Source organism: Caballeronia sp. dw_19 (assembly GCF_018449515.1).
Taxonomy (GTDB): domain Bacteria; phylum Pseudomonadota; class Gammaproteobacteria; order Burkholderiales; family Burkholderiaceae; genus Caballeronia.
In genome coordinates this window covers 1-55,321 of the sequence record NZ_JAAVUQ010000029.1, presented here as the reverse complement: position 1 = coordinate 55,321, position 55,321 = coordinate 1, and the positions used below count along the sequence as shown (strand labels likewise).

General features: G+C 60.6%; 60 protein-coding genes, 1 tRNA gene and 1 riboswitch (1 of these 62 cut by a window edge). Of the genes, 17 read left to right on the top strand and 44 right to left on the bottom strand.

Annotated elements, in window-relative coordinates:
• Nucleotides 1-304, top strand: the end of a protein-coding gene (locus HB376_RS29570; protein WP_213767228.1) for an acyl-CoA dehydrogenase. Its footprint begins 887 nt before the window's first position; only the last 304 of its 1,191 coding nucleotides appear in the window; its start codon lies beyond the left edge, outside the window; its stop codon occupies nt 302-304.
• Between the two features lie 96 nt (nt 305-400).
• Here the strand turns inward: HB376_RS29570 and HB376_RS29565 are convergent, their stop codons facing one another.
• The gene (locus HB376_RS29565; protein WP_213767227.1) at nt 401-1,039 is read right to left on the bottom strand and encodes a peroxiredoxin; all 639 of its coding nucleotides are present in this window, start codon (nt 1,037-1,039) and stop codon (nt 401-403) included.
• 457 nt (nt 1,040-1,496) lie between these two features.
• Between HB376_RS29565 and HB376_RS29560 the strand changes: the two genes are divergently transcribed.
• The 3 genes from HB376_RS29560 to HB376_RS29550 all read left to right on the top strand — a co-directional run bounded on the left by HB376_RS29560 (nt 1,497) and on the right by HB376_RS29550 (nt 3,003).
• Nucleotides 1,497-1,799 (top strand): DUF883 family protein, encoded by a 303-nt coding sequence (locus tag HB376_RS29560; RefSeq protein WP_047845181.1) that lies wholly within the window; start codon nt 1,497-1,499, stop codon nt 1,797-1,799.
• Between the two features lie 232 nt (nt 1,800-2,031).
• Nucleotides 2,032-2,412: a phage holin family protein gene (locus HB376_RS29555; RefSeq protein ID WP_213767226.1), complete on the top strand. Its 381-nt coding sequence runs from the start codon at nt 2,032-2,034 to the stop codon at nt 2,410-2,412.
• Nucleotides 2,413-2,499: 87 nt separating this feature from the next.
• Complete coding sequence (locus HB376_RS29550) at nt 2,500-3,003, top strand: DUF3318 domain-containing protein (RefSeq protein ID WP_213767271.1); 504 nt, start codon at nt 2,500-2,502, stop codon at nt 3,001-3,003.
• Nucleotides 3,004-3,043: 40 nt separating this feature from the next.
• Here HB376_RS29550 and HB376_RS29545 read toward each other — a convergent pair whose 3' ends face one another.
• From HB376_RS29545 to glyA, 7 genes are all read right to left on the bottom strand, one after another.
• Nucleotides 3,044-3,472: a type IV pilin protein gene (locus HB376_RS29545; RefSeq protein ID WP_213767225.1), complete on the bottom strand. Its 429-nt coding sequence runs from the start codon at nt 3,470-3,472 to the stop codon at nt 3,044-3,046.
• Complete coding sequence (locus tag HB376_RS29540) at nt 3,469-4,008, bottom strand: hypothetical protein (RefSeq protein WP_213767224.1); 540 nt, start codon at nt 4,006-4,008, stop codon at nt 3,469-3,471. Before HB376_RS29540 ends, HB376_RS29545 begins: the two co-directional genes overlap by 4 nt.
• Nucleotides 4,005-4,814: a PilW family protein gene (locus tag HB376_RS29535; protein WP_213767223.1), complete on the bottom strand. Its 810-nt coding sequence runs from the start codon at nt 4,812-4,814 to the stop codon at nt 4,005-4,007. Before HB376_RS29535 ends, HB376_RS29540 begins: the two co-directional genes overlap by 4 nt.
• Nucleotides 4,811-5,215, bottom strand: coding sequence for a prepilin-type cleavage/methylation domain-containing protein (locus HB376_RS29530; protein ID WP_213767222.1), 405 nt, complete (start codon nt 5,213-5,215; stop codon nt 4,811-4,813). The genes HB376_RS29535 and HB376_RS29530 overlap by 4 nt, the downstream gene beginning before the upstream one ends.
• Nucleotides 5,212-5,757: a GspH/FimT family protein gene (locus tag HB376_RS29525; RefSeq protein WP_255631632.1), complete on the bottom strand. Its 546-nt coding sequence runs from the start codon at nt 5,755-5,757 to the stop codon at nt 5,212-5,214. Before HB376_RS29525 ends, HB376_RS29530 begins: the two co-directional genes overlap by 4 nt.
• Before the next feature lie 162 nt (nt 5,758-5,919).
• Nucleotides 5,920-6,402 carry a transcriptional regulator NrdR gene (gene nrdR / locus HB376_RS29520; protein WP_047845188.1) on the bottom strand — a complete coding sequence of 161 codons (483 nt, stop codon included), beginning with the start codon at nt 6,400-6,402 and terminating at the stop codon, nt 5,920-5,922.
• Between the two features lie 3 nt (nt 6,403-6,405).
• Complete coding sequence (gene glyA / locus HB376_RS29515; protein ID WP_213767220.1) at nt 6,406-7,653, bottom strand: serine hydroxymethyltransferase; 1,248 nt, start codon at nt 7,651-7,653, stop codon at nt 6,406-6,408.
• Nucleotides 7,654-7,814: 161 nt separating this feature from the next.
• Nucleotides 7,815-7,914: riboswitch (ZMP/ZTP riboswitch) on the bottom strand.
• Nucleotides 7,915-8,234: 320 nt separating this feature from the next.
• On the opposite strand from glyA, the gene ydfG reads away from it, so the two are divergent.
• The 9 genes from ydfG to HB376_RS29470 all read left to right on the top strand — a co-directional run bounded on the left by ydfG (nt 8,235) and on the right by HB376_RS29470 (nt 15,002).
• Nucleotides 8,235-8,981, top strand: a complete 747-nt coding sequence (gene ydfG / locus HB376_RS29510) for a bifunctional NADP-dependent 3-hydroxy acid dehydrogenase/3-hydroxypropionate dehydrogenase YdfG (protein WP_213767219.1) — start codon at nt 8,235-8,237, stop codon at nt 8,979-8,981.
• 110 nt (nt 8,982-9,091) lie between these two features.
• A complete protein-coding gene (gene ybgC, locus HB376_RS29505; protein ID WP_255631631.1) occupies nt 9,092-9,607 on the top strand; it encodes a tol-pal system-associated acyl-CoA thioesterase in 516 nt (171 codons plus the stop codon).
• 192 nt (nt 9,608-9,799) lie between these two features.
• Nucleotides 9,800-10,477 carry a protein TolQ gene (gene tolQ / locus HB376_RS29500; RefSeq protein WP_213767217.1) on the top strand — a complete coding sequence of 226 codons (678 nt, stop codon included), beginning with the start codon at nt 9,800-9,802 and terminating at the stop codon, nt 10,475-10,477.
• Between the two features lie 10 nt (nt 10,478-10,487).
• Nucleotides 10,488-10,934: a protein TolR gene (gene tolR / locus HB376_RS29495; protein WP_213767216.1), complete on the top strand. Its 447-nt coding sequence runs from the start codon at nt 10,488-10,490 to the stop codon at nt 10,932-10,934.
• The gene (tolA, locus tag HB376_RS29490; RefSeq protein ID WP_213767270.1) at nt 10,934-12,028 is read left to right on the top strand and encodes a cell envelope integrity protein TolA; all 1,095 of its coding nucleotides are present in this window, start codon (nt 10,934-10,936) and stop codon (nt 12,026-12,028) included. Before tolR ends, tolA begins: the two co-directional genes overlap by 1 nt.
• Before the next feature lie 116 nt (nt 12,029-12,144).
• On the top strand, nt 12,145-13,437 hold the full coding sequence (gene tolB / locus HB376_RS29485) for a Tol-Pal system beta propeller repeat protein TolB (RefSeq protein ID WP_158936052.1): 1,293 nt from the start codon (nt 12,145-12,147) through the stop codon (nt 13,435-13,437).
• A 44-nt stretch (nt 13,438-13,481) separates the two neighbouring features.
• Nucleotides 13,482-13,988, top strand: a complete 507-nt coding sequence (gene pal, locus HB376_RS29480; protein ID WP_031361343.1) for a peptidoglycan-associated lipoprotein Pal — start codon at nt 13,482-13,484, stop codon at nt 13,986-13,988.
• A 27-nt stretch (nt 13,989-14,015) separates the two neighbouring features.
• Nucleotides 14,016-14,765 carry a tol-pal system protein YbgF gene (gene ybgF / locus HB376_RS29475; protein ID WP_213767215.1) on the top strand — a complete coding sequence of 250 codons (750 nt, stop codon included), beginning with the start codon at nt 14,016-14,018 and terminating at the stop codon, nt 14,763-14,765.
• A 161-nt stretch (nt 14,766-14,926) separates the two neighbouring features.
• Nucleotides 14,927-15,002: transfer RNA gene (locus tag HB376_RS29470), tRNA-Lys, on the top strand.
• A 286-nt stretch (nt 15,003-15,288) separates the two neighbouring features.
• Here the strand turns inward: HB376_RS29470 and HB376_RS29465 are convergent.
• The 12 genes from HB376_RS29465 to HB376_RS29410 all read right to left on the bottom strand — a co-directional run bounded on the left by HB376_RS29465 (nt 15,289) and on the right by HB376_RS29410 (nt 27,492).
• Nucleotides 15,289-15,987, bottom strand: a complete 699-nt coding sequence (locus tag HB376_RS29465; RefSeq protein ID WP_213767214.1) for a nucleotidyl transferase AbiEii/AbiGii toxin family protein — start codon at nt 15,985-15,987, stop codon at nt 15,289-15,291.
• On the bottom strand, nt 15,984-16,463 hold the full coding sequence (locus tag HB376_RS29460) for a helix-turn-helix transcriptional regulator (protein ID WP_213767213.1): 480 nt from the start codon (nt 16,461-16,463) through the stop codon (nt 15,984-15,986). The genes HB376_RS29465 and HB376_RS29460 overlap by 4 nt, the downstream gene beginning before the upstream one ends.
• 133 nt (nt 16,464-16,596) lie before the next feature.
• Complete coding sequence (moeB, locus tag HB376_RS29455) at nt 16,597-17,724, bottom strand: molybdopterin-synthase adenylyltransferase MoeB (protein ID WP_213767212.1); 1,128 nt, start codon at nt 17,722-17,724, stop codon at nt 16,597-16,599.
• Nucleotides 17,725-17,752: 28 nt separating this feature from the next.
• A complete protein-coding gene (locus HB376_RS29450) occupies nt 17,753-18,979 on the bottom strand; it encodes an acyl-CoA reductase (protein WP_213767211.1) in 1,227 nt (408 codons plus the stop codon).
• Nucleotides 18,976-20,397, bottom strand: coding sequence for an AMP-binding protein (locus tag HB376_RS29445; protein ID WP_213767210.1), 1,422 nt, complete (start codon nt 20,395-20,397; stop codon nt 18,976-18,978). Before HB376_RS29445 ends, HB376_RS29450 begins: the two co-directional genes overlap by 4 nt.
• Nucleotides 20,394-21,149 carry an SDR family oxidoreductase gene (locus HB376_RS29440; protein ID WP_213767209.1) on the bottom strand — a complete coding sequence of 252 codons (756 nt, stop codon included), beginning with the start codon at nt 21,147-21,149 and terminating at the stop codon, nt 20,394-20,396. The genes HB376_RS29445 and HB376_RS29440 overlap by 4 nt, the downstream gene beginning before the upstream one ends.
• 24 nt (nt 21,150-21,173) lie before the next feature.
• Nucleotides 21,174-21,941: an enoyl-ACP reductase FabI gene (gene fabI, locus HB376_RS29435; protein WP_213767208.1), complete on the bottom strand. Its 768-nt coding sequence runs from the start codon at nt 21,939-21,941 to the stop codon at nt 21,174-21,176.
• The gene (locus HB376_RS29430) at nt 21,938-22,996 is read right to left on the bottom strand and encodes an acyl-protein synthetase (protein WP_213767207.1); all 1,059 of its coding nucleotides are present in this window, start codon (nt 22,994-22,996) and stop codon (nt 21,938-21,940) included. The genes fabI and HB376_RS29430 overlap by 4 nt, the downstream gene beginning before the upstream one ends.
• A 13-nt stretch (nt 22,997-23,009) precedes the next feature.
• A complete protein-coding gene (locus HB376_RS29425) occupies nt 23,010-23,249 on the bottom strand; it encodes an acyl carrier protein (RefSeq protein WP_213767206.1) in 240 nt (79 codons plus the stop codon).
• A gap of 41 nt (nt 23,250-23,290) precedes the next feature.
• Nucleotides 23,291-23,554 (bottom strand): MoaD/ThiS family protein, encoded by a 264-nt coding sequence (locus HB376_RS29420; RefSeq protein ID WP_213767205.1) that lies wholly within the window; start codon nt 23,552-23,554, stop codon nt 23,291-23,293.
• A gap of 25 nt (nt 23,555-23,579) precedes the next feature.
• Nucleotides 23,580-26,084, bottom strand: a complete 2,505-nt coding sequence (gene aceB / locus HB376_RS29415) for a malate synthase A (protein WP_213767204.1) — start codon at nt 26,082-26,084, stop codon at nt 23,580-23,582.
• A 262-nt stretch (nt 26,085-26,346) separates the two neighbouring features.
• Entirely contained in the window at nt 26,347-27,492 is a 1,146-nt protein-coding gene (locus tag HB376_RS29410) for a glycosyltransferase (RefSeq protein WP_213767203.1), read from the bottom strand.
• Nucleotides 27,493-27,714: 222 nt separating this feature from the next.
• Between HB376_RS29410 and HB376_RS29405 the strand changes: the two genes are divergently transcribed.
• Nucleotides 27,715-28,143 carry a DUF3293 domain-containing protein gene (locus tag HB376_RS29405; protein WP_213767202.1) on the top strand — a complete coding sequence of 143 codons (429 nt, stop codon included), beginning with the start codon at nt 27,715-27,717 and terminating at the stop codon, nt 28,141-28,143.
• A gap of 98 nt (nt 28,144-28,241) precedes the next feature.
• On the opposite strand, the gene HB376_RS29400 is transcribed toward HB376_RS29405, so the two are convergent.
• The 6 genes from HB376_RS29400 to HB376_RS29380 form a co-directional block, all read right to left on the bottom strand.
• Nucleotides 28,242-28,574, bottom strand: a complete 333-nt coding sequence (locus tag HB376_RS29400; RefSeq protein WP_213767201.1) for a DUF4148 domain-containing protein — start codon at nt 28,572-28,574, stop codon at nt 28,242-28,244.
• A 223-nt stretch (nt 28,575-28,797) separates the two neighbouring features.
• Nucleotides 28,798-29,118 carry a hypothetical protein gene (locus tag HB376_RS41285; protein ID WP_255631630.1) on the bottom strand — a complete coding sequence of 107 codons (321 nt, stop codon included), beginning with the start codon at nt 29,116-29,118 and terminating at the stop codon, nt 28,798-28,800.
• Nucleotides 29,119-29,236: 118 nt separating this feature from the next.
• Nucleotides 29,237-29,641: a hypothetical protein gene (locus HB376_RS41280; protein WP_255631629.1), complete on the bottom strand. Its 405-nt coding sequence runs from the start codon at nt 29,639-29,641 to the stop codon at nt 29,237-29,239.
• Nucleotides 29,642-29,680: 39 nt separating this feature from the next.
• Nucleotides 29,681-30,235 (bottom strand): outer membrane protein assembly factor BamE, encoded by a 555-nt coding sequence (bamE, locus tag HB376_RS29390; RefSeq protein WP_213767199.1) that lies wholly within the window; start codon nt 30,233-30,235, stop codon nt 29,681-29,683.
• A 43-nt stretch (nt 30,236-30,278) separates the two neighbouring features.
• On the bottom strand, nt 30,279-31,196 hold the full coding sequence (locus HB376_RS29385) for a peptidoglycan DD-metalloendopeptidase family protein (RefSeq protein ID WP_213767198.1): 918 nt from the start codon (nt 31,194-31,196) through the stop codon (nt 30,279-30,281).
• Between the two features lie 480 nt (nt 31,197-31,676).
• Entirely contained in the window at nt 31,677-32,336 is a 660-nt protein-coding gene (locus HB376_RS29380; protein WP_213767197.1) for a VTT domain-containing protein, read from the bottom strand.
• A gap of 278 nt (nt 32,337-32,614) precedes the next feature.
• On the opposite strand from HB376_RS29380, the gene mutL reads away from it, so the two are divergent.
• The 3 genes from mutL (at nt 32,615) to HB376_RS29365 (ending at nt 36,813) form a co-directional block, all read left to right on the top strand.
• Nucleotides 32,615-34,627 carry a DNA mismatch repair endonuclease MutL gene (gene mutL, locus HB376_RS29375; protein ID WP_213767196.1) on the top strand — a complete coding sequence of 671 codons (2,013 nt, stop codon included), beginning with the start codon at nt 32,615-32,617 and terminating at the stop codon, nt 34,625-34,627.
• Complete coding sequence (gene miaA / locus HB376_RS29370) at nt 34,624-35,562, top strand: tRNA (adenosine(37)-N6)-dimethylallyltransferase MiaA (RefSeq protein WP_213767195.1); 939 nt, start codon at nt 34,624-34,626, stop codon at nt 35,560-35,562. The genes mutL and miaA overlap by 4 nt, the downstream gene beginning before the upstream one ends.
• Before the next feature lie 729 nt (nt 35,563-36,291).
• Nucleotides 36,292-36,813: a hypothetical protein gene (locus HB376_RS29365; RefSeq protein ID WP_213767194.1), complete on the top strand. Its 522-nt coding sequence runs from the start codon at nt 36,292-36,294 to the stop codon at nt 36,811-36,813.
• A gap of 131 nt (nt 36,814-36,944) precedes the next feature.
• Here HB376_RS29365 and pyrF read toward each other — a convergent pair whose 3' ends face one another.
• The 18 genes from pyrF to mpl form a co-directional block, all read right to left on the bottom strand.
• Entirely contained in the window at nt 36,945-37,760 is an 816-nt protein-coding gene (pyrF, locus tag HB376_RS29360) for an orotidine-5'-phosphate decarboxylase (protein ID WP_213767193.1), read from the bottom strand.
• A 138-nt stretch (nt 37,761-37,898) separates the two neighbouring features.
• Nucleotides 37,899-39,008 carry an aldose 1-epimerase gene (locus HB376_RS29355; RefSeq protein WP_213767192.1) on the bottom strand — a complete coding sequence of 370 codons (1,110 nt, stop codon included), beginning with the start codon at nt 39,006-39,008 and terminating at the stop codon, nt 37,899-37,901.
• 170 nt (nt 39,009-39,178) lie between these two features.
• Complete coding sequence (locus tag HB376_RS29350; protein ID WP_213767191.1) at nt 39,179-40,057, bottom strand: SMP-30/gluconolactonase/LRE family protein; 879 nt, start codon at nt 40,055-40,057, stop codon at nt 39,179-39,181.
• Complete coding sequence (locus HB376_RS29345; RefSeq protein ID WP_213767190.1) at nt 40,054-40,845, bottom strand: SDR family oxidoreductase; 792 nt, start codon at nt 40,843-40,845, stop codon at nt 40,054-40,056. The genes HB376_RS29350 and HB376_RS29345 overlap by 4 nt, the downstream gene beginning before the upstream one ends.
• Nucleotides 40,846-40,876: 31 nt before the next feature.
• Nucleotides 40,877-41,869 (bottom strand): L-arabinose ABC transporter permease AraH, encoded by a 993-nt coding sequence (gene araH, locus HB376_RS29340; protein WP_213767189.1) that lies wholly within the window; start codon nt 41,867-41,869, stop codon nt 40,877-40,879.
• Nucleotides 41,870-41,896: 27 nt separating this feature from the next.
• Nucleotides 41,897-43,414 carry an L-arabinose ABC transporter ATP-binding protein AraG gene (gene araG, locus HB376_RS29335; RefSeq protein WP_213767188.1) on the bottom strand — a complete coding sequence of 506 codons (1,518 nt, stop codon included), beginning with the start codon at nt 43,412-43,414 and terminating at the stop codon, nt 41,897-41,899.
• A 91-nt stretch (nt 43,415-43,505) separates the two neighbouring features.
• Entirely contained in the window at nt 43,506-44,516 is a 1,011-nt protein-coding gene (locus HB376_RS29330) for an arabinose ABC transporter substrate-binding protein (RefSeq protein ID WP_213767187.1), read from the bottom strand.
• A 109-nt stretch (nt 44,517-44,625) separates the two neighbouring features.
• On the bottom strand, nt 44,626-45,396 hold the full coding sequence (locus HB376_RS29325) for an SDR family oxidoreductase (protein ID WP_213767186.1): 771 nt from the start codon (nt 45,394-45,396) through the stop codon (nt 44,626-44,628).
• Nucleotides 45,393-46,070: a 2-dehydro-3-deoxy-6-phosphogalactonate aldolase gene (locus HB376_RS29320; RefSeq protein ID WP_213767185.1), complete on the bottom strand. Its 678-nt coding sequence runs from the start codon at nt 46,068-46,070 to the stop codon at nt 45,393-45,395. Before HB376_RS29320 ends, HB376_RS29325 begins: the two co-directional genes overlap by 4 nt.
• Nucleotides 46,071-46,080: 10 nt before the next feature.
• Complete coding sequence (locus tag HB376_RS29315) at nt 46,081-47,109, bottom strand: 2-dehydro-3-deoxygalactonokinase (protein WP_213767184.1); 1,029 nt, start codon at nt 47,107-47,109, stop codon at nt 46,081-46,083.
• Nucleotides 47,106-48,278, bottom strand: coding sequence for an IclR family transcriptional regulator C-terminal domain-containing protein (locus HB376_RS29310; protein ID WP_213767183.1), 1,173 nt, complete (start codon nt 48,276-48,278; stop codon nt 47,106-47,108). Before HB376_RS29310 ends, HB376_RS29315 begins: the two co-directional genes overlap by 4 nt.
• Before the next feature lie 214 nt (nt 48,279-48,492).
• Nucleotides 48,493-48,909, bottom strand: a complete 417-nt coding sequence (locus HB376_RS29305) for a type II toxin-antitoxin system HicB family antitoxin (RefSeq protein WP_213767182.1) — start codon at nt 48,907-48,909, stop codon at nt 48,493-48,495.
• 48 nt (nt 48,910-48,957) lie between these two features.
• Nucleotides 48,958-49,137 carry a type II toxin-antitoxin system HicA family toxin gene (locus tag HB376_RS29300; protein WP_213767181.1) on the bottom strand — a complete coding sequence of 60 codons (180 nt, stop codon included), beginning with the start codon at nt 49,135-49,137 and terminating at the stop codon, nt 48,958-48,960.
• A 149-nt stretch (nt 49,138-49,286) separates the two neighbouring features.
• Nucleotides 49,287-50,009, bottom strand: coding sequence for a monofunctional biosynthetic peptidoglycan transglycosylase (gene mtgA, locus HB376_RS29295; RefSeq protein ID WP_213767180.1), 723 nt, complete (start codon nt 50,007-50,009; stop codon nt 49,287-49,289).
• A gap of 59 nt (nt 50,010-50,068) precedes the next feature.
• On the bottom strand, nt 50,069-50,929 hold the full coding sequence (gene aroE, locus HB376_RS29290) for a shikimate dehydrogenase (protein WP_213767179.1): 861 nt from the start codon (nt 50,927-50,929) through the stop codon (nt 50,069-50,071).
• Nucleotides 50,926-53,010, bottom strand: a complete 2,085-nt coding sequence (locus tag HB376_RS29285; protein WP_213767178.1) for an RNB domain-containing ribonuclease — start codon at nt 53,008-53,010, stop codon at nt 50,926-50,928. The genes aroE and HB376_RS29285 overlap by 4 nt, the downstream gene beginning before the upstream one ends.
• A gap of 98 nt (nt 53,011-53,108) precedes the next feature.
• Entirely contained in the window at nt 53,109-53,696 is a 588-nt protein-coding gene (locus HB376_RS29280; protein WP_213767177.1) for a YqiA/YcfP family alpha/beta fold hydrolase, read from the bottom strand.
• Nucleotides 53,693-55,093 carry a UDP-N-acetylmuramate:L-alanyl-gamma-D-glutamyl-meso-diaminopimelate ligase gene (gene mpl, locus HB376_RS29275; RefSeq protein ID WP_213767176.1) on the bottom strand — a complete coding sequence of 467 codons (1,401 nt, stop codon included), beginning with the start codon at nt 55,091-55,093 and terminating at the stop codon, nt 53,693-53,695. The genes HB376_RS29280 and mpl overlap by 4 nt, the downstream gene beginning before the upstream one ends.
• Nucleotides 55,094-55,321 lie beyond the last annotated feature (228 nt).

Below are 55,321 nucleotides of genomic sequence, written 5' to 3'. Positions count from 1 at the left end.
ACTCGCCGATATGCAGACGGAAATCACCCTCGGGCTGCAAGGCGTCCTGCGGCTGGGCCGCATGAAGGACGAAGGCACGGCGGCCGTTGAAATCACGTCGATCATGAAACGCAATTCGTGCGGCAAGGCGCTGGATATCGCGCGACTGGCGCGTGACATGCTCGGCGGCAACGGTATTTCAGACGAATTCGGCGTGGCGCGTCATTTGGTGAATCTGGAAGTGGTGAACACGTACGAAGGCACGCACGACATCCACGCGCTGATCCTCGGACGCGCCCAGACGGGGATTCAGGCGTTTTTCTGAGTCAGGTTCTTGCCTGGTTCTCCGGAAAACAAAAAGCCAACGTGTTTGATGCGTTGGCTTTTTGTTTTTTACTTCACCGGTGATTCCGGCAAGCGCTTACTTGTCCGGCTGAGGCGTCAGGCGCAGATACGGGCGCACAGCCTTATAGCCCTTCGGGAACTTGCGCTTGATCTCCTCCGGGTCTTGCAGCGACGGAACGATGATCACGTCGTCGCCCTGCTTCCAGTTACCTGGCGTTGCGACCGAATGGCTATCGGTCAGTTGCAGGGAATCGATCACGCGCAGGACTTCATCGAAGTTTCGACCCGTGCTCGCCGGGTACGTGATGGTCAGGCGAACCTTCTTCTTCGGATCGATGACAAAAAGCGAGCGCACCGTCAACGTGGCATTCGCGTTCGGATGAATCATGTCGTACAACTCGGACACCTTCCGGTCGCCGTCGGCCAGGATCGGAAAACCGACATTCGCCGCCTGCGTCTCGTTGATGTCCTTGATCCACTCCTTATGCGACTCCACGGTATCGACCGACAACGCAATGGCCTTCACATTGCGTTTCTCGAACTCGCCCGCCAGCTTCGCGGTCAGGCCGAGTTCAGTCGTGCAGACCGGCGTGAAATCCGCCGGATGTGAAAACAGCACGCCCCAGCTGTCGCCTAGCCATTCGTGAAACTTGATACGGCCAACGCTGGAATCCTGTTCGAAATCGGGTGCCGTGTCGCCTAGACGCAAGCTCATGATGTGTCTCCTCGAAGTGATGCACCGCGTGATTCGTCACACAGTGCAGGTCTGGTGCGGGTTGGTAGCAGCTACTGGGTCTTGTCCGGGTTTCAGCCCGGGCTCCGGTTCGACTTCGTCCGGCCCAATAAAAATTAAAGCATAAGGGACTCGGCCTGCACAACGAACGAACATTCCGTCACATCGTCATGCATTTTTGTAATTTTTCGGCCTTGGCTGGAAGTTTCGCAGGCTGAAGCGCCATCCGGTCGATGCACGATTGCGATTGTGCACCCTGTGCGTTGAATGGCCCGCCTTAACGCGCTGGCGCGATACCCTTTTCTGAGGGCCCCACGTGGCGAGCGTTGTGACAGCAGGAACAAAAACTGCAAGCGTTGATCTGGGGGCCGGATGGACGCCAATTAGCGACCGCTTCTTTGGTACGATTGGCGGTAGCCTCATCTGTGTGGAGCCATCAATGTCAGAAATCAATAAGGAGCGATTCATGTCGGATATCAAAACCGTTCTCGCAGACGCCGAAGACCTGTTGAAACAGGCCGCAAGCGCCACTGGCGAGCGTGCATCCGAGTTGCGCGAGACCGCTCTGACCCGCTTGAAGCAAGCGAAGGAGAAGGCTGCCGACGCACAAGTCGTGGTGATCGAAAAAGGCAAAAAAGCCGCTCGTGCAACCGACGACTTCGTTCACGAACGCCCGTGGGCATCAATCGGGATTGCTGCTGGTTTAGGCGTCGTCGTCGGTTTGTTGATCAATCGTCGCTAATCCTCACCCATCCCGGAGGCCGGGTTAGACCGTGGTCTTGCCGTAGTTTGTTATGCGGCTTGCCATTTGCTACGTATCCCGAGCTAACCTGGCCGGTGAAAACCGTGACCGCCTGGGACCGCCGGAGTTTTTCTGACCGGCGTCGTTCTGATTAATAGACCGGCCGGCGCGGCTCCGCGACCCGGCCGGACACCCTTCGCGCCAAAAATAACGCGCTCCTCGCGCTCAAGCCATGACGACAGAAAGGCAATCTCAGCACGATACGCAAGGGCCGTTGCGCCGTATTGTCAGTTCCGTGTTCGCCATTTTCGAAACGCGCCTGGAACTGATTGGCATCGAGTTCGCTGAGGAAAAGGAGCGGCTGATCGGCGTGCTCTTCCTCGGTCTTGCCGCCATGATGCTCACCATGATGGCGCTCATTACGCTCACGGTGCTGATCGCGATCGCGTTCTGGGATACTTACCGGTGGCAATCGCTCGCGGCAATCACGGTTGCGTATGCGCTGTTTGCGGTATTTTGCGCGGTTCGCGCGCGCGCCGGGCTGATCAATGCCCCTAACGTCTTCGACAGCACGCTCGCCGAGTTCAAGAAGGACCGGGACACGTTCAACTGATTCACGCCAGGGGCTCACCTCATGGCGACGCCCGGGCAGTACGACAAAACAGTATTCATCGACGACTTTCCAAGAGCCCGCCACGCCATGAGTCACTTCGACGACACCTTCAAAGCTCAGAAGCGAGCGACCGCGCACAAGCTGAGCACGCCCCACATGCGCGCGTTGCGCAAGGAATTGCTGATCGCGCGGGCGGACGTCGAGCGCATGGAACTCGCGCAGGCCAGCGCCGATCTGCGTTACAAGGTCTCGCATTTCAGCGTCCTTAGTTTGCTGATGCCGGGGCGCCGCAAGCGCGGCCGGGCGTCGGGTGGTAATGGGTTCATGAGCCGGCTTGGCGGGCTGACCGGCCTGTTCGGTGGCGGCGGTGGCCTGGGCCTGCTGCTCAAGCAATATCCCGTTGTGAGTTCTCTTGCTTCGCTGGTGCTCACGAAACCCGTACGCTCCCGCCTGATCGCGAGCGCGAAACCGATACTCAAGTGGGGTGGTCTGGGCTTGCTGGGTTGGGAGGCGTATAGGGTGTGGCAACAGATCAAGTCGAGTCCGGATGAACCGTTGACGCCCGACGTTGCCGTCGATCCGGACGCGTAAGCGGATAGTTCCTGGTGTTTGTTTCGTTCTTTCAATTCGCTCATTTTCCGCTCCAGCACGCCGCCACTTTGGGCGGCGTGAGTTTTTCCGCCGACCGATTTGACCTGACGCCCGTCGCGTCCAGCGAATAGATGCCGCACGCGTCGTCGGCGTCGACTGGCTGCGCTTCAATCGAATACCCGCCGTTCTGCTCCGACTCGCCGAGCATACGCAATACGTACACCGCCGTGCCCAACGCGGGCGCTTGATCGAAGCCAGGCGGCAGCTTGGCAGCCGCGTCATTGCTCGAAACCGTTCGTGCGCTCTCCACGTATTGAGCCGCGCGATAAAGCGCCGTCACCGCGTCCAGCCGATGCCCTCTTGCCACCTGTTCCCGATAAACCGGCATGGCGAATGTCGCGATGATCGCCGCCACGCCGAGCGTGATCATCAGTTCGAGCAGGGTGAAGCCCTTGTCTATCGTGGTCATGGCGAACCCTGTTGAAACGGCTTTGCGACAATGCGTCGCCAGTGCAGCACGACGCCGCTTTCACCCACCTCGATCTCCTGCTGTAACCACGACTCGTTGTCCGCCATCCGGCCGAAACCGCGTGCGGTGATCAAAACAGCGCCGGCTTGATCGTTAGCCCGCGCCGGCCACGTTTCGATCAGGCATTGGGGCGGTCGTATCGCGTATGGCCACGATGCAAACGGCATCACAGCACTCGCCGATGCACCTTCGAACGAAGCCTTCAGCCGCCATTTATTCGGTTCAGCGGCAAGCGGACCGGTAAGACTTTTCGGCTCGGACAGAGCGTCAAGCGCGATGCGGGTGCAGCGGATCAACGCGCTGTCGGCACTGTGAAACGCCTGCACGCGCTCACCCAGATTGGTTGTTGTTCGCGCGCTGACGAGCGCCGCCTCAAGCCATGCGGCGGCGGCGACCAGTAGCATCGATGACATCAGCAGGACGACCGGCAACGCAATACCCCGCGAGCGTCTACCTAAGCGGATACGTTTTTTCATGACGATGCCGCTCCTGGATTGTCCGATGTGTTTGTTACATTGCGCAGCGCGATGCGGCGCCGGAAAACTTGCCGGATTCGACCATCCGTGGACACGACCGAGGCACCATCACAATCGGCATAACGCGGGCGAGCCGTCGCGCTCGGACTGTCTCCTCGCACGAGCACACACAGGTCCACGGCGACGACCAGCGGCCAGCGGTCCCGCGAGATCGCCGCGGCGTCAACGGCGAACGATGCATCTTTCAGCCAATAGCCGAACTTGATCCGTTCAATCCCCTCGACCAGCGGCTGCCCGGTACCGGGCTTGCCGCTTCCTTCGCAATACAGCTCGGGCTCGACCGTGGACGAGCTCGCCTTCGCGTAATAGCGGTTGACGATCCATTCGCCCGCCGATATCTGCCCAAGGCAGTCTGTCGGCGAGCCGGACGACGACGGCCACGTCGAAATGGTATCGGCGGCGTAGCGGACAACTATGCCGTCGGAACGGCTCGCGAGTGTCTCGCATACGGGCGCAGCGTCGCTACCGGTCGGGCGGCCTGGAGAGCATCCGAACAGCGGCGGGCTCTTGTCTGCCTCGCCGGCGCCAGCCGGGACGAAACCCGCCATCTGCACTTGCTGGCCAATCAGGTCGAGGGCGGTGCTTGCTGCGTCGCGCAGGCGCGTTGTTTCCGTTGCATGGTCGTAGGCAAACCGCTGCCCCCGATACAGCGAAATAGTCGCGAGAACGATCAGCAAGCCGAGCGCCACCGAGATTGATAGTTCGAGCAGCGTATGGCCACACTGCACATGTCTGGAAGCGCTCATCGTGCGAAGGCCACGGTCACGCAGGCGAGCGCTGCGCCCACGCCCGGCTCCGCACACATCGCTTCGCCGCCATTCGATGCCTGCGCTCGCCATTTCACGACCGCGATGTGCAAGCCGTCGGCACGGTCCAGCACGTCGACATCGCCATCGGGCAAAAGCGCTGCGGCTCGCGTGCGCCATTGCGTCACGACCGGATCGCGATCGGAGTCACCGCGTATTCCCTCTGCAACAGAATCCGCAATCGATGTGGCCAGCTCGCGAGCCGTCAACGAACGTTCGTTGCGAGCCAGCCACATTTGCGCGCCGATAATCCCGAGGGCCGTAATAGCCGTCAGTGACATCGCGATCAGGACTTCGATCAGTGAATCGCCCCGGCCAAGCCTCTGCAATGAGCGTTTCATGTCGCCGCTCCGCACGCGCCTTGCGTCAACCGGGGCCGGCCGCCGGCCGCGAGCCGGATACAGCGGCGACCGCGCGCTCCAAGCGACACCAACGCGTTGTCGCGCGCACTGAAGTCGAAGCTGCGAAAGCCGCCGATCACCTGGCCCGAGGGCGGCGTGAACGACAACTCACTCCCCGTGCCGCCAATAGCAATGCCGCTCGCCGCCGGCTGCATTCGCAACAGCACGCGCGCGCCGCCTCGATCGGCGAATAGCGCCCATCCGCATGACCAGTCCGTCACGCCGCCGTCGCAGGCCTTGCTCACCGCAAGACACGCATGTGCGGCATCGATCCGGCACAAGGTCACGCGTGCACCGCGCCGGATTGCTTCCGAGCGCGCCAGCGTGAGGGTGGACATCATCATGCGCGCCCGTGCATCGATCTGATCGCGCTTATGCCAAACGACAACGGACGGCGTAGCGAACGTGGCAACGACAGCGATCACTGCAAGCACGACCGCGAGCTCGACCAGCGTGAAGCCTGACAAACATCGGAAATTCATCTGCATCCCTTATCGGTTGAACTGGGCCAACGCTCAATCTAAAGAGAATTTTCGATGTCCGCCATTAGCCGATCGGTCGAGTATCGGACGTGCGAAAGCTTCGACATACTATCGAAACGATCACCGGGTTCAAGCGAGAAAGGAAAGGAAATGCAGAAACGCTCAGCGTTTGCGGGGACTGGATTTGCGCGGCGCGGCGCGCCGGAATTCCTCGAGCACGTCTTCGAATTCGGACACGTCCTCAAAGCGTTTGTAGACCGATGCAAAACGCACGTAGGCAATGGTGTCCAACTGGCGCAGCTCGTTCATCACGAGTTCGCCGAGACGGTCGCTGCGAACTTCGCGTTCACCGCTGCCAAGCAACTGGTATTCGATCCGTGCAACGGCGGCGTCAATGGCGTCTGCCGCAACCGGACGCTTGCGCAGCGCCAGTTGCATGCTCGCCACAATCTTCGCGCGATCGAACTCAGTGCGGCTGCCATCCTTCTTGACGACCGACGGCAACGCGAGTTCCACGCGCTCATAGGTGGTGAAACGCTTGTCACAGGCGGGGCAACGCCGCCGCCGGCGAATCGCCGCCCCATCTTCCGACACGCGCGAATCCGCCACTTGCGTGTCCTCGTGCCGGCAGAAGGGGCAGCGCATGGCTTAGCCGTAGACCGGGAATTGCTTGGTCAACACGGCGACCTTCGCGCGTACACGCTCGAGGTTGCCTTCGTCTTCCGGCGCATCCAGCACGTCGGCAATCAGGTTGCCCACCTGCTCGGCTTCAGCCACGCCGAAACCGCGCGTGGTCATGGCCGGCGAGCCGAGACGCACGCCGCTGGTGACGAACGGCTTTTCCGGATCGTTCGGAATCGCGTTCTTGTTCACCGTGATATGAGCCTTGCCGAGTGCGGCTTCCGCTGCCTTGCCGGTGATGTGCTTGGCGCGCAGGTCAACCAGCATCACGTGGCTCTCAGTACGGCCCGAGACAATCCGCAAGCCGCGCTTTACCAGCGTTTCAGCCAGCACGCGTGCGTTGTCCGCGACCTGTTGCTGATAAACCTTGAATTCCGGCGACAACGCTTCCTTGAACGCAACAGCCTTACCGGCGATCACGTGCATGAGCGGACCACCTTGAATGCCCGGGAAAATGGCCGAGTTGATTTGCTTTTCGAACTCGGCTTTCATCAGGATCACGCCGCCGCGCGGGCCGCGCAGGCTCTTGTGGGTCGTGGTCGTGACGAAGTCCGCGAACGGCACCGGGTTCGGATAAACACCGGCCGCGATCAGGCCGGCGTAATGCGCCATGTCGACCATGAAATACGCGCCGACGCTCTTGGCGATCTTCGACAACCGCTCGAAATCGATCTTCAGTGCGAACGCCGACGCGCCCGCCACGATCAGCTTCGGCTTGTGCGCTTTAGCAAGCTCTTCGGTCTTGTCGTAGTCAATATCTTCGGCTTCGTTCAGGCCGTAGCTGACCACGTTGAACCACTTGCCCGACATGTTCACCGGCGAGCCGTGCGTGAGGTGGCCGCCTTCGGCCAGGCTCATGCCCATGATGGTGTCGCCGGGTTTAAGCATGGCGAAGAACACGCCCTGATTGGCTTGCGAGCCGGAATTCGGCTGCACGTTGGCAGCTTCAGCGCCAAACAGCTGCTTCACTCGGTCGATCGCCAGTTGCTCGACAATATCGACGTACTCGCAGCCGCCGTAATAGCGCTTGCCCGGGTAGCCTTCCGCGTATTTATTCGTGAGTTGCGAGCCCTGGGCGGCCATGACGGCCGGGCTCGTGTAGTTTTCCGACGCGATCAGCTCGATGTGATCTTCCTGCCGGCGGTTTTCCTGCTCGATCGCCGCAAACAATTCCGGATCGACTTGGGCGATAGTACTTTGGGCTTTATCAAACATACGTTTTCCGTTGAATGGGTGCCAGTTGACCGGATCGCGCGTGCACATGTGCACTGCGCCACAAGAGCGCGAAGCACGATAGGTCCCAAGCGAGGCGGAAGAGAGAAGCTCCGTTTACGCGAGACGGACAGCCACCGGCAACGCAACGAGCGCGTGCGGATCTCAGCTGCCCAGGCGAACGGCAAAACGACACCCTGCGCTTCCCGGTGGGTTAATCCACCTTGGATCCGAAGATCCTTGTCGCCAGTTACGCAGGGCTGGAGCGCCCTAGTTTAATGGGCCGCCTGAGAATAGGCAACTGCCGGAAAACGGCTTAAACAGGTGCTTTCAAGGCCATAAAGTACCGCCGGCCTGTGCGTGCAAGCATCGACCGGGAGCTAAAATTGCCGGGCGGGAGCAGAATTTGCGCTACTTGGCGGGTCTTGTCCGGTCGAATTGAATTATTCGCTGACATAAAACTGACAACTTGCCGCGTCGCAGCAATGGAAGTACGCTGTCCGGCTTTGCCGCGAGCGCCCGGGCGCCGCCCCGCGAACCCCTTTCTGCAACCTGACAAGCAACATTACAACCGGAACCCGCACATGATCGTATTTGTCACTGGCGCTTCCGCCGGCTTCGGCGCAGCCATTGCCCGCACGTTTGTAAAAGGCGGCCATCGCGTGATTGCAACCGCACGCCGTAAAGACCGCCTGCTGGCGCTGTCGCAAGAACTCGGCGACGCGCTGCTGCCCGTCGAACTCGACGTTCGCGACGAATCAGCTATCAAAGCGGCTATCGCGGCGCTCCCGGACGCTTTTTCGCAGATCGACGTGCTCGTCAACAATGCCGGCCTGGCGCTCGGCCTGGAACCGGCACAGCGCGCGAGTCTCGACGACTGGAACAACATGATCGATACCAACTGCAAGGGGCTCGTCACGGTCACGCACGCGTTATTGCCTGGCATGGTCGAACGCAATCGCGGGCACGTATTCAATCTGAGTTCGGTCGCAGCCACGTATCCCTACGCGGGCGGCAACGTTTATGGCGCGACCAAGGCGTTCGTACGCCAGTTCAGCCTGAACCTGCGCGCGGATCTGATCGGCACGGCGTTGCGCGTAACCGACATAGAACCGGGCCTGTGCGGCGGTACCGAATTCTCGAACGTTCGCTTCAAAGGTGACGACTCGAAGGCCTCGAATGTCTATAAGGACATGCAGCCGCTGACCCCCGAGGACATTGCCGACTCCATTTACTGGATCGCCACGCGTCCGGCGCACGTGAATATCAACACCATCGAGTTGATGCCGGTCGCGCAGTCGTTCTCGCCGTTGACCGTGTATCGCGGCTGATCCAGGCCAGTGATTACGCCAGGCATCCAGCCGATAGTTGCCGGAAAGCAGCGGCCGGCAGCACGATTCGACGGACGGTTTGCGGCTTCCGGTAAAATGCGCGGATGAACATGTCTACCAGCGAGCCTCAGCAGGCGAACGGCCTTTTGACCTTCGATTGGCCGCTCCGGGTCTATTACGAAGACACCGATGCTGGCGGCATCGTCTTCTACGCGAACTACCTGAAGTTTTTCGAACGGGCGCGCACTGAATGGCTGCGCGCGTGCGGCATCGACCAGCGTGTACTGGCCGAGTCGGACGGCGTATTGTTCGTCGTCAAGCGCACGGCGCTGGAATACTCGGCGCCCGCGCGGCTTGATGACCTCATTCATGTAGTGAGCCGGATCGAGCGTATTGGCCGGGCGTCGGTGGATTTCCACCAGGAAGCGTGGCGGGACGGCGTCTTGCTGGCTTCCGGCGACATCAAGGTAGCGTCGGTCAGTCTCGGCGCCATCCGTCCGGTTGGGATCCCCGCAGCGGTTCTCAACGGATTACGCCGCGGACCGCAAAAAACTGTGTCAAGCAACGCGTCAACCATGGCGATGCCAGCACCGTTTAAATCATCTTGTTCAGAAAAACCCATGTAGACAAAGATCCTTTGACTCCATCAGGATCTGAACCGAACTGAATCGAGCCGGCGTGCCATCGGGCATGCAGGCACAGAAGTACCGAGCATGTGCTGGCAGGGCCTTTTCACGCTTTCAGTTGCTTGTCGAAAGCCTGACAATTCCCGGTTAGTGCACTTCGGACGCCCCTTTGGGACGTAACAGCGGACTTTTATGAACACTACACAAGACCTGTCGATCATTTCTCTCGTCATCCATGCCAGCCTGTTGGCGCAGGCCGTCATGGCGCTGTTGCTGATACTGTCGTTGTTGTCGTGGACTTACATCATTCGCAAGTGGTTTGCCATTCGGCGCGCACGGATTCAGACCGAACGCTTCGAACGCGATTTCTGGTCGGGCGGCGACCTGCAGGCGCTTTATCAAAGCGCGGCCAACAACCGCCATACCATCGGTGCGCTGGAGCGGATCTTCGAATCGGGCATGCGTGAGTTCCTGAAGGGCAAGGAGCGCCGCATGAACGATCCGGCGGCCACTCTCGACGGCTCCCGCCGCGCGATGCGCGCCGCGTTCCAGCGTGAAATGGATGTGCTCGAAGTGAACCTCGCGTTTCTCGCGTCGGTGGGTTCGGTCAGTCCGTATATCGGTTTGTTCGGCACGGTCTGGGGGATCATGAATTCGTTCCGCGGCTTGGCTAACGTACAGCAGGCAACGCTTGCGAACGTGGCGCCGGGTATTGCCGAGGCGCTTGTGGCGACGGCAATCGGCCTGTTCGCGGCGATTCCGGCAGTGGTGGCGTACAACCGCTACGCACACGATATCGACCGCCTCGCCATCCGCTTCGAAACGTTTATCGAAGAGTTCTCGAACATCTTGCAGCGTCAGGCTCACTAAGGAGTTCAGAATGGCCGGAGGTCCAATGCGTTCCAGCATGCGCGGCAGTTCACGGCGCGCCATGTCCGACATCAACGTCGTGCCGTACATCGACGTGATGCTCGTGCTGCTCGTCATTTTCATGGTGACCGCCCCGCTCGTCTCGCCTTCCATCATCAACCTGCCAACGGTCGGCAATGCGGCGCCGCAGGAGCAAACGCCCCCGGTCGTGGTCAATATCAAGGCCGACGGCAGCATGACTGTGCGCTACAAGGACGACGGCGGCGCGTCGCAACAGCAGAGCATGACGGAGAGCGATCTCAAGACCTTCGTGCTGAATCGGCAGGAATCGCATCCCGACCAGCCCGTCGTGATTGCCGCCGACAAGACCGTGAAATATGAAGTCGTCATGAACGTGATGTCCGATATGAAGGCGCGGGGCGTCAAACGAGTAGGATTGTTAGTCAAATCGCAATGATGAATCAGCAGCCCAGCGGGCACCCTGGCGCGCGGACCAGCGCGCGCCCCATCCGTCCGCCGCGTGAACGCGGGACATGGAAGGCGTTCGCGCTGGCCGCGCTGATGCACGTGTTGCTTGGCATCCTCCTGTATCACGGCGTCAACTGGCAGAACAACACCCCGGCGGGCGCCGAGGCGGAGTTGTGGACCGATATCCCGGATCTGTCGGCGCCCACGCCCCGCGCTGTTCCGCCGCCCGCGCCGCCAATCAAGGTGCAGCCCGCGCCGCCGCCGGCCAAGGATGAGGACGCTGACATCGCGTTGCAGGAAAAGAAGCGTAAGCAGCAGGAAGCGGTGGCGCGTGCAGCGCAACTTGCTGAACAGCAGCGTGCGCAACAACTGGCCGATCAGGAAGCCGAGGCCAAGCGCCAGCAGCAGCTCGCGGCACAACAAGCCGCGCAACAAGCTGCTTTAGCGGCGCAAAAAGCGGCTCAGGACAAGCAGAAACAAACCGATAAGCAAAAGCAGCTTGCTCAGCAAAAGCTCGAGCAGCAGAAAATGCAACAGGCTAAAGAGAAGGAAGCTGACGCAGCGAAAGCCGCGGAACAGCAGAAGGAAGCCGAAACGAAGGCGCAAGAACAGGCAGACGCCAAGGCCAAGGCTCAGGCGGATGCCAAGGCGAAAGCCAAAGCCCAGGCCGACGCACAGGCGAAGGCCAAGCTTGATAAGGAACGTAGCGCCCGGCTCGCAGCTTTGCAGGGTCAGGCTGGTGGCGGCACGAGCTCCAGCGGCGAAGGACTGGCCAAGAGCGGCACCGGCAGCGGCGCGGGTGGAACGGCGACTTCGTCGGGATACGCGGAGAAGGTGCAGCGGCGCGTGCGTCCGAACATCGTGTGGGCGGGGGAAACGGCGGGGCTTGAGACCGTGGTCTCGGTACACGTTTCGCCGGCGACTGGCACGCTGCTGTCGTCGTCGATCCAACGTTCGAGCGGCAACGAACAGTGGGATCAGGCTGCGCTCCGTGCTGTTCAGCGCTCGGATCCGATGCCCCTGGACACGAACGGCCAGGCGCCCGGCACGTTTACGATCACATTGCGTCCGGCGGGTGGCTGAACGGACATGGTAAAACGACGGTGCACAATAAGCCCTGATGGGAACGAATTGTGCATTCGGTGGTCTGTTGTGCAGCCGCCGGTAGTTTAAAAATCGCTTTTTCTGGAATCAGATACATGAGTTTGATGACGAAGCTTGGCCTGAAAACGCTTGTTGCATCCTGCCTGATCGCCGCGGGTACCGCTGCCCACGCGCAGTTGAATGTGCTCGTGACAGGCGTGGGTTCTACCCAATTTCCTATTGCCACCGCCACGTTTGCCAACGAAGCGAATTCGCCGCAGCAGATTAGCGCGATCGTCCGTCAGGATCTCGCGCGCAGCGGCAAGTTTACGAATATCGATGCGGGCGCCACGCCAGTGTCGGAAACGGATTCCGTCGATCTTGGCAGCTGGAAAGCGAAAGGCGCGGACGCGTTTGTCTCCGGCAGCGTGAATCGCCTGCCGAACGGCCAGTACGAAGTGCGCTTCCGCCTCTACGACACAGTCAAGCAGCAAAGCCTGGGCGGCCTGTCGCTCGTCAGCCCGGAAAGCGGTCTGCGGATGAGCGCGCACAAGGTCGCGGACTATATCTACGCAAAATTGCTGGGCGATCGTGGCGTTTTCGCGACGCGCCTCTCGTACGTGATCAAGACCGGCGGCCGCTATCAGTTGCAGATTTCGGACTCCGATGGTCAGGACGCGCGCATTGCGCTGTCCAGCCCCGAGCCGATCATCTCGCCGGCGTGGTCGCCTGACGGCACCAAGGTCGCGTACGTGTCGTTCGAAAAGAAAAAACCTGTTGTTTATATCCACGACCTGCCGACAGGCAAGCGTGTGATCGTATCGAATCAGAAAGGCAATAACAGTGCACCGGCGTGGTCGCCGGACGGCCGCAAGCTTGCGGTCGCCCTGTCGACTACCGGCAACACGCAGATTTTCCAGGTGAACGCGGACGGTAGCGGTTTGCGTCGCCTGACACTCGGCAGCTCGATTGACACCGAGCCGGCTTACTCTCCCGATGGCAATACGATTTATTTCACGAGCGACCGCGGCGGCCAGCCTCAGATCTACAAGATGTCGGCGAATGGCGAAAGCGCCGGCCAGGCACAGCGCGTCACATTCACGGGTAACTACAATACAAGCCCGCGAGTGAGCCCGGACGGCAAGCAGATTGCGTACATTTCGCGTGTTGGCGGCGGCTTCAAGTTGTATTTGCTGGACCTCGCGTCCGGCACGGCGACTGGCCTGACCGACACCACGAATGACGAATCGCCCAGTTTTGCGGCGAATGGTCAGTACATCCTCTACGCCACCCAGGTGAGCGGGCGTGGCGTGTTGGCGGCTGTGTCGACCGATGGTCGTACGCGGCAAGTCTTGTCGCTTCAGGGGGGCAGCGTACGCGAGCCGTCCTGGGGTCCGTTCATGCAATAAACCTCACGCAATAACTTAAGCAGCAACACACAAGGAGAGTAACCATGATGTCTAAAATTCGTATCGGCTTTGCAGTGGCGATGGTCGGTGCATTGGCCGCATGTCATTCAGGCGTGAAGCTTGATGAAGGTGCAAACAAAGGCGCGATCGGCACGCAACCCGACGCGAACGCAGTTCAACAGGTCAATGTCGATCCGCTGAACGATCCGAACAGCCCGCTGGCCAAGCGCAGCATTTACTTCGACTTCGACAGCTACGCTGTTCGTGACGACTATCAGCCGCTGCTGCAACAACACGCGCAGTATCTGAAGAGCCATCCGGACCGTCACGTGCTGATCCAGGGCAACACCGACGAACGCGGCACGAGCGAGTACAACCTGGCGCTGGGCCAGAAGCGTGCTGAAGCTGTGCGTCGCGCGATGTCGCTGCTGGGCGTGGCCGATTCGCAGATGGAAGCCGTGAGCCTGGGTAAGGAAAAGCCGCAGGCAACCGGGCATGACGAGTCGTCGTGGGCGCAGAATCGCCGCGCTGACCTCGCTTATCAACAGTAACGTAACCAGTCACGGGTGAGTCGCCGTATGTTGTATCGCTTCCCCTCGCTGCGCGCGGTCGCAGTCGCTTGTTTGTTAGGTTCGGCCGTGGTCGGCGGGTCAGCGCACGCGGCGTTGTTCGACGACAATGAAGCGCGTAAAGCCGTGCTCGATTTGCGCACGAAAACGGACAGTCTGGCTAGCCAGCTGTCCGCCGCTCAGCGCACGATCCTCGATCAATCGAATCGTCTCGACCAGTTGAATCAGCAGGTCGCTACGCTTCGAGGCCAGAACGAGGACCTGGCCAACCAATTGACGACGCTGCAAAAGCAGCAAAAGGACTACTACGCCGACCTCGATGGCCGGTTGAAGAAGTTCGAACCGCAGCAGCAGACGGTGGATGGCGTGCAAGGGACGGTGCAGCCCGGCGAGACTGAGTCGTTCAACGCGGCGTCGACACAGTTCCGTAATGGCGACTTCAAGAACGCTGCTGCGTCGTTCAAGACGTTTGTCGCCAAGTATCCGGACAGTCCGTACCAGCCCACCGCGCAATATTGGCTGGGCAATGCGCTGTATGCTCTGCGTGATTACAAGGGATCCACCGCGACCTGGCAAAATCTGGTGACGAAATATCCAACGCATCCGCGAGCGCCCGACGCGCTGCTCGCAATCGCGAACAACCAGATCGAACAAGGTCAGAAAGCCGCTGCGAAAAAGACGCTGGATCAGGTCATCTCGCAGTACGGCGGAACGGAAGCCGCGCAGTCGGCTGAAACCAAGATGTCGCAGGTGAAGTAAGCGAAGCTGGTCTTCGCGCCTCTCGTTGAAAAAGCCCGTAGCGTGGTTGCTGCGGGCTTTTTCTTTGGGTTTTTCTTCATTCCGCCTTCGTTCCACGATGCGGAGCATTTTTACGCTCCGTTGACAACTTGTAGTCCATGTGACTATAATTTCGGCTCTTTGGGTCGTTAGCTCAGCTGGTAGAGCAGCGGACTTTTAATCCGTTGGTCACAGGTTCGAATCCCGTACGGCCTACCAAAGACATGAAGGGCTCAGCGCAAGCTGAGCCCTTTTCTCGTTGGAGAAGCTAAACGAAGGTTCGGGATTTCGTCCGGGCTACAGCTACTTGGATTCGCTTCCGCCGTCCGACTCTTTTGGGTGTCACTCCCACACGCACGGCGCACTCGTTGCATCAGGTTTCGTGGCCAGCAAACCGTTTGCTGTTGTAACGCAATGAGCAAGTCAGGCGGCGCCGTCAGTGCTATCAGTGACGATCGCCGGCCCTTTTTTACGGCTCTCAGCGCAAGAAAACGATCAATCAAGGTCAGCGCAATCGCGGTTTGTGCAGCGGCTCCCTCTCGGGAATCTCTCGCAAAAATTCAGTCGCGAGAGTAACGGCGTGATCGAAGGTGGGCGTGTAGTCCAAGGTCTGAATGTCCGAAAACCCCTGACGGATGAATACGTCACGCGAAGCTAACTGTTCAAGAAAAGTATCTCGGTAGCGGATCAGGAATTCGCCGGCCACCAGCAATGCAGCAGGGTCACGCTCAATCACAAGGCTGAGATCGAAGAGATCACGCGCGGTCGCACGATCACCTCGGTGCCACATTTTCTTCGCCACGATTTCAGCCGCCGTCTCCACTTTTACCGGGCGATCGAGCAGCGTCCATTGATCGTATCCAGGGTCGGTCAGATTCGGAGAAACAACGAAGTCAATCTCGCCTTCAGGCAGAAGCAGCTTCACGAATTGCGCGTGCTCCTCATACTCTGTCGTGATATCCGAGGCGACATCGCTGATGCGTGGATTAACGAAACCCAGATACTGCGGATCGGGGACAAAAATATCGATGTCCTTGCTGAGCCGATGGCCGTATCGCAACATAAGTACAGTGCCGCCACCGAACGTCCAGAAGGGATCGGATCGTCCATGTTCAGCGATTTCATCGATAAGCGTAAGCGCGTGGCCAAGCAGACTCTGCCACGGCCCGTCCGGTAGCGAATGAGGCGAATGAGCTGTCGTCATTCCCACACCCGCCTGTAAAGATGCAGGTCTTTCGACCACGTCGCGAGGTTTTTCCAGATCTTCTTGGGCGCGACGCCCGATGATCGGGCCGCTTCCTCAACGGCTTTGACAACAACGGGCACAGGCACTTCATCAAGAATGGCGGAGACCTGCGACTCGTAGCCAGCGGGTATCTTTCCCGTCGCGAGCGCGCGAGCGAGCTGGGCTTCCGTCAACTTTCCCTTGTAGCTCACGTTGGCGCTCACGGATGCCTTGAACAGCCCCCTCTGCTCGGGCCTCGGATTGGCCGTCAGTTCGATCCCGAGTACGCTGAGAAGCGGAATAAGTTTGTTGATCCCCAGGTCCTTCACCTTGCCGGTCTCAAGCTGGTTGACCGTGAACCGGGAGAGCCCGCTAAGCTTCGCAAGTTGCGCCTGCGTCAGGTCGAGTTCCGCCCGCCGTTTCGCGACTGACTGACCAATCTCGTAGAGTTGCATGATTACCCCTGCGGCGGAACGGAAAAACGTGACACCTCGTATGTAAAGTATATCCTACATATTTATGGAAATATTTCCGGCGCCGCGACAGGTTGATCTACCCGTCCCATGGCCTACCAGCCGGCGAACGACTTCACCCCACCCCGCAAGCCGCCGGCAAATCCACGTAATCACCGGCCTTCACGCCATCGCCGCAACGCGGACACCCGGGGTCTCGCAGCAACCGCAATCGATTAAATCGCATTCCCAGCGCATCGAACTGAAGCAAGGTACCGGACAGCGGCTCACCAATACCCAAAATCAGCTTGATCGCCTCGGTCGCCTGCAACAACCCGATCACCCCCGGCAGCACGCCGAGCACACCCGCTTCGGCGCAGTTAGGCGCAAATTCAGGTGGCGGCGGTTCCGGAAACAGGCATCGATAACAACTCCCGCCCTCTCGCGCCGGCCAGAACACGCTGACCTGACCATCGAAACCTTGCACCGCGCCGTAGATCATCGGCAGGCCAAGACGCACGCAGGCATCGTTGGCCAGATAGCGCGTTGAAAAGTTGTCGGAGCCGTCAATCACCACATCGTGACCGCTCAGCAACGCCTCGACATTCCCCGCCAGCAGCCGCGTGCGCTGCGGTTCGACGACCACATGAGGATTGAGCGCCGCCAAGGTCCTGCAACCGGATTCGACCTTGGGCATACCGATGTCGGCATCGCGATGCAGCACCTGGCGCTGCAGATTGCTGCGATCGACGAGATCATCATCAATCAGCGTGATATGGCCGATCCCGGCTGCGGCCAGGTACAGCGCCACAGGCGAACCCAGCCCACCCGCGCCGATCAGCGCCACCCGCGCGGCGGCAAGCTTGCGTTGACCGTCCAGTCCAACTTCGGAAAGCCGCAAGTGGCGCGAATATCGTTCGAGAAAATCGGCATCGGCGGTGGGTTCGGTCATCGGCAAGCCGACTGCTTTCCAGCGTGTAGTGCCGCCGGCAACCGAGAAAAGGTGCGTGTAACCCCGCAATTGAAGCAGCCGCGCGCACTGCATCGAGCGTCTGCCCACCGCGCAGATCAGCCCGATCTCCGCCGTGAGGTCCGGCAACCAGTCGCCTGGCTCCGCTTCTAGGCGCGACTTGCTGACACCCATCGCACCCTCCGCCATGCCGGCCGCGCGCTCTCCATCTTCACGAACGTCCACCAGTAATGCGCCCGATTGCCGGCGTTCGTAAGCCTGCTCCGGGGATAGTTCGATAATCGCCTCATTCATGATCGTGCTCCTTATGAGCGAATCGGCATCAACTCACGGTGACAAGGCGGGTGAATTCCCGCAGGAGGTCGTAGCCGTCCCAGACCGTGGAGAATTCGAGCGCACGCCCCATCGGCACGATGCGATCGATGCCTCGTCCGCCTGCTCGCTGCGCAAACAAAACCATCTCGTCGGCCGTGAAGCCGAAATACGTCAGCGTCTGATCTTGCCGTAGCAATAGAGGCAAAAGCGCGTCGAGCGCGTCCAGCCGCAGATAAGGAAACGTACCCGTGCCAAGCCAGCGACGCGGCAAGCGAACCGGCGACGCGAGCCGCACCATAGCGATCTCGTTGCCGATAAAGCGAACGTCATCGGCTATTCCCTCTGCAGCCAGACCATAGGTTGATACCTGTTTCTGGATCGCCATCGCCGCATCCGCGCGCGGCCCGCGAGCCTCCACCGTTCGCGTTAACAAGGCCGTGAACACGACTTGCGCGTCCGCCACATCCTCAGCCGTGCCAATCCAGAAAATCGTTCCAGGCGAAGCGCATGCAGCCTGACCAAATAAGTAGGCATCCGAATGAAATGCTTCGGCCACCCGCTTGCGCTCCGTTGTATCGGTCGAGAGAAAAGCCCTAGCGCAGATCACCGCAAAGGAAGATCGGTTGGGAAAGGTGAGATCCCGCGCCGATGGCCGCAGCGGCGCGCGACGAATGTCGTCGATAGCTCGATCGCCGCCCCACAACACACGCAAGTCACAAGCGGCGGACAGAACCGACGTCGCAGCCTCGTCGCGATGGTCGTAGCTCACGATCCGCTGCGTCCGCGCAACCACGGAATCGGCTGTCTCCAGACCTTGCGCCAACGCGGCGAGCACGGCCTCGGTGGCCTCTCCGCCACGATCGGATACCCGCACCACGTTGCGGTTTCCAGCCAGCGCGGACAATGCCCAGGAGTAGACGAACACCGTATCGGCATTACCTGGCGCGATGTGAAAGACCAGTCCCTGGGGGAAACGCAGCGTGCAATTCTCGGTATAGAGCCGAGCCAGCTCCGAGCCCAGATGTCCACGACGAAGGTAAGCGCCGAGTGGCCCCAGTTCCGGATGGCGCCGGGCCAGCGCGGGTACACGCAGGCGCTGGCCGACGCCATCGAGGAAATCGAGCATACGTTCATCGCCGACCTGAAGGGCCGGGGCCGACGCTGACTCATTCAACGACTCAAGCAACGCCGATGCTTCAAGCGACGGACCCGACGGGAACAGCGGCCGGATCATGTCGGCGCCTTGTCTTCAATCGCCGCACGAATCAGCGACCGGTAATCGATCTTGCCGTTACGCAGCAGCGGCAATTTGTCGATAGTGCGTGCGAGAACACCATGACGGTTCACGCCCAATCGTTCGGCGACACTCCGCGAGATGCGTTCCAGCCGCGCCGGTTCGGCCTCACCTTCGCACCACAGCACGATGGCTTCGTCGTTGCGCGAGACGGCGACAGTCGCGCCTTCAGCGCCGGCTTCGGCGGCCATGAGTTCAACAGCATCGAGATTGATTCGCTGTCCAAACAGCTTGGCGATCCGCTTGAGACGGCCTTCGAGATAGAGATAACCCTCCTGGTCGAAGCGGCCGATGTCACCCGTGTACAGCACGCCGCCATGACCGTCGCCGCTGGCGAGATCGACTGCCGTATCGGCGTAACCCATCATGACGCTGGGCCCCCGGAAGATGACTTCGCCAGGGACGTCCGGTCGACACGTCTCCTCACCGGATTCAACACTAATCGATAACTCTGCGTCGGGCACGGCCAAGCCGACCGAAGCGCACTTCTCAAGAATGCGGTGCGCGGGCAGAACCGCCATCCGGGCCGTTGCTTCGGTTTGCCCGTACATGAGAAAGAAGCGGCCTCCCGACCGGCCGATGTCATCGGCTAATTGTGCAATCAGTTCAGGCCGCATGCGGCTGCCGGACTGAGTCATCGTGCGCAGGCTGGGATGCGCCAATGGCGTCCACCGCAAGCGCGCAAGTAATTCATACGTATGCGACACCGCCGCGAAGGAGGTGGCGCCATAAGTATCGACGCACGCCCAGAAGTCCGCGCCGATAACCGGATGCGTGTTCACCACAACGGTCGCGCCAGCCATAAGGTGGCTGTTCAGCACCGACAAGCCGTAGCCCAGGTAGAACGGCAAGCTGGTCGGCGCGATGTCAGCGTCGGTGATGTCAAGCGCACGCACGATTGCTTGCGCGTTGGCGAGTACGCCTTCACGTGAAAGGCGCACCATGCGCGCGGCGCCTGTCGAGCCGGAGGTGGTCAGCAGCAAGGCCAGATCGCGATGGACGACGGCCCCGTCCGTCTGCCTGATCCAGCCATGATCGGCACGCCGATAACCCGCAGGCGCAGGCGCTTCGATCCCAGGCTGCCACAGACCCGCCGGTTCGAATCGCGCGATCAACTCGGTGAGTGTGTCGAGTTCAATTCCCGGGTCAAGCAACGCAAGCGCCCGGCCCTGACGAAACGCGGCGAGATAGCGGCACACGGTATCGACGGTCCATGGCGATGGCAACAAGAGCAACCCTGCCGGCATCGTGTGCAGTTCGTTTTCCATCGTCTGAATCCGCGCTGCGAGCTCGCTGCCTCTCAAGCTCAAATTGCGAGCCGCATCGATCAGGCAAGCATGGGCGCCGAATGTGTTCATAAGGTCAGGCCTCCGTCGACACCGAGCACTTGTCCGGTGATAAAAGACGCTTCGTCGCTGAGCAGGAAGCGGATCGTCGCCGCCACCTCAGTCGCTGTGCCAAGCCTGCGCAACGCGGTCTGCGCGCGACGTGCGGCGATGACATCGGTGGGGAGATTCGCCAGCAGATCGGTATCGATCAAACCGGGCGCCACCGCATTCACCCGAATACCGAGCGGTCCCAGTTCTTTCGCCGCCGAGCGCGCCATTGCGGCAATGCCGGCCTTGGTTGCCGCATAGACTGCCTGGCCCGCGGCGCCGCGCTCGCCGGCTATCGATGCAAGCAACACAATGGCGCCGTGACGACGCCGCATCATCACTTTCGCCGTGACCTGCAACACTTCGATCGCGCCCAGCAGATTGACGTCGAGCAGATGGCGCGCGACCGATTCCTGCGTCATGCCCAGCGGCGTGCTCTGCATCACGCCCGCACTGAGCACCAGCGCGTCGATAGCGCCATGCTCGGCGGCAATCGACTTGATGGTCGCGCCAATGGACGCGTAGTCGCTCAGATCCAGCGCCCGGCCAGTCGCATTAACGCCGTATTCGGCGGCAAGTTGCTTTGCCTCGCGTTCGGCTTTCCCCTGATCCGTGCCGGTTAATATCACGGTCGCTCCCGCTGCGGCCAGCAAGCGCGCGCTCGCCTGTCCGATGCCACGCGTGCCGCCGATCACCACGGCAATACGATTGCTGAAACTACGCGCCGTATTCATCGATACCCCCAGAAGCGCGCCATGTCAGACGCCGACCGTGTGAAAGCCGCCATCGGCATGCACGATTTCGCCGGTGGTGACAGGAAACCAGTCCGATAGCAACGCCACGCAGGTGCGAGCGACGCCGTTGGCGTCGGCGGGATTCCAGCCGAGTGGCGCTCGGGCTTTCCAGGCCGCGGCGATATCGCCGAAACTCGGCTCGCCGTGAGAGGCGGCAGTGCGCAAAGGACCGGCCGCGACGAGATTGACGCGTATCCCGCGTGCGCCGAGATCACGGGCGAGGTAACGCGCGCTCGACTCCAGGCCGGCTTTGGCCACGCCCATCCAGTCGTAGCCGGGCCATGTGACGGAGGCATCGAAATCCAGGCCAACGATCGAGCCGCCTGCGTCCATCAACGGCAGCACCGCGACGGCGAGTGCCTGTAGCGAATAGGTCGAGACCTGCAAGGTCGTCGATACATCTGCCCAGGCCGTAGCCAGGAAATCCCCGCCGATAGCCCCACGCGGCGCAAAGGCGATCGAGTGCAGGACGCCATCCAGCCGCGGCAAGTGAACCCGCACACGCTCGGCCAGCGTGGCAAGTTGCTCGCTTTGGGTGACATCGAGTTCGACAACCGGCGGGGGTCGCGGCAACCGCCTTGCAGCATCCTCGACCATATGCAGCCGGCCGTGGCCGGTGAGCACAATCTCCGCGCCCTGTTCTTGCGCCAGCTTCGCCACCGCGAAGGCGATCGACGCATGGTTGATGACGCCGGTGATAAGCAGCCTCCGGCCTTCGAGCAGGCCGCTCATGGCCGCGCCCCGTTGGCGGTTTCGGGCAACGTGTCCGCGCATCCGCGAGGTTCGGCGCGCGCGAGCCGACCGAGCACGGAGAAGCGTTTGCCCGGCCACTCGCCATCGTCGATGCCATGCACCACGCCCCGGTCTTCAGTGAGCAGCACGTGACCCGGATGCGCGCGCGGGACGGCGCTCAACACTTCGATAACGCCTTCCGTGCCAATGGGAGCCTCCTCCCAGGTCTCAGGATCGCGGATGATGACATCGGCGAAATCCGGGCAATACAGACCATCGCCGGATGCTGATTCGATGTGGATCGTGCCGCCCTGCTCGACCATCCCGTAGAAGTTGTGGCATCGATGAAGGCCGGTCGCAGCGAGAAAGCCAGCGCGAAATTCCTGCGGCGATACGGCTTGATCGGCGAGCTTTTTCCAGCCGCCGGTGTGCAGCAGGATCGCGTGGGCCAGGTCGAATCCGTGTGATCGCGCGAAGGCGTAAAACCGTGTCCAGACCAGCGATGTGAAGCCGAAGATCAGGAACGTTGCATGGCCGTGGCGTTGCAGGAAATTCGCGACGGTGGTGGCATCGATACCTTGCTCGTCATCCAGCGCAAAGACGTGTTCCCGCCCGACATTCATCACGCCCAGCACTGTGGCGCCACGGATCGACGAGCGTTCCCCACGTACCGCCGAGGGCGAATCGATAATGAGCAACGGCAGACGCCGCGGACCCGTCACCGTCGCCAGCGTCGCGGTGAGCAGATGTCGCTGGCGCTCGGCGGCGTCCCGGTCTAGCGCAATCCGGCTGACGTTCGTGCTGGTCGTACCGGACGACGTCAGCACGGTCACCTGTTCGCGGCCGGTGCTGATCAGCGCGTGCTCCTTGAACAGGCGCACGGGCAGCCACGGCAGTTCGCGAGTTTGCGCATAACGGCGACCGGACGAATGACCGATGGCATCGAGCACGCGGGCGTACGCGGGACAAGCACGCCGATGATGCTCGATCAGCTCGACCATCTGCGGTAGCAGCACGGTCTCCCGCACGCTCTGGTTTATCGGCAAGCCGGTCATGACGATTGCCGGATCAATCCCGCACCCCAAGCTCACGGAGCAACTGCGAAGCGCCGCTGAAGGTGTCCATCTTCAACGCCCGCTCGGTGTCGATCTCAACCTTGAATTCATCTTCAATGGATGAGATCAGCAACACCGCGCCGAGCGAATCCCAGCCCGGCGTCTCCTGATAACGCAGCGCCGAATCGGGCAGCGTCCTGTCCAGTTCCAGCACCGTATCGAATACCGATCGTAGTCGGGTGTCGAGGGACATTGCATGTTCTCCTTCGGATAGCCGTCGCTGCGGCAGACTGCTCAACCGCCGGAGATGGCGGTCATGATCTCGACCAGATCACCCGATGCAAGCGGCCGGGTCAGATCGCTGCGAATCACTTCATTGTTGATCGCCAGACGCATCGTTCGTTTCAGCGTCATCTCGCCATTCATCAGTAATCCTTTCAGTTCCGGGAATTCTGAAAATAGCGCTTGAAGGGCCTCGTCGAGCGTGTTTTGTTCATAAACAATCTGCCGCCGATAACCCACGTACCGCAGCAACGATCCAGAGAACAGGAACGTCATGGTCAATCCCTTTTTAGCTTGACTGTCACGCCGACCGGAACACTTCGACCGCGTCGCCGGCGTCGGCCCCGGATGCGGTCAGCAACCGATGGACGAAATGAATGTCGGCGCCTACGCGATAAGCCGTGGTCAGGATCTCGCCTCGGTCGAAGAGCATGAAAGGCCTGCGCAAACCGATGCTCAGGCGCTCTATACGCTGGGCCAGACCCGCGAGCAGTTCCGGATGTTTATCGACGAGGAGGAGCACCATGGCCTCGCGACTATCGCCTATGAAATCGCACACGTGCTCGGAATACCATTGGTCCGCTACCTCGCAAGCATGGCGATGCACCACGAATTCGTGCCGGTGTTCAGCAATGGGCTCGGCATTCGCCGGCACTCGCGCGGCACCGCGATTGAGCAGCACGGGCCGCTCGTCGATATCGTCGGGACAGTCGAGCAACAGCTTCGCCAGATCATCGGGCACGCGTCCCGGCGCTGCCGCAAGTGTTTCTATCGACTCGATGCGAACGCACACCTCTTGCATGACTACGCGAGCGATCGGTACGCCCTGTTCATTCGCGAGCAGCACGTCCACGTCCTGAAGGGTATGAAAGCGTTTCGGGTTCCACGTCCTGACCCGCGTAGTGACACTGAGCGACTCGCAATCGAAGAACGTCGACGGTTTTACATAGGCAATCTCGAGACCGATGGGAACAAAGCCGGTGGCATGATCGCGGATCAGCGCCGCATGCGAGACGGCATGCTCGATCAGCCACGCCGACCACCCCATGAACCCGAAGGAAAACGCAACGCGTGGCTTGAGTTGCAAATGCGTGAACATGCCGCTGCTGCAGGTGAGCGCCAAGGTGCTTTCCCGGACCGACGCCGATGCCGCGCTCCATCCATACCCGGTCGCGGCCGAGTCATGTTCGGATGACCGGTTCAATCGGGCGTACCCGGGCAGCGTCAGGAACTCGGGGAAGTCCTCCCGCATGGCGACTTCTTCGAACAAAGCCCTGGCTCGTTCTATCTCGCGGTCGGTCAGGGTTTCAGTCGATTCCGCGCGATATGTATCGATCTCCTCCGTGACCATTGCGCGAACCAGTTCGCGCGTCACCTGACGCCCATCCCGCAGACGCGTGCCGTGGCGCAGCCATTGCCAGACCTGCGACCGGGCAATCTCGACGGTCGCCGCGCCTTCCATGAGACCGAACAGCCTGACCGATCCATGACCGCGCAACCATGCCTCCAGATATCGGATAGACACCGCGATGTTGGATCGCAAGCCATGCTCGGTGACCGAGCCGTCCAGGCGATCGGCCGCCATCAGGTCCGCGGCCGTTGTCTTGACCTCGACCTCGCCGTGCGAGCGGCCGATCTGATGCGGGCGCCCGCACAGTACGTGCTCGAAGGCGGCGTGACAGACCGGAACCAGATCCGGGTGAACGACCCAGGTGCCGTCGAAACCCTCGATTGCCTCGCGCTCCTTGTCGCGGCGCACGACTTCGACCGCGCGGCGTTGCGCCTCGGGATCGTGTCGATCCGGAATCTGCGTGGCGACACCACCCAACGCATGCGTGCCACGCCGATGACACGTGCGGACCAGAAGCTCGGTGTAAGCGCGCATGAACGGCAGCCCCATCGTCAATTCCGCGCGGTCGGGCAAGACAAAATCCCGTCGATTCCTGAATTCCTTCGCAATACTGAACAGATAATCCCACCGGCCAGCGGTTAGCCCAGCGGCGTGAGGACCGAGAGCATGCAGGATCTCGTCCATTTCGTACGCCGCGCCAATGTGCTCGATAAGCACGGTCGCGCGAATGCTGCCACGGGGAACACCAATCCAGTCCTGCGCAAATTCGAATACATCGTTCCACAGCTTTGCTTCGAGGTGGTTTTCAAGCTTCGGCAAGTAGAAGTAAGGCCCGCTTCCGCGCTCGAGTTGCCTGCGTGCGCAATGAAAGAAGTACAGGCCGAAATCGACCAGGCTGGCCGATGCAGCGTGTCCATCAACCGTCACATGCTGCTCGGGCAAATGCCAGCCGCGCGGCCTGACCACGATCGCCGTCGTGCCGCCTTCGAGCCTGTATTGCTTGCCCCGAGGGTCACGGTAGGTGATGTCGCCCATGACCGCTTCTTTCAGGTTTCGCTGACTCGCCATGGCGTTGTGCCAGGTGGGCGACATCGCATCTTCCAGGTCGGCCACCCATACTTGCGCATGAGCATTGAGCGCATTGATGACAATCTTCCGGTTCTCCGCCGGACCGGCAATCTCCACACGCCTATCGATCAAATCTTGGGGAGGGGCGGTAACGCGCCAATCCGGATCATTGCGGATGCCGGCTGTGCTGGATAAGAATTCGAAGTTACCGCCGTTCAGGCGATGGCCCGAGCATTCTTTACGGTAGTGGAGAAGGTGCTGGCGCGGCTGCGCAAATTCGCGATCCAGCGCCGCGATAAACTCCGTGGCGTCAACGGACCACACATCCGGAAATAGATCCGCCGCATCGCTTTCGATGGCGCAGCTCGCGCGAGTTGTCTTGGCCAACCTGAACTCCACAAAGTGTTTGTGTGTTCCCGGCCGGCTGGCTCAGCGTGCGGCGGTTGGGTTTCACTATCGACGCTATAGCGGAATTGTTCAACCGCGAAAAGGAAACGTCACGTTGCCGATTTCCGCACAATGCGCGGGCTCGGGTTTCATTGACGGGCTTGGCTTATTTGTCCAATAAAAAAACAGGCTGCGTGTCGTGAGACAAGCAACCTGTTTCCGTATGTGCCGCTGAACCTGTGAAGCCCACGCGCCCGCTCCGCTAAGCGCGCACAAGTGGCTCGACTCGTTCGTCCGACACCGCGTTCTGCAACATTTGATGAGTCAGCATGACGTGTTGCCGGGCGAAACCGCGCGTCGTCAAATCCTTCGACACCAACTCCTGCTGCGCGCGACGAATTCGCTTCGTCGTGCCTTCAGGGTCGGCGCCTAATGCAGCGACAGTCTCGCGCAAGCTTTGTGCATCGTGGACCGGTACGTATGAGACGGCGTCATCGGAGAAATAGTCGGACAGACCGCCTATGCCCGTTGCAACGACCGCCTTGCCAGCCGTCACCGCTTCGAGCAAAACTGTAATGCCTGATGCATGGTGATTGGGATGAAGCGGTACGACGATTACATCGGCCCATTCATAGAGTGCACGTTGCTCAACCAACCCCGACACCGGCGCGACAACAACGTTATCCGCCCGATCAGAACGCGTGACTTTGCGCTGGGTCGCCAGCCTCGCGTTGAAGCGCGGATCGTTTTCAAACGCGGCCATGAAGGTCTGCCAATCGCGGTCGCGATCGTTACCAATGGCCGCCACGCGCAACGGTTCGTGAGGACGCCACTCGGACACTGGCCGCAAAGGGAAATCGTCGGTACTGACACCATAGAGCACCACCGTTGCTTCGTGATTCCAGAATTTTTTCGTGAGCGCTGCGTTGTCGTGAGTCAGGGTCGTCAGCAAGGTCGCCTGGCTTAGCAGCCTCTTGAAGATCACGCGCTTGAACACGCTAAGCGATTCCCATATGTCGAGCAGCCACACACTTTGTGCAAGCAGAAGCGGCTTACGCGGACCACGTTTGAGCATCAGCAATAACGCCACCGATAGATACTCGCGCTCCGTATGCGTCCAGATCACGTCCGCTTCAAGCAGCGCTGCGCGATTGCGAAATGTATGAACGAGATCGCAACCGAGAAGCGCTTTCAAGCCGCGTCGAATAGTGCGGAGAGCACGTCCTTCGGGATGATCGTGGGAATACGAAAGGGTCATCGATTCCGACTCGGCGTGGTGATAACCGTACAGGCACCCAACGTTCTCGTCTTTGCGATACCGGCTTGGATCAACGCCATAGTAAAGATGAACATGAACGCTGGTCGGCCTGCCCTTCATGTCCTCGTTTGCCAGGATAGGTGAATCCATATGCCCCTCGATAATGGCGCCTGTGCGAGCGCTTTATATGCTAAAAAAAGCATCGTACAGGTGCTGGGCGGCGCGGTGAACACCGCGAGTCAGGACATTCACGCTGAGCGAGAGGTAGCTAACACAACGGCCTTTATCACATTGATACCGTGTGTTCGGCAACGCGCACAATAGAGGGCGAAACTCTGATATGTCTGGCGTTTTTATCGCAAGGAGATTGCTTTGCAGTTCAATTCGACTATCGATCCGGACACGCTCCGGGCTTACGATGAAACTCATTATCGCGTCCTGGGCAATGCTCCCACGACGCTGCGCATAGGCCGCGCCAATCCTGATCTCGCCAAACTTCACCGGGCCTTTGGCGTTGACTGCAGCGCGTTTATCACCGCGGCGAATCCATTCAGCGAGATGACCAATGCCACGGCCAACACTCTGCGGCAAGCCGCGCTTGCAGAAGAACTTAGCCGCATGAACTTACGCTTTATCGAAGGGACAGGCGAGCATCCGTCAGGCACATGGCCGGGTGAACCGAGCTTCCTGGTTCTCGGCCTTATCCTTAGTGATGCAAAACAACTCGGTGTGAAACATGACCAAAATGCAATTGTATGGTGCGGCGCGGACACTGTGCCTCAACTGATCCTGCTCCGATAATTCGTTCAAGCAGCTAACGCTAACCGCTTAAGCCCATGCAATCACGACAGGACGACTCGCGACTCGATCTAACCATGAACGAGTCGTCCGTGCTGTCATCAAGAACCCGCATAGATGTTGCAGAAGCTGTACGGCCCGACACAAGCCTCATGACTCGGGCTGCCGATATTCGCGACACGCGAGGAACTGGCACTCGAACCGGCTGCCACGCCGCCATAGGCCGACGTGCCCTGCCTGGCTTGCGCAACCTGATTCGTATAGATGCGAGCTACATCGGGATACGACGTGTTACTGACAAATTGTGACCCGTCTTGCTGCGCTTCAACGAGTTGTTGGCGGACTTCGGCGCGGGTCAGGCCTTGAGCCTGGGCAAATGCGCTTGACGATGCGAGGACAGCGGCGGACATCACGAACAGGGCAATCTTTTTCATTTTCGACTCCAGAGTGTTTAACGGGTTGGTACTAGGGCGAACCCATTTTTTTCCCCTCTATTCCCGATAAGTCGAAAATAATTTGCGCGGGTGCGTGGTAAGGATTTTGGAAGCACCTATTTGATGAGCCAATCGGCAAGCACATGAACGGCGTTGTCATGGCGGATCGAGCGCGTCGGCCAGTGTTGCCCGCGTGTCGATGGTGCTGTTTGCGCACGTGACGTCACCGCGCGGCCAGCGAATGCTGGAGGAGGTTTTGGAAGTACAGCGTTGCGCAGAAGAAGAACTCGCCGCGCTGGCGGCCACGCGCCGGACGACGGAACAACTCGGGCGGCTGATGGAGCTGGTGACGCAGATGGGCAGCGTCCTCGATCAACACGGCGCCTATACGGAACTCGATGTGGAGTTTCACGATGTGATCGGTGAAGCGGCTAATGATCGATTGCTGCGGACAATGCTGGATCCCGTGCGTGAAGTGATCCGCGACGGATACGTCCTGACCGAAGAGTTGCCGGGGGCGCCGGAACGCTCCTGGAAAGGCCATCAGAAGATTCTGCGGGCAATCGAGAAACAGGATGCGAAAGCGGCGCGCGCCGCTTTCGTTGGATGCCGGGTATTAGGCGCAACTTTTTATACAAGAGAAAAAGCGTTTCCACCTGGCCTTACTTTCGAGACGCTATCGCCATGTCGTACACGCCTCGACGCATGCACTCCGCACACCAGCATCGCGTGGCAACCTCCGCTTGCGCCTCCCAGCTATGCCCGAACGAGCATTCCCATCGCAAAGGCGTGGTGGCATCGACGTAACTCGCCGACAACAGTCTCCCGCCCCGCTCCTCGGCAAGGGCCTTCAGCCGCTCGGTGTGCTGTTCGCGGCGCTGCGTCGCACAGTTCATGCAACGCACGTTCTGCGCGGCGCTCAGGCCGTCGTCCCACGCGTGCCCGCGGCCGCATTGCCAGCCCGCGTCAGCCGTTTCGAACGTTAACGCCCGGTCGTCGCGATGACGCGCCGCCAGCGCCATCAATGTCTCGCGCCCAAGCGCGTGTTTTGATTTTTGGTGATCCATGAGTATGGGTACCGATATTAAAACGCCCCGCCGCGCAACTCAATGCTGGCCGCCGCCTGATGCTTCCGATCGCGATGTGGTCGTCACTATGCCATCGGGGCCGAAATGCGCGTTGAACATGGCGTCTCGGGTCACGCCGCCCTCCTCCCAATGCCAGCTCCACACGCGCTCTTTTTTGAGCGGATATTCGGCGATGGTAGTCGGCTTGCCCAGCAAGCGGCGCACTTCGTCCTGCGTCATGCCCGGCCGTACCTTGGCGATGTTCTCCGCGGTCAGCACTTGCGTGACCGAGACAAATTTGCCGTTTGCATCGATATCGACGAAATAGGTATTCGTGCCCGCCGGACCACGCGGATATTCGAGGCGCTTCGAGCCGTCGGTGTAGGTTCGCGCCGTTTCCGGCTCGCCCATCTGGTCGCGAATCTGCGCCTCGGTCGTCACGCCCGGCGTCAGGTCCTTCAATAGCAACGTGTCGGGTTTGACGGCGTTGAAAAACGCCTTGAGCTTGTTCATGGCATCCGCGTTTTGCTGGTCGTTGCAGCCGGCGAGCAGCACAGCGGACACGCACGTGGCAGCGAGCAAAAGCCTTTTCATACGAGCCAGGCTCCCGTCGCACGTGCGCTGCGCACCGTGTTCATCATCCGGCCTTCTTCAGTGACGGCACCGGATCCACGGCCTGTCCCGACTTGCGAAGCTCGAAGTGAAGCAACGGCTTGTTGCTCGGCCCGGTTCCCATTTCCGCGATGGTCGCGCCCTGGCGGACGGTGTCGCCTTCCTTCACCAGCAGCTTGCCGTTGTGCGCGTACGCGGTCAGGAAGTCGTTGCCGTGCTTGACGATGATCATCTGCCCGTAAGCGCGCAGACCGCTGCCCGCATACACGACCCTGCCCGCAGCCGCCGCTTTCACCGGTTCGCCGAGCTTGCCGCCAATATCGATACCCTTGCTGCCGCCTTCGCCGAACTTCGTGATCACGTCGCCTTGTGCCGGCCACGTGAGCCACGCGCCCTTCGAATTGATCGCAGGCGTGCTGGTGTCGGCCGGGGCGCTGTTATTGCTCGCCGTCGCGGCCGGTGCGCCGATGATCGGCGGCCCCGCCTTCGACGCCGACGATGCAGCCTGTTTGCTCCAGTCGTCACCGTTGGCGGCCGTTCCAGTGCTGCCTGGCGGCGCCACGCGCAACAACTGGTCGATGTTGACCTGCTTGCTTTCAGGCAGGTTGTTCCACTTGATGAGATCGGACGGACGCTGCTTTTGCGCGCGCGCGATGCCATAGAGCGTATCGCCCGGTTTCACCCGATAAAACCCCGGCCCGGCATCCGCCTGCACCGGCGGCGCAATGGCGACCGGCCCGGCGGACCCGGTGCCCGGCGGCGTCGCGGGGATCAGTGCTGGCGAGCTCGTGCCGCCCGTCGACTGTTCGACGATAGGCGCGGGCGTCAGCGCCGTCGAGCAACCGGCGATCGAGACAGCTACGCCAATAGAAACGAGCGCACCGAGCACTCCCCCGCGGCCGTTGACGGCCCATCCTGAATTACCTGAACGCGATACCGCCATGCTTGCCGTTTTCCCTGACTTCCTGTTATCGATATTTCCGGGCTGCGTCCAGGCGCTCAGAACCGCATGCCGGCGCCACATCCGCCGAAAGCCCCGCCGTTCGTTGCACTGCCGCCGCAACCAAAAATCCCGCAGCCGGCGAGTAGCGCCGTTACACCCAGCACCGCCACCGCCAGCCTGAGACGGCGCCAGTTACACGCCGCTCCCGCTTCACTTCTTGTTCGTTCCAACATCAGCTATAAGACCTCGCCAACCTTCGCCAGCATAAAACATTTAACGTTTGTTCACGAAACGCCGGAATCGTTCGTCTCGATATTCGAACCACCGAGCCGACAATTCGGCATTCTAACCTTTTACGTTTTGGCGGCGAAGACGCCAGCGGACCGAGTAGCCTGCCTGTGATATGCGCGCTTTCAAAGTGCCGGCCCGGCGACTTCGAAAGCGCTTGTCGAACTAATCAATCGAGCCAATCAATCCGGCTCAATTACCTGCTTTGCGCCGCATGACTTTCCACACTGCGCCCAGCGCGATCGGCACGATCGCCGCGCACACGCCGACCAGCGCGATCACGTTCAGATACTGGCGAATAAACGGGATATTGCCGAAGAAATAACCCAGCAACACGAGCAGCAATACCCAGATCAGCGCGCCGAGTATGTTGAACAACTGAAACCGCGAGGCTTTCATCGCCGATGCGCCTGCCACAAAGGGCGCAAACGTCCGTACGATCGGCACGAAGCGCGCGAGCACGATGGTTTTGCCGCCGTGCCTTTCGTAGAAACCTTGCGTCTTGCGAAGCGCTTCGCGGTCGAGGAAACGTTCGAGCACGGGAATGTGGGTATCGAATACCTTGGGGCCGATCGCGCGGCCAATCCAGTAATTCACCGTATTCCCGAGGATGGCCGCAATCAGCAGCAGGACGATCAGCGCGCCCAGATCCATTGACCCGCTCGCCGCGAACGCGCCGCCGATGAACAGCAGCGAGTCGCCCGGCAGGAACGGAAACACCACGAGCCCCGTTTCGCAGAAAACGATCAGGAACAGCACCGCGTACACCCAGCCGCCGTAATGCTGGATGAAAAAACCGAGCGATTTGTCGATGTGGAGAATAAGACTCAGGAATGACAGCAGCGTATCCAAAAGGGGGCCTCGACCAGGATGAAATGAGCGGGAAACCAGCAACGGCCACGCGCATGCGCGGGCATATTGTTGCGATAAAAACAGTCGCGCCATGATACCGAACTCGACGCTGGAAAATTCGCGAAGCGCGTGTTCATCGGCGGGTTTTAACGCTAATCGGCCCGTTTTCGCGGCTCTGGAGCACGTAGAACAGTACGCCAGTCGGGACGGGCAAACGCGTAGTGGCAGACTGAACGGCGGCGAAATCGTTCACGGGCGCGAAGCTTTATAATTTCGGCATGCCCGATCTCATCGATTCATCCGACACGATTTCCAACGCCTCCGCCGCCGCCGGGCGCTTGCCGCGCGCCATTCAGCCGTTGCCCGACCAGTTGATCAGCCAGATCGCGGCGGGTGAAGTGGTCGAACGGCCGGCTTCCGTGGTGAAGGAGCTGCTCGAAAACGCGCTGGACGCCGGCGCGTCGAGCTTGCGGATCACGCTCGACGAAGGCGGCGTGAAGCGGATCATGATCGTCGACGATGGCTGCGGCATCCCGCCCGCCGAACTCTCTTTGGCGTTGTTGCGCCACGCCACCAGCAAGATCCGCTCGCTTGCCGAGCTGGAAGCCGTGGCGTCGCTGGGGTTTCGCGGTGAAGCGCTGGCGTCGATTGCGTCGGTGGCGGAGCTTTTCATCACCAGCCGGACGGCGGCGTGCGCGCATGCCACGCGGATCGACGCCCAGACTGGCGCGATCTCGCCGGCGGCCGGGACTATCGGCACGACGATGGAAGTGCGCGAGCTGTACTTCAACACGCCCGCACGCCGCAAGTTCCTGAAAAGCGAGCAGACCGAACTCGGGCATTGCCTGGAAGTGATCCGGCGCGTGGCGCTGGCGAGGCCGGACATCGCGATATCGGTGATTCATAACGGCAAAGCCGTCGAGCACTGGAACGCGTCGGACCCTTCCACACGCGTGGCCAAAATACTCGGCGAGGTATTCGCCACCGCGCATCTGCCGCTCGACGAACGCGCCGGACCGCTGGCCGTGTATGGCTGCGCCGGCTTGCCGACCGCGAGCCGCGGCCGCGCCGACCAGCAATACTTTTTCGTCAACGGGCGCTTCGTGCGCGACAAGCTGCTGACGCACGCCGTGCGCGCCGCGTACGAGGACGTGCTGCACGGCAACCGATATCCATCGTATGTGCTGTTCCTCGATCTGCCGCCGGAATCGGTGGATGTGAACGTGCATCCGTCGAAGATCGAAGTGCGTTTCCGCGATTCGCGCTCGATCCATCAGTACGTGTTCCATGCCGTGCAGCGTGCGTTGGCGCGTCACGCGGGGGCATCGCCGGAAACAACGGCCGGTGGTCACGCCGCGCAATTGGAGCCGACGGGAATCGCTTCGTTCAGCGCCCGGCCTTACGCGGGCGTGGGTGTGGCGGGTATGGGTACGGGCTCACTGAACGATTCCACGCTGGGTTCGGGGCAGAAAAACGACAACGCCACGAACTGGCTGCGGCAATCGAGGATGACGCAGGGCAATCTGCCGGTCGCTCAGCCGCTGGCGCTGTACGACGCGTTGTTCGGTCGCCGCGATGTAAACGCCGGCACGCCGCAGGGCTCGACGCTTGCCGAGGGCGTGAATTCCTCCGAGGCTTACTCGCCGAACCAGCCCAGCGCACCGCTCTACGCCGCGATGCCGGGTGCGCCGGATATAGGGGCCGTTGAGCAGCCATTGGGCTTCGCGCTGGGCCAGATTCACGGCATCTATGTACTGGCGCAAAACGCGCAGGGTTTGATCATCGTCGACATGCATGCGGCCCACGAGCGCATCCTTTACGAGCAGTTCAAGAACTCGCTGGCTGACCGGGCAATCGCGGTGCAGCCGTTGCTGATTCCGGTGACGATGACCGTCGATGCCGTGGAAATGGGCGTGGTCGAGGAAGAGCGTGAAGTGCTGGACGCGTTGGGATTCGATCTGGCGATTCTGTCGCCGGGCTCGATTGCGATTCGCGCGGTTCCTGCCCTGCTGAAAGATGCCGATTTGCAGTCTTTGGCGCGTGCGGTGATTTCGGATTTGCAGGCTTACGGCGGCTCGCGGGTATTGACCGAGCGTCAGCATGAATTGCTGGGCACGCTCGCGTGCCATCACGCGGTGCGGGCGAATCGCCGGCTGACGCTGGACGAGATGAATGGGCTGTTGCGCCAGATGGAAGCCACCGAGCGCGGCGACCAGTGCAACCACGGCCGTCCGACCTGGTTCCAGTTGACGCTCGGCGATCTCGACCGACTTTTCATGCGCGGCCAATGAGCGCGCGGCGGGTTGCGTGTTTATTGGGGCCGACGGCATCGGGAAAGACGGCGGCGGCGCTGGCGTTCGCGCAACGACGGCCGGTGGAAATCATCAGCGTGGATTCGGCGCTGGTTTATCGCGGCATGGATATAGGCACGGCGAAACCTAGTCACGAAGAACGCGCACTGGCGCCGCATCATTTAATCGATATCATCGATCCGACCGAATCGTATTCGGCCGCTCAATTCCGGAATGACGCTTTGAAGCTGGTGGCCGACATTGAAGGTCGCGGCCGAATCCCGTTATTGGTCGGTGGAACGATGTTGTATTACATGGCCCTGACGCGCGGATTGAATGAGTTGCCGGAGGCGAATCCGGAAATGCGCACGGCGCTTGATGAAGAAGCTGCACGAGATGGCTGGCCTACTTTGCACGCGCGACTAATGGCTATCGATCCGGAAACCGCAGCACGACTCGCGCCAAATGATTCGCAGCGAATCCAGCGCGCACTGGAAGTGTTCATGCTGACCGGCAGACCTCTATCTGCCATATTGAAAGATCCGAAAAAGAGCCAGGATGGCGAACCGGAGTTTGTGCCGATTGCGCTAGAACCATCCGATAGAAGCGTGCTGCATAAGCGGATCGAGAAGCGGTTTGATTTGATGCTTGAAGCTGGATTGCTGGAGGAAGTGGAACGGCTACGGGCGCGCGGGGATTTATCGCCGGCGATGCCATCGATGCGATGCGTGGGGTATCGGCAGGCTTGGGAATATCTGGATCGGGAAATCGACTATAAGACCATGCGCGATAAAGGCGTTTTCGCGACGCGTCAGTTGTGTAAAAGGCAGTTGACGTGGTTGAGGGGGATCAAGGAGCGGCGAGTGGTAGATTGCGCCCGCGACGATGCGATGGAAATGACAGTGGAGGCAATTGAGCGGGTGGTTCGTATTTAGTGTGTGGTAAGCGAAGCCGAGGTGGGGCGATACTAGTCGACGAACTTCGTGTGACTCGTATCGGCCACGAGCGGACACTCGGCCTCGGCACATAGATCGCCGACAACAAACGTTAGATAACCAATCGCATCATGGACCAGGTGGTATATGAGCTTAGCCTCTAAAGTGTTTGGCGCAAACAATGAATTCTTCGGCGAGACCGGTAAGCCGATATACATGGACGAAAAATACTTCAAATCATTGCATTATAATTTCATTAACGAGCGAGAGCGGGTAAGAAGAAAAAAAGGTGGGTGCATCATACCCGGCTGCAAGGGCAAGTGCGTGCTATCTCACACGATTCCCGAGTCATCGGTATTGAGGCCGGTCTCATATCAAAAGAACGTTATTTACCCTAGGTTAAATTCAGAATCAGGACAATACGAATGCAAGTCCATCAATATAGGAAAGGCTTCCGCATTCCCAGGATTCTGCATTGACCACGAAAGACTCTTTAGTGGCTTCGAGCGCAATGGGAACTTTGAGGATCCGTCGATCGCCATTCAAAATCTGAGAGTAATTTTTAGATACCTATTCGAAGTTTCGAGTTTACTGAAAGTCTTTAAAAGGGCGTTGTCATCCTATAAAAAATAAATAAGCGATTACCAGCGCGAAAAAATTTCTCTATTCAATACCGATCTCAAGAAAAACATTACGCTGATTGATGTTAATGACGAAATCACCAAGCACATGCAGGATAAAATCGAGTCCTTGGAGTACTTGGCAGCCGAAATTGAAAATGAAGATCTTGCTCCATTTATTAAAACAATGAACGGCGACGGTGAATTGACGTCGGTGATCGCAATACACCTAGATTGCGAACTCCCGCTTTGTCTTGCGGGAAAAAGTGGGTTTAAATCTGGCAACAAAAAATACACCGTTCATCTCTCGATATTCCCAAAGCCAGGACAAACTTTTTGCTGCTTCTCTTTACCAAAAAGGCATGATTTAGACTTTAGAAAAATACTGGAAAAATATGAAAGCGACTTCGAATTCTTGAAATTTGTCGAATCGTGGATGATCTATGGGACCGATTTTTGGTACATCAATCCATTAGAGTGGGATGGCTATTCAACGGAAAAAAAAGAGAAGATTCTCACAAAAATTAAAAATACAGACCATTTTCCTGACGAAGACCTTGACTTTACAATATTTGACACCTTACGCACCAACCTGAAACGGTTGGAAAAACAATCCTCGCAGGAGAATTAAAGGCTAACAGAAGCTCTGGATTTCGATGAAGACAGTAAATCCCTTACTCCGTGCCTCCCGAGTGTCTGCAGCGGGTTGGTAGCTGCCGGTCGCGATGAGTCGAAACCGGCACTGTTCAGCGCGCGGCAACATCAACCCACGGCATTAATCGCATCCCGCGTGCGCTTAGCGGCTTCTCTGGCGGCATCAGCAAAATCATCGCCCTTGCCGGCATAAATAATCGCGCGCGAAGAATTAATCAGCATTCCACCTTTGCCCGAAGAATCGCGTCCAGCACGAACCGTCGCTTCAACATCACCGCCCTGCGCGCCAATACCCGGAATCAAAAGCGGCATATCGCCAACGATAGAACGCACGACTTCAATTTCCTTAGGAAACGTAGCCCCAACCACCAACCCCAACTGCCCGCTCGCATTCCACTTCTCGGCGGCGAGCCGCGCCACGATCTGATAAAGCGGCGTCCCATCGACGTTAAGAAACTGCAGATCCGAGCCGCCGGCATTGGACGTGCGGCACAAGACGATCACGCCCTTCCCGTCATGCTCGAGATACGGCTGAACGGAATCAAACCCCATATACGGATTAACCGTGACGGCATCGGCTTTGTATCGATCAAATGCTTCGATTGCATATTGCTCGGCGGTGCTGCCAATATCGCCGCGTTTGGCGTCGAGGATCACGGGCAATCCCGGATGCTCGGCATGAATATGCGCGATCAACTGCTCAAGCTGATCCTCGGCGCGATGCGCAGAAAAATACGCAATCTGCGGTTTGAACGAGCAGGCAAACGGCGCCGTAGCGTCAACAATGTCGCGGCAAAAATCGAAGATCGAATCAGCGCGCCCGTTGAATGCGCCCGGAAACCGTGAAGGCTCCGGATCAAGCCCGACACAGAGTAACGACTGGGTCCGCGACCACGCGGCATTGAGCGATTCGATGAAAGACATGGGCATCCGGGGCGAGAGGGCAAATAAGCGATCCCGCATTTTAACGCGCCGCCGGGGCGTTTCTTGGCACGTGGCTAAGCGCTAACTCGCGAACAGCGAACCGCTAACGCCGAACGCCAACCACCAACACCTAACGCCTCACCGCACCGCCACCGCCGTCTTACGCGCTTTCTGCCCCGCGGGCTGCTTCGGCCGCCCACGCCGCTCGGCTTCCCCGGACCGTTCAACAGTAAAGCTGAACTCGCGCGTCAGGCTTTCGCCCGGCGCCAGCACCGTCATGCCGTGCGCGGCACCGCCACCGGGCAGATTCACTGCATTGATCGGGTGATCGACGGGTTCGAAGCAGAAGAAATTCTGGCCAGCCGGCGCGTAGAGCACGTAGTAATCGGTATCGGCGCAAATGGTCAGCGACAACCGCCGCTTCGGCCACATCACGCTCGTACGCCCGCTCCATCCGGTGAACGCGTTGTTCACCATCGCGGCGGGCATGGGATAAGCCACGCCGAATTGCCATGCGGGCGGGGCCGGAACGTGCCGGATCGGCAGGAAATCGTCGCCGCAAAGCCACAAGCCGTCGGCCGCGGCAGACAACTCGGTATCGGCTTCACGCGTAAGGAACGGATGCAATCCAAGCCCGAACGGCAACGCATCGCGCCCTGTATTTTCGATAAAAAGCGTCACCACCAGCGTCGACGCTTCGAGCATGAACGACTGGCTCGCCAGATACGAATACGGCGCACCATTGCGGCGATCGAGCGTGAGCCGCACGTGCGTCGAACTCTCGGACGCCACGTCCCACGCGCCGAGCCAGCCGTCGCCATGCAAGGGCAGCGGCTCGCCGGGCCGGTTGCACGGCACATCGACACCGCGGCCGAGAAACTGAAACCGCCCGCCGCCGATGCGATTCGAATACGGCAGCAGCGGATAACACGCGAGCTCATTGGGATCGGTAGCCGCACTCGGCGCGAGGCACGGCCGGAAGATCGGCACGAGCGCGCCGTCGCTGCGCCAGTCGAAGCGCGTGATGCCGCCGCCGAGGGCCGGCGCGATATCGAGGCGTAGTTGTGCGTTGGCGAGCGTGATGCAACCGTTGACACCCGCGCCGCCCATCGCGACGACCGACGTGGCGGGGCCCGGACGAATCGGCGGCTCCGTGGCGGCGGCAAGCTTCGAGCGGCGGGTATTCGCGGCAGGACGGGACGACGCCGGTGGGGGCGTGGAGCTTCCTGCTGGGCGGGCAACGGTCATGGTGGCTGTCTCCGAACGAGAGGCGATCGATCCCGTGGTCCTGGCGTGAAGCGCCAGCGTGCCCGGGAAATTGCGGGCAGCGCGTCGTGCGCGCCGCCTCATGTTGTTCTTGCAACGTGATACCGCAGGTTTGCTGCGCGACGCGTAAAACGCCCGCCGCATTCCCCCGCTCAGTGCGCGTGACTATGCCCGCGAAACACCGGCTCGGCGATACCCCTGGCCGACGGCGTCGCGATAAATACCGCGCCTGCGTGCGGATCGTCCTGCAACGCGACCGCATCCAATCCGACCCGAGCACTCGTGATGTACACCGTGTCGAGTTGTAGACCGCCAAACGCGACGCAGCTTGGCTGCGCCGTCGGCACGTCGATGCGCGCCGTTTCGCGGCCATCGGCGTCATAACGCACCACGCGCCTGCCGCCCCACTGCGCGTTCCACAAGCCGCCATCGCTATCGACGGCAGAGCCATCCGGCTCGCCGCTCGCATCCGCCAGTTCGACAAACACGCGCTGGTTGGCAAACGAATCGTAATCACACACGCGAATCAAGCGCTCTGGGGAATCGCAGAAATACATGCGCGATCCGTCCGGACTGAACGCGATACTGTTCGAAATCGCGCACTCGCCGAGCGGCAAACGCTCAAGCGACAAATCCAGGTTCAGCCGATAAAACCCGCCAATCTTCTCCGCCTTCGCCACGTCGTGTTTCGTTCCGAACACGAAGCGGCCCTGGCGGTCGCATTTGCCGTCGTTGATACGCGTCGGCAGATCGGCTTCCACCGGCATGATCGTTTCGATCGCGCCGGTCTTCAAGTCAAAAAACGCCAGCCGGGAAGCCAGGCCGAGCAGCAGCATGTCAGCATCGGCGCATAACGCGAAGCATGCAAGCCGTTCCGGCATATCGAACGAAACGCGGCTGGCGTCGCGCGGGTCGTAGCGCCACAAACGCTCGCCTTCAATATCGGTCCAGTAAAAACGCCCGGTCGCGGCGCACCACGTCGCGCCTTCGCCCAGCGCGCATTGGCTGTCGATCAACAGATCGGCTTTCATGCCCAGCCTCCGTCGATCACGACCTCTTGTGCGGTCATCATGCTGCTGTCCTCCGACGCCAGGAACAACGCGGCACGCGCAAGATGCACGGGCAACAATTCCGCATCAATACACTGGCCTTCCTTGATCGCGCGCTTGCCCGCTTCGTCGAGCCATAAGCGACGTTGTTTGTCGGTCATCACCCATCCCGGTACAAGCGTATTCACCCGGATATTGAACGGGCCCAGATCGCGGGCGAGGCCATTCGTCATACCTTGCACGGCCGCTTTCGCGCTCACGTAAACCGGAAAACCACCTTGTTTAAGCATCCAGCTAATAGAGCCGAGGTTCACGATCGACCCGCCGCCGAGCTGCTTCATATCGTCGATCACCGCCTGGGCCGCGAAAAACTGATGGCGCAGGTTCACCGCGATTCCCGCGTCATAGGACTCGGGCGTCACGTCCTCGATCTTGTGACGCTTGTCGTTCGCCGCGTTGTTCACCAGCACGCCGATGAGCCCCAGCGTGCTGCGAACATCGGCAATGCCTTGTCGCAACGCGTCGATATTCGTCAGGTCCACGCGCAGGAACATCGGCTGGAATTGGCCCTCGGCCAGATCCGCGCCGAGCTGATCCGCGAGCGCTTCGCCGGCATTGGTATCGACATCGAAGAACGCGACCTTCGCGCCCTGATCGAAGAAATGCTCGACGAACGCCGCACCAATGCCCGTCGCGCCGCCGGTAATCAGCACCACTTTGCCGGCGAGGCTCGGATAGCGGGCGAGGGTTTTATCGACTGAACTGGCCATCTTTTCCTAACCTCTCATTTAGTCGTCGAATTTAGTCGCGTGAGCCACGATTCTTCAACTGGTCGAGCAGCACCGCGGCAAGCAGGATCGCGCCGCGCACGAGGTACTGATAGAACGCGTCGATGTTCATCAGGTTCATCACGTTCTCGACCGTACCCATGATCAGCACGCCGATCACCACGCCCGAAATGGTCGCGCGGCCACCGAGCAGCGACACGCCGCCGAGCACGCACGCGGAAATCACGTTGAGCTCGAAGCCGTCCGCGGCGTTCGGTTGTCCCGACGTGATCCGCGACGCCAGGATCACCCCGGCGAGCGCCGCCACCGCTCCCTGGATCAGGAAGATCCAGACACGCGTGCGTTCCACATTGATACCCGCCAAACGTGACGCTTCCGCGTTACCGCCAATCGCGAGCGTATTACGCCCGTACACGGTCTGGTTCAGCAGCACGCCGAACACGATGAAACACGCCAGCGTGACCCAGATCGGCAGCGAGACGCCGAACATGGTCAGGCCGCCGAGCGCGATAAACGTATCCGACGACACGCCCACCGCCTGCCCATGCGACACGATAAACCCAAGCCCGCGCACCACTTCCATCGTAGCCAGCGTAGTAATCAGCGCGTTGATCCGCAAGTACGCAATCACCGCGCCATTCACAAAGCCGATAGCCGAACCCGCCGCCACCGCCGCGATAATCGCGATAAACGTGTTGCCCGTGGCGTTCAGCACCATCGCGCAGAGCACGCCGGCAAAGGCCACCGTGGACCCGACCGACAAATCGAAATCGCGCGAGGCGAGGCAGAACATCATCGTGCACGCGACCATGCCGATCTGCGAAATCGACAACGCCAGGCCGAGCATGTTCTCGATGGAGAAGAAGTGATCGACCGAGAGCGACATCGTGATGAACATCACGATAAAGATCACGACCAGGCTGTATTCGGTGATCTGTTGCCACCACTTCTGCTTGTCGTTTTTCGCTGGCACCAGCGTGTTGGTAATGTTTTCCCTGACTTCCATGATGTCCTCCATCTCCACTTTTTTGCTTCAGGCTGCCTTCGCAGTCGGTTCCGATTGCACAGGCAGCGCAAGATTGAGCACTGATTGTTCGTTCGCTATTCCACGCGGCAATTCGCCCGCAATGCGCCCTTGCCGCATCACCACGATCCTGTCCGATACCCCCAGCACTTCCGGCAATTCAGACGAAATCATTACGATCGCGCAGCCGCGTTCGGCCAGTTGATAGATCACGTTATAGATCTCGTGCTTCGCGCCCACGTCAATGCCGCGCGTGGGTTCATCGAGGATCACGACTTTCAGTTCCGGCTCAGCGAGCCAGCGCGACAGAATGGTTTTCTGCTGGTTGCCGCCGGAGAGAAAGCGGATTTTCTGCTTGCGGCTCGGCGTCTTGATCTTCAGCAACTGGATAAAACGCTCGGCGGTCGCGGCTTCTTTCTTGCGATCCAGGAACAGCCCGGCGCGCAGATAATGCCGGCGGCACGAAATGTTGATGTTCTCGGACACCGAAGCCATTGCCACGATGCCTTCTTCCTTGCGGTCCTCAGGACACAGCACAATGCCGTGTTTGATCGCTTCGCCCGCGCTGCGGATCTTGATCGACTCGCCATCGAGCATGATCGTGCCGGCCTTCTTGCGGTCCGCGCCATAAACGAGGTGCATCAGTTCGCTGCGCCCCGCGCCCACCAGCCCGAAGAAGCCGACAATCTCGCCGCGGCGCACTTCAAAACTTGTCGGTTCACGCAGCGCATGGCCTTCAATATTACTGACGGAGAAGCGCACGTCGCCGAGCGCACGTGGCTTGTAATCGTAGATATCGGCAATCTCGCGACCGACCATTTCCTGCACGAGCATATCGCGCGGAACCTCGGCCAGATTCGCGTGCGACGCGATCTTGCGGCCATCGCGGAAAATCGTGCATGTGTTGCACAGCTCGTAAATCTCGTCCATGCGGTGCGAGATGTAGATCAGCGCGCGGTTGTCCGCCTTCAAATCACGCACGAGCTTGAACAGCACTTCCGTCTCGCGATGCGACAGCGACGACGTGGGTTCATCGAGTGCAATCACGCGTGCGTTACGCATCAGCGCCTTGCAGATTTCCACCATCTGCCGTTGCGCGATGGAAAGCTTCTTGAGCTTCGCGTTCGGATCGAGATCGACCCCCATTTGCAGCAGCCGTTCGCGCACATGCTTTTTCGCTTCGCGCTTGTGCACCCAGCCCAGCGTGTTCGGCAAGGAACCGAGCAGCAGGTTTTCTGCGACCGTGAGATCGGGCACGTACTGCAATTCCTGGTGAATCACGGCGACACCCGCCGCAATCGATACCGCCGCGCTCGTGAACTTCACCTCGTTGCCATCGATCAGGACACGCCCGGAATCCGGCTGATATTCACCGCCCAGCACTTTCAGCAAAGTCGATTTGCCCGCGCCGTTCTCGCCCATCAGGCCGTGCACTTCGCCGGCGTTGACGTCGAACGACACGCCGTCGAGCGCGCGCACGCCTGGAAAAACCTTACCGATATTGTCAAAACGCAGCGTCGCTGACACATCGCCTCCTTATGTTTCATGCGGACCGCCGCGCTTCATTTTGAAACGCGACGGTCCGTATTGCTCTACCGATACCTGATACGAAAAGAGCTTACTTGGCCGATGCCAGGCCCATCTTCTCGCGCACTTCGCCCACGTTGTCACGCGTTGCCAGCATGCCGGTGGTCAACGTCACGAGCGGCGGTTCCTTGCCGTCCTTGATCCACGTGTACATGAGTGACGACGTTTCCTCGCCGTGACGCTTCGGGCTGATGATGACGGTCGCATAGAAGCCCGTCGGGTTCGGTTTCTTGAACTCGCTCAAGGCCGAATCCGAGCCGCCGATCCCCACGCCGATCATGTTGTCCGCCTTGAAGCCACGGCCTTCCGCTGCGCGCACCGCGCCGAGCACGGCTTCGTCGTTCAGGCCGAACGCCACCCAGTGCTTGAACTGCGGATTCTTCGTGAGCGCGATGTTCGCGGCATTGAACGCGTTTTCCGTGTCGGTCTTGGCTTGCGCCGCCATCACGATGTTCGCCTTCGGAAAGCCCGCTGCGACCAATGCGTCGGCAGCGCCGCTCGTACGGTCGTGCGCTGTCGGCAGTTGCTCATAGGTCACGTCGATAGCGCCGGTTTCAGCCATGTTCCAGCCGCGCTTCTTGATCTCGTCAGCAATGCCGTCACCCACCTGCTTGCCGATGTTGTAAGCCGAGATGCCCATGTACGGCACCGAAGCGATCGGCTTGCCCGAACCATCGACCAGGCGGTCATCGACCGTCATCATCTTCAGTCCGGCGGCTTTAGCCTTGGCGACAATGCCCGGTCCGAGCTTGACGTCAGGCGTGCAGATCACGAAACCCTGGGCCTTTTGCGCGGCGAGGTTGTCGATCGCGCTCATCACCTTTTCACCCGACGGCGCGCCGATCTTCACCAGCGTGAAACCCTTCTCCTTCGCCGCGATTTCGGCGAACTTCCACTCATCCTGGAACCAGGGTTCTTCCGGCTGCTTCACCAGGAAGCCGATCTTGACCTCATCGGCGGCTTGCGCCACCGGCGCCGTGAACAAAGTAGCGCTGGCAGCGGTGGCCGTTGCAACCAGTGTGAGGAACATTCTGCGTTTCATGGTCTGTCTCCTGACTTGAGCTGTCTAGTTGGTACGAAGGTGTTGGCCGCGTCTTGTTGTCATGACGTCGCACCGCGGCCAGTGCGTCATCCTTTGCTGCTGAATTCGTTCAGTCGTGATACAGCGCCGAGCGCCCGCCATCGACCGTGATGCAACTTGCGTTGATAAACGGCGCTTCGTCGGACGCGAGGAACACGGCGGTCATCGCCACTTCCTCCGGCTGGCCGATGCGCTTCATCGGTTGCAGATCGAGCGTTGCCTGTTTCGCTTTGGCCGGATCTGCTTGTTCGTTCCACCAGTCGTGCGTGAGTTTCGTCTCGATGTAACCCGGCGCAATCGCGTTCACGCGCACCTGCCGCCCCGCGTATTCGATACCCAATGCCCGCGTCAATCCGATCACGCCATGCTTCGCCACCGGATACGGAAAGCAACCCGGAATGATCTTGAACGAGTGCGTAGAAGCAATATTCACGATGCTGCCGCGCCCGCGTTCAACCATGCCCGGCAAGACCGCGCGGCAACCGTTCCAGACGCCGTCGAGATCGACGGCGAAACAGCGGCGCCAGTCGTCGTCGGTCATGGTCAGCGGATCGCAAAACACGTTGATGCCCGCGTTGTTCACCAGCACGTCGATCGGCCCGAACTTCGCTTCTGCTTCGCTCACGGCGTTTTGCACCGACGCGCTTTGCGTCACGTCCGTTTGTACGGCGAGCACCTTGTCCGCCGATCCGATCCGCGCCGCAGTTTCACGCGCTAACGCAATATCCAGTTCCGCCAGCACCACCGCCGCGCCTTCGCGCACGAACGCGCTGGCAATCGCCGCGCCGATGCCACGCCCGGCGCCGGTGATAACCGCGACCTTGCCTGCGAGCCGGGTCATTTCTTCTGGCCTCGCGCCACGGCTAATCCGTTGATGAACGCCTTCGCATGCGAGGCCGTCGTCGCCGCGCTCTGACCTGGCTTGTACAGCGCCGAGCCGAGACCGAAGCCATTCGCGCCCGCGCTCAGGAACGGCCCCATGTTGTCCGGCGAAATTCCACCGACCGGCACCAGCGGCACACGCGCTGCGATCACCGCGCGCCACGCCTTCACCACATGCACGCCGAGCTGCTCGGCGGGGAACATCTTCAACACGTCCGCCCCGTTCTTCAGCGCGATGAACGCTTCGTTTGGCGTCGCAACGCCCGGTGAACACGCGAGACCTTGAGCCTTCGCGGCGCGCACGACATCGCCGTCGCTGTGCGGCATCACGATCAGCTCGCCGCCGGCGTTTTTCACTTGCGCGACGTAATCCGGATGCAGGACCGTACCCGCTCCGACGATGGCATCGGCGGGCAGCGCCTGGCGAATCGCCGCGATGCTGTCGAACGGCTGCGGCGAATTCAGCGGCACTTCCACGATCCGGAAACCCGCTTCATACAACGCGCGGCCGTGATCAGCGGCGTCCGCCGGCGTCACGCCGCGCAGGATCGCGATCAGCGGACACAGGCCAAACGCAGCGGCCAGGCCAGCGTGCGGCGCGTAAGGCGCGGGGAGGTTGATATCGATTTGCATGGTCCTGCTCCTAATTAGATGCGCTCGCCGTCGACTGGATCAGGCCGGCCTGCAGCGCGATCCGATGCAACCCGCGCTCGGTCGCGTGCGCGACCGTCCGCGCATCGTGGCAACCGAAGCGCGCGAGCGCGTGGCGATAACGTTCGCAAAGCGCGTCGTTACCAATCAGCCTTAACGCCTTGCCCGCGAGATCCGCTTGCTCACGCGCCAGCACTTCATTGAGACCGCGTAATTCGTGGCCGATCAACAGGCCCGACAGGTAATCCGCTTGTTGCTCGGGCTTCAATTGCCCGGTCAGTCCCAGCGTGCGGGTGCTGAAAATGGTCGCGAGCAAACCCGCGTGGCCGGCGTCCTTGGCGGTATCGACGCCGCGAATGAACGCACCCAGATCGTGGTGATCGGTCGCGCGCATCGTGCGGCCGAGGATGGTGTGATCGCGCAGCGCGCCGAAAGTCTCGCCGGTCATGAAGGTGTAGAACCGTTCGATCCGTCCCTTCGACACAACCGCCCACTTGGCATGCGTTCCCGGCAAGCCGATCAGGCCGCCGTGCGGTTCCTGGTCCAGCGTGGCGTCGCTGGCGAGCGCCCCGAAGATCTGCGTTTCTTCGCCGCGCATCACGTTGGGCAACGCGCCGTCTTCAAGCACGCCCGGAACGATGTGAACCGTAATGCCCTTGAGCGTTTTCACGCGCACGATGCCCGCGACCAGCGCAGCCGGATCGGCGGGTGTGGACACGTACGGCGCTTCCAGCCAGCCTTGCGCGCTGCCGACCATGCCCGCAGCAATCACCGGCAGCGGCGCGCCGCTGGCGAGCCATGCGCCGCAGGTTGCATCGAATACGGCGTCGAAACCGCCTTGCGCTGCGGGTTTCGGCAAATTCATGATGCCCGCCGACGATGCCCGCGTATCCAGCACCGCGCCGTGTGCGTCGAGCAGATAGGCGCGCAGCGCGGTTGTGCCCCAGTCGAGTGCGATCAAGGCCGGCGGCTCTTCAGCGCGGGCTGATGGCGTCTCGGCCGATGTGTCGATCCGCGTCATCGTTTGATCCTGCGTGTTGCGGGCTGCGGAACGCGCCAGCCGAGTTCTTGCGAGATCGCGCGCGCTTCGCGCTGTACGACCGGAATCAGTTCTTCCATGCGCTCAGGCGGCATGTAGGGAATCGTGCTCGCCACCGACAGCGCCGCGACGATCGCGCCCGACGCGTCGCGCACCGGCGCCGCGACGCAGCGGATCGATGCTTCGTTCTCCTCGAGATCGAAGGTGAAACCGCCTTGCGAATAGCGCGTCATGCGCTGCACGAAGGTATCGGTATCGGGCTGATGGTCGGGCTTGAAACTCACCTTCGCGAGCACGCGATGCGACGCTTCCAGCAGCTTCGACCACGTCTCCGGCGGCAGGTCGAGCATCATCGCCTTGCCAATTCCCGTCGATGCCAGCGGCATCCGGTGACCTACGCGCGAGCGCATTTCGAGGCCGCGCGTGCCGGGAATCTTGTCGATATAAAGCACGTCGTCGCCGTCGCGTACGCCGAGATGAATGGTGTCGTGCGTATGCTCGGCCAGCACTTGCAGATGCGGACGCGCTACCGCGGTGAGCGGCATTTGTTCGAGCGCGATCGTGCCCAGTTCGATCAGCTTCGGGCCGAGCAGATAACCGCCGCCTACCTGGCGCAGATAGCGCGCCTGCACCAGCGAGCTAACCAGACGATGCGTCGTGCTGCGGGTGGTGCCGAGCGCCGCGCCGATGCTGCGCAGATCGCGCGCGCCGCCTGCTGCGGCTTCGAGAATCGCGAGGCCGCGCAGCAGCGTTTGCGTGCCGGCTTGCTGCGGCGTGAGGTCGAGCAATGCAGCCGCCGATGCCTGCGCTTCGCTCGGCTCGGTTGCGTCGTTCGCTTCGTTCGCTGCATCTGCCTCGGGCGCTGCCGGTTTGCCGGCCGTGCGGTCCATCGACAATTCATGCTCGACGGTGGGGTTCAGGGTCTTGGTCATGGCACTCGATGTTCGCGGCTTGAGAATGATTGAGCGTTCGTTCACGACGCGAGTTACCGGGCCGATGGCACGCGGCGAAGCATCACGCGGGATACGGCGCGGGGAATCATCGATAAGGAGTGCGAGACGCATGGAGGCGAGTGCAGATGCGAGCGCGCGGGTTGCGCTGATGTCGCTGACGTTGGCATGACGTGTCTCCGAGTGCTTTTTTCGTTTCACACGGTCTCCGGGAAAACCCCGATGCCGCGTGTAACTGCCGTTTTGGCTGTGATCGGATTTTAGAGCCGGGTGTCTCAATTATTCAATATGTGATTGATGTGTTCACATATTGGGAGATCGAATGGGTCGCAGCGGAGGTGCAGAATGTGAAAAAACCCCGGCGAAGCGGGGTTTTGAGGTGAAACGAGAGATCGCAAACGCAAGCTGCATCGGCTTATGCCGGAGTTCTTTCCTCTTCACGAATCGCATTGAGTGCGACACGCGCCAGAAACCCGCTGCGTGTTTCGTGATGCTTGCCTGCGTAAGCGTCGATTTTCCTTAGGACAAAGCGTGGCAGGCTGATATTCACCCGTTCGGGCTTGGTATCGAACTTGGCCGGATCGACGTCGACAAGCGCCCATACCGCGCCCGCATATTCCGGTTGATGACGCAGAGCTTCGACCGGCGTAACAGACAGGTCAACCTCCTCGCCACATTCGATCAACGTGGCGACGTGACTTTCGATTGCTTCGCGAGTGTTGTGAATCGCCTGTTCAATCGTGTCTCCCCACGAGTGACAGCCGGCAATGTCCGGCACGATCACGCCGTACACGCTGCCCTCGTCCTTATGGATCGCCACTGGAAATTCCATATATCTCACCTTGATAGTGTGCTGCGGTGCGGAAGCAAACCCACGACGTTATAAGCCGGCGGATTTCAAGATGCTCCTCAACGTGCCTTGTGGCAGGTCCAGCTTTGGATGCGGGACAGTCACCAGCCCCGATTTGGTAGGGTGTTTGAAATGGTGATGGCTACCTTTTGTTCTAATCAAGCTCCATCCATCCGCTTCCAGCTTCCGGATCACGTCTTTCGAATTCATAGGCGTTCCGGTGATTGTGTGTATTTCATACACACAATTCCTATACTACTTGTTTTTACCGCCGACGGGGGTGGAATTCGAAGGGGATTTCAGCAGGTACCTCGCCATCAGCCATAGCATTGGTCCCTGTTACGTCAACCCACAAGCGCTCAATGCGGCAATTCCGCCGCCCCCATGCGCCGCGTAATCACCCCTGCCCGCTGCGACAAATACGCGGACCCTCTGTGTTCATCGAAGTATTTCGGTCTCGGCAACATCACCGCGAGCCGCGCCGATTGCCACGCGCTCAGCTTCGACGCCGACGTCTTGTAGTAGTAATGCGCCGCCGCTTCAGCGCCATAAACGCCATTGCCCCACTCCACCGAATTCAGGTAGATCTCGAAGATGCGTTCCTTGTCCATCCAGAGCTCGAGCATCGACGTGATGACCAGTTCCTGCGCCTTCCTCACATAACTCTTTTCCCGCGATAAAAACAGGTTGCGCGCCAGTTGCTGCGAGATGGTCGAGCCGCCCGCGACAATCTTGCCGCGCGCCTTGTTCTTCTCCCAGGCTTGCAGGATGGCATCGGTTTCGTAACCGTTGTTGTTGACGAAGTTCGCGTCCTCAGACGCAATGATCGCGCGCTTCAGGTTGCGCGAAATCTGGTCGTACGGAACCCAGGTGCGCTGAATGGCGAGATCGGGACGGTCTTGCGCAAGCCGCCACGCATCCGAGCGCATGAACGCCGTCGATGAAGGATTGACGAACGTATAAATCCCGACCATCGCGAAGAAGTAGACCTGCGTGGCAATGGCGGCAATCGCCATGACCGAGATGCCGTAGACAATCCACCGAGCCGGCCCGAGACGAACGGGCGATTTTGTTCTTGTCATCGTGCTTCTTCTGTTTGGAACGAATCGGAACATAACGCCGCGCTGATCCACGCGCTCAACTAAACCTTCGTCGATAACTCCAGCCGCAATGCACGCAGCACCGCGCCGCTGTCGGGACGCACCCCGCGCCACAGGAAAAACGATTCCGCCGCTTGCTCGACGAGCATGCCGAGGCCATCGGCCGAACGCGCGCCGAGGCTGTCGGCGTGACGCATGAACACGGTCGGCTGGGCGCTGTACATCATGTCGTAGGCGAGCGTGCCGGGACCGAACGAATCGTTATCGCAATCGGGCAGCGAGTCGTCGAGACTGCCGGCCGTCGCGTTGACGATCACATCGTAGGGGCCCGCTTCCACGCTATCCGCACCGCCGCCGGAGAAACGCACATGCGCGGCGTGTGCGGCATCGGAGAAATGATCGACGAGTTGCTGCGCCTTCGATGCCGTCCGGTTCACGATAGTCAACGCCGCCACGCCGCCATCCAGCATGGGCAGCACGACACCGCGTGCAGCACCGCCCGCGCCGAGCAGCAGGACACGCGCGCCTTTCAAACCAACGCCCAGATTCCCTTCGATATCGCGCACAAGGCCAACGCCGTCAGTGTTGTCGCCAAGCACGCCATCGGCGTTGAACGCCAACGTGTTCACCGCGCCCGCCGCCGCTGCGCGCGGCGTAAGCGTATTAGCGAGAGCATGTGCGTCGAGCTTGAAGGGCACCGTCACGTTCATGCCGCGACCGCCTGCTTCGACGAACGCGCGGACATCGTCGGAGAACGCGCCGATGGTTCCAAGCACGCGCCCGTATTCGATCGCCTCGCCTGTCTGCTCGGCAAAACGCGCGTGGATCCACGGCGATTTGCTATGCGCAACCGGATTGCCGATGACCGCGTACTGGTCCCGTGTGACGGCGCCCGATGTCATCGCGTAGGCTCCGTCGTGTCGGGCGTGCTTTCGCCAGCGGGTTCGCCCGTAGAGGCTTCCGCTTCGGGCACCGCTTCCGCCTGCGCCTCAGCTTCGCTCTCCGCGCTCAAATCTTCCGCTTCGATCAGCTCTTCTTCGGTCTCGTCCTGCTGCGCCTCGGCCTCTTGCGCTGACGCCGGAGCAGGTGCATCGATCACATGCAGCAAACGGCACGACGCCTCGACCGTGAGTTCATCGAGACTCATGACGTCAAGCATCACTTTCGTCCCGCGCGCGTGCACGCCAAGGCCGGGCACATGCAGCATCAATGGAATTTCATCGAGGCGCACGAGATCGTCCTTCACCACCGACGCCGCCACGTGCTTCTTGTTTTCCTGCTTCAACCAGCGCAAGCACCAGAAATACTCCATGCGCCGCTGATAGTCGGCATATGCGGAATATTGATCATCGAAGCCCTGCACGACGGCAAACAGATCGGCGTCTTTCGGCTTGAACGGCGCGACCAGCGCAGCCGTCACGCCATGCCGCACGCAAGCGAGCAACTGCCATTGATTGACCAGGTCGACGTAACGACGCAACGGCGACGTGCTCCACGCGTATTGCGCAACGCCGAGCCCTTCGTGCGGCGCGGGCGTGGTCTGCATGCGCGTGCGCTTCGGACCCGGCGCGCCGAATCCGCGCTGCGACCGGTAGATCCCCGGCACGCTGTGGTCGTTGAGAAACGCGCCCCACGATGAATTCGCGAGAATCGCCAGCTCGGCGACGATCAGATCGAGCGGCGATCCGCGTCGACGCGGCGTGATCGTGATGTGCTCGCCTTCCACGTAGAAATTGAAGTCGTTATTGCGCTGCACTTCGCGCCGCAAACCGTACCCGGCGCGCGCTTCCTGACGCTTTTCGAACAGCGCCTGCGCGAGCGGCCACAGCACCGCGATATCGTCCTTGTGCGGATACTCGCCCGTTCCCGCCGCGAGCGATTCCTCGGTGACGTGTTCGTCCAGATGGTTGTGTCGAAGATTGCTCTTTACGAACACACGCTCGGCGCGCGTTTCGGTCGCGACGATTTCCTGCGTTTCCCGATTCACGATGATGTACAGCGACAACGCCGGCCGCAATCCGCCTTCAGCCAGCGTGAACGCTTCCACGACGCTGTCGGGCAGCATCGTGATCTTGTCGCCGGGCATATACACGGTGGACAAACGGGTGCGCGCGATCGCATCGATCATGTCACCGCGCGAGATTCCCAACGCCGGCGCCGCGATGTGAATACCGACGCGCACGCGGCCATCGGCGAGATGCTCTACGGAGAATGCGTCGTCGATTTCGGTGGTGGTGACGTCATCGATGGAAAACGCCTGCACGTCCGCTTCCGGCAGATCGTCGGGAAGCGGCGGCACCGTGACAGGCGCGAAGCCCGTCCCGTGCGGGAAAAATTCCGACAGGAAACGCGCTTCGTGCAGCGCGCGCGCCGACGGAATGCCGCCCACTTCCAGCATCAGCCGCGCTTGCGAAATCCCCCGAGCGGCAGCAGCCGCTTCGAGCGCCTTATATTCGATACAGTTCTTGTCCGGCTTCGTCAGCAAGCCGATCGCCTTGCCGGCCAGCGCCTCGGGCAGTTTTCCAGCAATCAGTTCCGCTTCGTAGCCCGCTTGCACCAAGGCAAGCTGCCGTTTCTTTTCCAGCCCGGCCAGCGCCATTTGCAACTGTTCCTGCGGCGCGCGCTGATATTGCCCGCGGCCCTTGCGGCGGAAATACACCGGCGAACCGTGCATGCGCAGCACGAGCGCGGCGCGTTCGGTCGCGCCGAATTTATCGCCGAAATAATCCGCGCCCAGTTCAGCGAAAGGAAATTCTTCTTCCGGCGCGCACTCCCACAGGAAGTCGAGATCGATGTCCTGCGCGATGGCATCGGCCTGCTGCATCAGATCGGCGGCGTTCGGTTTCTCGAATTCGATCAATACGTCTTTGGCGCGCACTTTCGCGCGCCGCCCGCCCGGCAACTCGACCTGAAACGCATCGTTCTGCTTGGACAGAACGGCGCCGGCCTTGAAACTACCTGATTCCTCGAAAAAAACGTTCACTCAATACTCTCGAAAGACTGTTGGTCGGCGTGGCGTCCGGTCGGGTTCGCGTCCCGCAAAAAGCGCCAGGCCCACATAAAAGGAAACGCTCAGGGTCTTCAGGCCGCGACAGCCGGCGGCGGAGCCTCGCAGAACGCCAGCACCTGGTCCAGGTAACTGGGAAAGTCGCTGATCGCGTGGTCGCTGCCCTGGATCAGCGTGGTCCGCACGTCCGGGTAATGCGCGAGCATGGTGCGGTAGTCGAGCACTTCGTCGCCGGTGGCCGCGATCAGATAGTAGCGCTCGGGACGGGTGATCGACGCGACGGAAAGCGCACGCAATTCGTCGATATGACGCGGTTCGACCACAATACTGCCGCCGCCGTGCCACAACGGCTGTTCGCCGAGATAAGCACTCAGGTCTTCTTGCGGCACGACCGCCGGATTCAGCAGGACGGCGCGCCAGCCGTGTTTTTCGGCGAGCCATGTTGCATAAAACCCGCCGAGTGAGCTGCCGATCAGCGTGATCTGATCGTCATTGGCTTGCGCCGCCAGCTTTTCGGCCAGCGCAATGGCTTCGCGGGGCGAAACCGGCAACGTCGGGCACTGCCATTCGTCGATCAGTCCCAGCTCTTCCAGTCGCGCGCGCATCACGCGGGCCTTGAACGATTGTGGCGATGACCGAAAGCCGTGCAGATAAAGAATCACACCCGCTCCTTGGGTTCCGGCCGCGCGGACAATGCGTCGAGCAACTTCTGATGCACGCCGCCGAAACCGCCATTGCTCATTACCAGCACGTGATCGCCAGGACGCGCCGCGGCGACGATTGACTTGACCAGCGCTGCAAGGTCGCTGAACGCATGGGCCTTATTGCCGAGCGGCGCCAGTGCCGCTTGCAGATCCCAGCCGAGCTTGTCGCGGCCTTCGTGCGCGCCGTAGCCGAAAACCAGGTCCGCGTCGGCGAGACTGGCCGGCAATTGCGCTTTCATCGTGCCGAGTTTCATCGTGTTCGAACGGGGTTCGAGGACGGCGATGATGCGACTATTTGCACCGATACGCGTCCGCAAGCCCGCTATTGTTGTTTCGATCGCGGTAGGGTGATGCGCGAAGTCATCGTAGACGGTCACGCCATCCACGCTGCCCTTCACTTCCATCCGGCGTTTCACGTTCCGGAACGTGCTCAGCGATTGCGTCGCCTGCGCGGGCGGAACGCCCACTGAACGCGCCGCCGCGATTGCCGCCAGCGCATTCATTCGATTGTGCTCGCCTTGCACTTGCCAGTCGACCACGCCCTGGCGCTCGCCTTCCCAGTACACGGCGAACTGCTCGTCGACGGCAACACCGTCTATTGCGGGCAGCGCTTCCCAGCCGCCTTGCACGCCGAAGCGTTCGACGCTCGACCAGCAACCGCGTGTCAGCACGCGTTCGAGCGCGGCTTCGCGGCCGTTCGTCACGATGCGTCCGACGCCGGGCACGGTACGCACCAGATGATGAAATTGGGTCTCGATAGCGGCGAGATCCGGGAAGATATCGGCGTGATCGAATTCGAGGTTGTTCAGCACTGCCGTGCGCGGGCGATAGTGAACGAACTTGGAGCGTTTATCGAAGAAAGCGGTGTCGTATTCATCGGCTTCGATCACGAAGAAGCTTGAATCCGTGAGTCGTGCCGAGATGCCGAAATTCAGGGGCACGCCGCCGATCAGGAAGCCCGGATTCATGCCGGCGTCTTCGAGTAGCCAGGTCAGCATGGAGCTGGTGGTGGTTTTGCCGTGTGTTCCGGCGACCGCGAGCACCCATTTTCCGTTCAGCACGTGTTCACCGAGCCATTGCGGGCCGGACGTATAGGGCAGGCCGCGATCGAGGATAGCTTCCATGAGTGGATTGCCGCGCGTCACGACATTGCCGATTACGAACAGATCGGGTTCGAGCGCGATTTGCTCGACGCCATAACCTTCGATCAACTCGATGCCCTGCGCTTCGAGCTGGGTGCTCATTGGCGGATAGACGCCGGCGTCGCAGCCGGTGACGCGGTGCCCCGCTTCGCGGGCGAGGACCGCGAGGCCACCCATGAATGTGCCGCAGATACCGAGGATGTGAATGTGCATAAAGCGTGTGTTCGTGGCGGGGGGGCCGTTAGCACGGGGGGAATGAGTGAGGTATTCCGGCGCCCGGAGCGGTACATTGTAACCGACCGGGATTTTTTGCTTGCACGGTGGACGGGTCGTTTGGGGGGGGTGGGGGGGGGGGGTTCCAGGGTTAGGGGTGGGGGTTAATGCGGGGGGGGTGCTTTCGGCCGTGGTGGTCAGGGGTCTATGCCGGGGGGGGGTCGGCGG

Excerpts from the sequence above, each read along its gene's own strand:
- HB376_RS29565 (WP_213767227.1), bottom strand. The coding sequence starts at position 1,039 with ATGAGCTTGCGTCTAGGCGACACGGCACCCGATTTCGAACAGGATTCC.
- HB376_RS29560 (WP_047845181.1), top strand. The coding sequence starts at position 1,497 with ATGTCAGAAATCAATAAGGAGCGATTCATGTCGGATATCAAAACCGTT.
- HB376_RS29555 (WP_213767226.1), top strand. The coding sequence starts at position 2,032 with ATGACGACAGAAAGGCAATCTCAGCACGATACGCAAGGGCCGTTGCGC.
- HB376_RS29550 (WP_213767271.1), top strand. The coding sequence starts at position 2,500 with ATGAGTCACTTCGACGACACCTTCAAAGCTCAGAAGCGAGCGACCGCG.
- HB376_RS29545 (WP_213767225.1), bottom strand. The coding sequence starts at position 3,472 with ATGACCACGATAGACAAGGGCTTCACCCTGCTCGAACTGATGATCACG.
- HB376_RS29540 (WP_213767224.1), bottom strand. The coding sequence starts at position 4,008 with ATGAAAAAACGTATCCGCTTAGGTAGACGCTCGCGGGGTATTGCGTTG.
- HB376_RS29535 (WP_213767223.1), bottom strand. The coding sequence starts at position 4,814 with ATGAGCGCTTCCAGACATGTGCAGTGTGGCCATACGCTGCTCGAACTA.
- HB376_RS29530 (WP_213767222.1), bottom strand. The coding sequence starts at position 5,215 with ATGAAACGCTCATTGCAGAGGCTTGGCCGGGGCGATTCACTGATCGAA.
- HB376_RS29525 (WP_255631632.1), bottom strand. The coding sequence starts at position 5,757 with ATGAATTTCCGATGTTTGTCAGGCTTCACGCTGGTCGAGCTCGCGGTC.
- nrdR (WP_047845188.1), bottom strand. The coding sequence starts at position 6,402 with ATGCGCTGCCCCTTCTGCCGGCACGAGGACACGCAAGTGGCGGATTCG.
- glyA (WP_213767220.1), bottom strand. The coding sequence starts at position 7,653 with ATGTTTGATAAAGCCCAAAGTACTATCGCCCAAGTCGATCCGGAATTG.
- ydfG (WP_213767219.1), top strand. The coding sequence starts at position 8,235 with ATGATCGTATTTGTCACTGGCGCTTCCGCCGGCTTCGGCGCAGCCATT.
- ybgC (WP_255631631.1), top strand. The coding sequence starts at position 9,092 with ATGTCTACCAGCGAGCCTCAGCAGGCGAACGGCCTTTTGACCTTCGAT.
- tolQ (WP_213767217.1), top strand. The coding sequence starts at position 9,800 with ATGAACACTACACAAGACCTGTCGATCATTTCTCTCGTCATCCATGCC.
- tolR (WP_213767216.1), top strand. The coding sequence starts at position 10,488 with ATGGCCGGAGGTCCAATGCGTTCCAGCATGCGCGGCAGTTCACGGCGC.
- tolA (WP_213767270.1), top strand. The coding sequence starts at position 10,934 with ATGAATCAGCAGCCCAGCGGGCACCCTGGCGCGCGGACCAGCGCGCGC.
- tolB (WP_158936052.1), top strand. The coding sequence starts at position 12,145 with ATGAGTTTGATGACGAAGCTTGGCCTGAAAACGCTTGTTGCATCCTGC.
- pal (WP_031361343.1), top strand. The coding sequence starts at position 13,482 with ATGATGTCTAAAATTCGTATCGGCTTTGCAGTGGCGATGGTCGGTGCA.
- ybgF (WP_213767215.1), top strand. The coding sequence starts at position 14,016 with ATGTTGTATCGCTTCCCCTCGCTGCGCGCGGTCGCAGTCGCTTGTTTG.
- HB376_RS29465 (WP_213767214.1), bottom strand. The coding sequence starts at position 15,987 with ATGACGACAGCTCATTCGCCTCATTCGCTACCGGACGGGCCGTGGCAG.
- HB376_RS29460 (WP_213767213.1), bottom strand. The coding sequence starts at position 16,463 with ATGCAACTCTACGAGATTGGTCAGTCAGTCGCGAAACGGCGGGCGGAA.
- moeB (WP_213767212.1), bottom strand. The coding sequence starts at position 17,724 with ATGAATGAGGCGATTATCGAACTATCCCCGGAGCAGGCTTACGAACGC.
- HB376_RS29450 (WP_213767211.1), bottom strand. The coding sequence starts at position 18,979 with ATGATCCGGCCGCTGTTCCCGTCGGGTCCGTCGCTTGAAGCATCGGCG.
- HB376_RS29445 (WP_213767210.1), bottom strand. The coding sequence starts at position 20,397 with ATGAACACATTCGGCGCCCATGCTTGCCTGATCGATGCGGCTCGCAAT.
- HB376_RS29440 (WP_213767209.1), bottom strand. The coding sequence starts at position 21,149 with ATGAATACGGCGCGTAGTTTCAGCAATCGTATTGCCGTGGTGATCGGC.
- fabI (WP_213767208.1), bottom strand. The coding sequence starts at position 21,941 with ATGAGCGGCCTGCTCGAAGGCCGGAGGCTGCTTATCACCGGCGTCATC.
- HB376_RS29430 (WP_213767207.1), bottom strand. The coding sequence starts at position 22,996 with ATGACCGGCTTGCCGATAAACCAGAGCGTGCGGGAGACCGTGCTGCTA.
- HB376_RS29425 (WP_213767206.1), bottom strand. The coding sequence starts at position 23,249 with ATGTCCCTCGACACCCGACTACGATCGGTATTCGATACGGTGCTGGAA.
- HB376_RS29420 (WP_213767205.1), bottom strand. The coding sequence starts at position 23,554 with ATGACGTTCCTGTTCTCTGGATCGTTGCTGCGGTACGTGGGTTATCGG.
- HB376_RS29410 (WP_213767203.1), bottom strand. The coding sequence starts at position 27,492 with ATGGATTCACCTATCCTGGCAAACGAGGACATGAAGGGCAGGCCGACC.
- HB376_RS29400 (WP_213767201.1), bottom strand. The coding sequence starts at position 28,574 with ATGAAAAAGATTGCCCTGTTCGTGATGTCCGCCGCTGTCCTCGCATCG.
- HB376_RS41285 (WP_255631630.1), bottom strand. The coding sequence starts at position 29,118 with ATGGCCTTTCCAGGAGCGTTCCGGCGCCCCCGGCAACTCTTCGGTCAG.
- HB376_RS41280 (WP_255631629.1), bottom strand. The coding sequence starts at position 29,641 with ATGGATCACCAAAAATCAAAACACGCGCTTGGGCGCGAGACATTGATG.
- bamE (WP_213767199.1), bottom strand. The coding sequence starts at position 30,235 with ATGAAAAGGCTTTTGCTCGCTGCCACGTGCGTGTCCGCTGTGCTGCTC.
- HB376_RS29385 (WP_213767198.1), bottom strand. The coding sequence starts at position 31,196 with ATGGCGGTATCGCGTTCAGGTAATTCAGGATGGGCCGTCAACGGCCGC.
- mutL (WP_213767196.1), top strand. The coding sequence starts at position 32,615 with ATGCCCGATCTCATCGATTCATCCGACACGATTTCCAACGCCTCCGCC.
- miaA (WP_213767195.1), top strand. The coding sequence starts at position 34,624 with ATGAGCGCGCGGCGGGTTGCGTGTTTATTGGGGCCGACGGCATCGGGA.
- HB376_RS29365 (WP_213767194.1), top strand. The coding sequence starts at position 36,292 with ATGCAGGATAAAATCGAGTCCTTGGAGTACTTGGCAGCCGAAATTGAA.
- pyrF (WP_213767193.1), bottom strand. The coding sequence starts at position 37,760 with ATGTCTTTCATCGAATCGCTCAATGCCGCGTGGTCGCGGACCCAGTCG.
- HB376_RS29355 (WP_213767192.1), bottom strand. The coding sequence starts at position 39,008 with ATGACCGTTGCCCGCCCAGCAGGAAGCTCCACGCCCCCACCGGCGTCG.
- HB376_RS29350 (WP_213767191.1), bottom strand. The coding sequence starts at position 40,057 with ATGAAAGCCGATCTGTTGATCGACAGCCAATGCGCGCTGGGCGAAGGC.
- HB376_RS29345 (WP_213767190.1), bottom strand. The coding sequence starts at position 40,845 with ATGGCCAGTTCAGTCGATAAAACCCTCGCCCGCTATCCGAGCCTCGCC.
- araH (WP_213767189.1), bottom strand. The coding sequence starts at position 41,869 with ATGGAAGTCAGGGAAAACATTACCAACACGCTGGTGCCAGCGAAAAAC.
- HB376_RS29330 (WP_213767187.1), bottom strand. The coding sequence starts at position 44,516 with ATGAAACGCAGAATGTTCCTCACACTGGTTGCAACGGCCACCGCTGCC.
- HB376_RS29325 (WP_213767186.1), bottom strand. The coding sequence starts at position 45,396 with ATGACCCGGCTCGCAGGCAAGGTCGCGGTTATCACCGGCGCCGGGCGT.
- HB376_RS29320 (WP_213767185.1), bottom strand. The coding sequence starts at position 46,070 with ATGCAAATCGATATCAACCTCCCCGCGCCTTACGCGCCGCACGCTGGC.
- HB376_RS29315 (WP_213767184.1), bottom strand. The coding sequence starts at position 47,109 with ATGACGCGGATCGACACATCGGCCGAGACGCCATCAGCCCGCGCTGAA.
- HB376_RS29305 (WP_213767182.1), bottom strand. The coding sequence starts at position 48,909 with ATGGAATTTCCAGTGGCGATCCATAAGGACGAGGGCAGCGTGTACGGC.
- HB376_RS29300 (WP_213767181.1), bottom strand. The coding sequence starts at position 49,137 with ATGAATTCGAAAGACGTGATCCGGAAGCTGGAAGCGGATGGATGGAGC.
- mtgA (WP_213767180.1), bottom strand. The coding sequence starts at position 50,009 with ATGACAAGAACAAAATCGCCCGTTCGTCTCGGGCCGGCTCGGTGGATT.
- aroE (WP_213767179.1), bottom strand. The coding sequence starts at position 50,929 with ATGACATCGGGCGCCGTCACACGGGACCAGTACGCGGTCATCGGCAAT.
- mpl (WP_213767176.1), bottom strand. The coding sequence starts at position 55,093 with ATGCACATTCACATCCTCGGTATCTGCGGCACATTCATGGGTGGCCTC.